General features: G+C 41.8%; 39 protein-coding genes, 1 tRNA gene and 4 pseudogenes. 30 read left to right on the top strand and 14 right to left on the bottom strand.

Annotated features, from left to right (window positions below; translation table 11 throughout):
* The first annotated feature begins 219 nt into the window (after positions 1-219).
* From H6G97_RS21070 to H6G97_RS21060, 3 genes are all read left to right on the top strand, one after another.
* Complete coding sequence (locus H6G97_RS21070) at positions 220-453, top strand: hypothetical protein (RefSeq protein WP_190942636.1); 234 nt, start codon at positions 220-222, stop codon at positions 451-453.
* A 44-nt stretch (positions 454-497) separates the two neighbouring features.
* Positions 498-749 (top strand): DUF1816 domain-containing protein, encoded by a 252-nt coding sequence (locus H6G97_RS21065; RefSeq protein ID WP_338421801.1) that lies wholly within the window; start codon positions 498-500, stop codon positions 747-749.
* A 173-nt stretch (positions 750-922) separates the two neighbouring features.
* Positions 923-1,678: a TIGR04283 family arsenosugar biosynthesis glycosyltransferase gene (locus H6G97_RS21060; protein ID WP_190942634.1), complete on the top strand. Its 756-nt coding sequence runs from the start codon at positions 923-925 to the stop codon at positions 1,676-1,678.
* On the opposite strand, the gene H6G97_RS21055 is transcribed toward H6G97_RS21060, so the two are convergent.
* Positions 1,663-2,364, bottom strand: a complete 702-nt coding sequence (locus H6G97_RS21055; protein ID WP_190942633.1) for a DUF547 domain-containing protein — start codon at positions 2,362-2,364, stop codon at positions 1,663-1,665. The two genes, H6G97_RS21060 and H6G97_RS21055, sit on opposite strands and share 16 nt — an antisense overlap.
* 88 nt (positions 2,365-2,452) lie before the next feature.
* A complete protein-coding gene (locus H6G97_RS21050; protein ID WP_190942632.1) occupies positions 2,453-3,433 on the bottom strand; it encodes an aldo/keto reductase in 981 nt (326 codons plus the stop codon).
* A 747-nt stretch (positions 3,434-4,180) separates the two neighbouring features.
* Here H6G97_RS21050 and H6G97_RS21045 point away from each other — a divergent pair.
* The 5 genes from H6G97_RS21045 (at position 4,181) to H6G97_RS21025 (ending at position 7,971) form a co-directional block, all read left to right on the top strand.
* Positions 4,181-4,660: a DUF4383 domain-containing protein gene (locus H6G97_RS21045; protein WP_190942631.1), complete on the top strand. Its 480-nt coding sequence runs from the start codon at positions 4,181-4,183 to the stop codon at positions 4,658-4,660.
* Positions 4,661-4,859: 199 nt separating this feature from the next.
* The gene (locus H6G97_RS21040) at positions 4,860-5,705 is read left to right on the top strand and encodes an alpha/beta hydrolase (RefSeq protein ID WP_242055042.1); all 846 of its coding nucleotides are present in this window, start codon (positions 4,860-4,862) and stop codon (positions 5,703-5,705) included.
* Between the two features lie 71 nt (positions 5,706-5,776).
* Positions 5,777-6,016 carry a hypothetical protein gene (locus H6G97_RS21035; RefSeq protein ID WP_190942630.1) on the top strand — a complete coding sequence of 80 codons (240 nt, stop codon included), beginning with the start codon at positions 5,777-5,779 and terminating at the stop codon, positions 6,014-6,016.
* A 135-nt stretch (positions 6,017-6,151) separates the two neighbouring features.
* Positions 6,152-7,015 carry an SDR family NAD(P)-dependent oxidoreductase gene (locus H6G97_RS21030; RefSeq protein WP_190942629.1) on the top strand — a complete coding sequence of 288 codons (864 nt, stop codon included), beginning with the start codon at positions 6,152-6,154 and terminating at the stop codon, positions 7,013-7,015.
* 269 nt (positions 7,016-7,284) lie between these two features.
* Positions 7,285-7,971, top strand: a complete 687-nt coding sequence (locus H6G97_RS21025) for an HAD family hydrolase (protein WP_190942628.1) — start codon at positions 7,285-7,287, stop codon at positions 7,969-7,971.
* A gap of 4 nt (positions 7,972-7,975) precedes the next feature.
* On the opposite strand, the gene H6G97_RS21020 is transcribed toward H6G97_RS21025, so the two are convergent.
* Entirely contained in the window at positions 7,976-8,935 is a 960-nt protein-coding gene (locus tag H6G97_RS21020; RefSeq protein ID WP_190942627.1) for a M48 family peptidase, read from the bottom strand.
* Positions 8,936-9,247: 312 nt separating this feature from the next.
* Here H6G97_RS21020 and crtO point away from each other — a divergent pair, with 312 nt between their 5' ends.
* From crtO to H6G97_RS20965, 11 genes are all read left to right on the top strand, one after another.
* Positions 9,248-10,948, top strand: a complete 1,701-nt coding sequence (gene crtO / locus H6G97_RS21015; RefSeq protein WP_190942626.1) for a beta-carotene ketolase CrtO — start codon at positions 9,248-9,250, stop codon at positions 10,946-10,948.
* A 699-nt stretch (positions 10,949-11,647) separates the two neighbouring features.
* Positions 11,648-11,854 (top strand): chlorophyll a-b binding domain-containing protein, encoded by a 207-nt coding sequence (locus H6G97_RS21010; RefSeq protein WP_190942625.1) that lies wholly within the window; start codon positions 11,648-11,650, stop codon positions 11,852-11,854.
* A gap of 142 nt (positions 11,855-11,996) precedes the next feature.
* Complete coding sequence (locus tag H6G97_RS21005) at positions 11,997-12,566, top strand: general stress protein (protein WP_190942624.1); 570 nt, start codon at positions 11,997-11,999, stop codon at positions 12,564-12,566.
* Positions 12,567-12,695: 129 nt separating this feature from the next.
* Positions 12,696-13,082, top strand: coding sequence for a poly(R)-hydroxyalkanoic acid synthase subunit PhaE (locus H6G97_RS21000; RefSeq protein WP_190942623.1), 387 nt, complete (start codon positions 12,696-12,698; stop codon positions 13,080-13,082).
* A 470-nt stretch (positions 13,083-13,552) separates the two neighbouring features.
* A complete protein-coding gene (gene phaC / locus H6G97_RS20995) occupies positions 13,553-14,608 on the top strand; it encodes a class III poly(R)-hydroxyalkanoic acid synthase subunit PhaC (RefSeq protein ID WP_190942622.1) in 1,056 nt (351 codons plus the stop codon).
* 293 nt (positions 14,609-14,901) lie between these two features.
* Complete coding sequence (locus H6G97_RS20990) at positions 14,902-16,095, top strand: thiolase family protein (RefSeq protein WP_190942621.1); 1,194 nt, start codon at positions 14,902-14,904, stop codon at positions 16,093-16,095.
* Positions 16,044-16,823 carry an acetoacetyl-CoA reductase PhaB gene (phaB, locus tag H6G97_RS20985; protein WP_242055040.1) on the top strand — a complete coding sequence of 260 codons (780 nt, stop codon included), beginning with the start codon at positions 16,044-16,046 and terminating at the stop codon, positions 16,821-16,823. Before H6G97_RS20990 ends, phaB begins: the two co-directional genes overlap by 52 nt.
* Positions 16,824-16,987: 164 nt before the next feature.
* A complete protein-coding gene (locus tag H6G97_RS20980) occupies positions 16,988-17,833 on the top strand; it encodes an alpha/beta fold hydrolase (protein ID WP_190942620.1) in 846 nt (281 codons plus the stop codon).
* A 97-nt stretch (positions 17,834-17,930) separates the two neighbouring features.
* The gene (locus H6G97_RS20975) at positions 17,931-18,935 is read left to right on the top strand and encodes an SDR family oxidoreductase (protein ID WP_190942619.1); all 1,005 of its coding nucleotides are present in this window, start codon (positions 17,931-17,933) and stop codon (positions 18,933-18,935) included.
* 684 nt (positions 18,936-19,619) lie between these two features.
* A complete protein-coding gene (locus H6G97_RS20970) occupies positions 19,620-20,807 on the top strand; it encodes a calcium-binding protein (RefSeq protein ID WP_190942618.1) in 1,188 nt (395 codons plus the stop codon).
* Between the two features lie 669 nt (positions 20,808-21,476).
* Positions 21,477-22,868 (top strand): hypothetical protein, encoded by a 1,392-nt coding sequence (locus tag H6G97_RS20965; protein WP_242055036.1) that lies wholly within the window; start codon positions 21,477-21,479, stop codon positions 22,866-22,868.
* A gap of 116 nt (positions 22,869-22,984) precedes the next feature.
* On the opposite strand, the gene H6G97_RS20960 is transcribed toward H6G97_RS20965, so the two are convergent.
* A complete protein-coding gene (locus H6G97_RS20960) occupies positions 22,985-23,590 on the bottom strand; it encodes a site-2 protease family protein (RefSeq protein WP_190942617.1) in 606 nt (201 codons plus the stop codon).
* 737 nt (positions 23,591-24,327) lie between these two features.
* Between H6G97_RS20960 and H6G97_RS20955 the strand changes: the two genes are divergently transcribed.
* Positions 24,328-24,582, top strand: coding sequence for a DUF4212 domain-containing protein (locus H6G97_RS20955; RefSeq protein WP_190942616.1), 255 nt, complete (start codon positions 24,328-24,330; stop codon positions 24,580-24,582).
* A gap of 9 nt (positions 24,583-24,591) precedes the next feature.
* Positions 24,592-26,247 (top strand): VC_2705 family sodium/solute symporter, encoded by a 1,656-nt coding sequence (locus H6G97_RS20950; protein ID WP_190942615.1) that lies wholly within the window; start codon positions 24,592-24,594, stop codon positions 26,245-26,247.
* Between the two features lie 66 nt (positions 26,248-26,313).
* Here the strand turns inward: H6G97_RS20950 and H6G97_RS20945 are convergent, their stop codons facing one another.
* Positions 26,314-27,156 carry a tetratricopeptide repeat protein gene (locus H6G97_RS20945; RefSeq protein WP_190942614.1) on the bottom strand — a complete coding sequence of 281 codons (843 nt, stop codon included), beginning with the start codon at positions 27,154-27,156 and terminating at the stop codon, positions 26,314-26,316.
* Positions 27,157-27,684: 528 nt separating this feature from the next.
* On the opposite strand from H6G97_RS20945, the gene H6G97_RS20940 reads away from it, so the two are divergent.
* A tRNA-Ser gene (locus H6G97_RS20940) sits at positions 27,685-27,769 on the top strand.
* A 459-nt stretch (positions 27,770-28,228) separates the two neighbouring features.
* Positions 28,229-29,410: a CapA family protein gene (locus H6G97_RS20935; protein WP_190942613.1), complete on the top strand. Its 1,182-nt coding sequence runs from the start codon at positions 28,229-28,231 to the stop codon at positions 29,408-29,410.
* A gap of 102 nt (positions 29,411-29,512) precedes the next feature.
* On the opposite strand, the gene H6G97_RS20930 is transcribed toward H6G97_RS20935, so the two are convergent.
* Positions 29,513-31,126, bottom strand: a complete 1,614-nt coding sequence (locus H6G97_RS20930) for a serine/threonine protein kinase (protein ID WP_190942612.1) — start codon at positions 31,124-31,126, stop codon at positions 29,513-29,515.
* A gap of 601 nt (positions 31,127-31,727) precedes the next feature.
* On the opposite strand from H6G97_RS20930, the gene H6G97_RS20925 reads away from it, so the two are divergent.
* The gene (locus H6G97_RS20925; protein WP_190942611.1) at positions 31,728-36,056 is read left to right on the top strand and encodes a DUF4347 domain-containing protein; all 4,329 of its coding nucleotides are present in this window, start codon (positions 31,728-31,730) and stop codon (positions 36,054-36,056) included.
* 315 nt (positions 36,057-36,371) lie between these two features.
* On the opposite strand, the gene rpiA is transcribed toward H6G97_RS20925, so the two are convergent.
* Positions 36,372-37,082 (bottom strand): ribose-5-phosphate isomerase RpiA, encoded by a 711-nt coding sequence (gene rpiA, locus H6G97_RS20920; protein WP_190942610.1) that lies wholly within the window; start codon positions 37,080-37,082, stop codon positions 36,372-36,374.
* 258 nt (positions 37,083-37,340) lie between these two features.
* Here rpiA and H6G97_RS20915 point away from each other — a divergent pair, with 258 nt between their 5' ends.
* Entirely contained in the window at positions 37,341-38,015 is a 675-nt protein-coding gene (locus H6G97_RS20915; RefSeq protein ID WP_190942609.1) for an S-layer homology domain-containing protein, read from the top strand.
* Between the two features lie 34 nt (positions 38,016-38,049).
* Here the strand turns inward: H6G97_RS20915 and H6G97_RS20910 are convergent, their stop codons facing one another.
* Positions 38,050-39,393, bottom strand: a complete 1,344-nt coding sequence (locus H6G97_RS20910) for a hypothetical protein (protein ID WP_190942608.1) — start codon at positions 39,391-39,393, stop codon at positions 38,050-38,052.
* 438 nt (positions 39,394-39,831) lie between these two features.
* Positions 39,832-45,195 carry a translocation/assembly module TamB domain-containing protein gene (locus H6G97_RS20905; protein WP_190942607.1) on the bottom strand — a complete coding sequence of 1,788 codons (5,364 nt, stop codon included), beginning with the start codon at positions 45,193-45,195 and terminating at the stop codon, positions 39,832-39,834.
* Positions 45,196-46,272: 1,077 nt separating this feature from the next.
* Between H6G97_RS20905 and H6G97_RS20900 the strand changes: the two genes are divergently transcribed.
* Positions 46,273-46,764 carry a cupin domain-containing protein gene (locus tag H6G97_RS20900; protein ID WP_190942606.1) on the top strand — a complete coding sequence of 164 codons (492 nt, stop codon included), beginning with the start codon at positions 46,273-46,275 and terminating at the stop codon, positions 46,762-46,764.
* 176 nt (positions 46,765-46,940) lie between these two features.
* On the opposite strand, the gene hisD is transcribed toward H6G97_RS20900, so the two are convergent.
* The 3 genes and pseudogenes from hisD to H6G97_RS20885 all read right to left on the bottom strand — a co-directional run bounded on the left by hisD (position 46,941) and on the right by H6G97_RS20885 (position 48,881).
* Positions 46,941-48,221, bottom strand: coding sequence for a histidinol dehydrogenase (hisD, locus tag H6G97_RS20895; protein WP_190942605.1), 1,281 nt, complete (start codon positions 48,219-48,221; stop codon positions 46,941-46,943).
* Between the two features lie 90 nt (positions 48,222-48,311).
* Positions 48,312-48,461, bottom strand: a pseudogene (locus H6G97_RS52725) (sulfurtransferase); the annotation flags it as partial.
* Between the two features lie 222 nt (positions 48,462-48,683).
* On the bottom strand, positions 48,684-48,881 hold the full coding sequence (locus H6G97_RS20885; RefSeq protein WP_118166258.1) for a hypothetical protein: 198 nt from the start codon (positions 48,879-48,881) through the stop codon (positions 48,684-48,686).
* Positions 48,882-48,999: 118 nt separating this feature from the next.
* Between H6G97_RS20885 and H6G97_RS52720 the strand changes: the two are divergent.
* Positions 49,000-49,322: pseudogene (locus tag H6G97_RS52720) on the top strand (chloride channel protein); the annotation flags it as partial.
* Between the two features lie 29 nt (positions 49,323-49,351).
* On the opposite strand, the gene H6G97_RS20880 reads toward H6G97_RS52720, so the two are convergent.
* Positions 49,352-50,230 (bottom strand): glycosyltransferase, encoded by an 879-nt coding sequence (locus H6G97_RS20880; RefSeq protein ID WP_190942603.1) that lies wholly within the window; start codon positions 50,228-50,230, stop codon positions 49,352-49,354.
* Between the two features lie 537 nt (positions 50,231-50,767).
* Between H6G97_RS20880 and gyrA the strand changes: the two genes are divergently transcribed.
* The 3 genes and pseudogenes from gyrA to H6G97_RS20865 all read left to right on the top strand — a co-directional run.
* Positions 50,768-53,374, top strand: a complete 2,607-nt coding sequence (gene gyrA, locus H6G97_RS20875; protein ID WP_190942602.1) for a DNA topoisomerase (ATP-hydrolyzing) subunit A — start codon at positions 50,768-50,770, stop codon at positions 53,372-53,374.
* Positions 53,355-55,013: an apolipoprotein N-acyltransferase gene (gene lnt / locus H6G97_RS20870; RefSeq protein ID WP_190942601.1), complete on the top strand. Its 1,659-nt coding sequence runs from the start codon at positions 53,355-53,357 to the stop codon at positions 55,011-55,013. The genes gyrA and lnt overlap by 20 nt, the downstream gene beginning before the upstream one ends.
* A 91-nt stretch (positions 55,014-55,104) precedes the next feature.
* Positions 55,105-55,266 (top strand): annotated as a pseudogene (locus H6G97_RS20865) (DUF4870 domain-containing protein); the annotation flags it as partial.
* Positions 55,267-55,295: 29 nt separating this feature from the next.
* On the opposite strand, the pseudogene H6G97_RS20860 reads toward H6G97_RS20865, so the two are convergent.
* Positions 55,296-55,537, bottom strand: a pseudogene (locus H6G97_RS20860) (hypothetical protein); the annotation flags it as partial.

Raw genomic sequence — 55,537 nt, 5'->3', positions numbered from 1 at the left:
AAGAAATATCTCAAAGCCCTATTTTATCGTGCTGACTAGCTAGTCAAGGATGCTTGCGCTTGCATCTTAAGAGCTAGTCACAGCAAAGCTTTGATAGTTTTTGGAGATGTCTAGTGGCTTTGCTGTCACTTGAGGACTTTCTGACTTTTCACGGTAAGTCCTCAAACCTCGAAACAACGTGACTTTTTCCACAGGCTAATTCTCAATAGCTCTAAGCTAATGAGAATAGCTAACATAAAAATCAAGGTTTGGAAAAGCTCAAAATGGCGTTTTCCAGATGCCGTGAAAAGTCAGATGTCTAAGACGCGATCGCCAAGAGAAAAAGCCATTATCGCGCAAGTGGTTATGGTAACACAGGCGCTTAACATTGAGCAATACAATTGTTACATATTCTCATGCTTTCAGCAGACAATAACTATTACAGGAACAGCCATGCTGTTAAATAGTAGCTAGCTGTCCTCCTCACTTTTTCTTTTATGGTTAACAGATTTAAATCTGTGATTTCAAGAATTATTCAGATAGTTATTGGTGATTACTGGGCAGAAATCATCAGTGGGCATCCTCACTGCATCTACTATTTTGGCCCTTTTCAAACATTTCTTGAAGCGGAAGCTGCTTGTCCTGGGTATATTGATGACCTTAAAAGCGAGGGAGCCTTGGGGATAAAAGTCGTCATTAAACGTTGCCGCCCAGATGCTCTGACTATTTGTGATGAAGAAGTGAGTTATAGCAATTATTCAGTTGAGTGAGGTAAGTCAGAAGTAATTAAACACAGATGAATTTGCACCTCAGCAGAATCTGATTTTTCCTGTTAAGTCTCTTTTGCAAGCTGCCAGCCCTCACAGAGGTCGGTTTCTTTGGATTAAAGCCCATCAACGTCGAGCAAGTAGAATAAAAGCAACGATAAAACTACTTAAGCTACATGTCTCAAGTTTCGATCGTCATTCCGACTTTAAATGAAGCAGCCAGCTTGGGGCGCACATTGCGCCAACTGACTTTACTTAATCCGCCTCCTTTGGAGGTGATAATTGTAGATAGTGGTAGCGAAGATCAGACACTAGCTGTTGCAAAGCAAGGTTTTGGATCATTCAATCAGTCTCTATGTATACAAGTTCTCTCATGTGAGCGGCGTGGGCGTTCTATTCAAATGAATTACGGTGCATCGGCTGCAACTGGAGATATTCTTTGCTTTCTGCATGCAGACACTTGGGTGCCGGATGACCTAATTACCATCATTAACAAAACTCTGGCAGAGCCAACCATTGCTTGTGGAGGATTTATTTCTCTGATGAGTGGATCTCAAACAACTCGTTGGGGTATCTCTCTGCATAACTATCTAAAAACCTATTACGCACCATTGCTATTTAAACCTCACCTGTTTTTTCGAGGATTGCGTCTGTTGTTTGGAGATCAGGTAATGTTTTGTCGTCGCACTGACTTTTGGGATTGCAGTGGATTTGATGAGGCATTGCCGATTATGGAGGACGGAGATTTATGCTTAAAACTGGTTAAAAAAGGACGTATTCATCAGGTGAATCGTATTGTTCACTCTTCAGATCGTCGCGTAGCAAAATGGGGTAGCTTTAAAGCAAATGCAATTTACCTTTACATTGGGTTTTTATGGGGAATTGGTGTTGATGCAAATTATCTTAAACAATTTTATCAAGATATTCGCTGATTCAGGCTCCAGTCATAGTACAAATAGGAAATCGGCGTTGAGGCATTCATTGGCAAGTCTGTTTCTAGGTAAGAGCGGATATATTCTGGAATGGAAGATTTAACTTTGAGAAAGTCTTGACGATACCATTTAAAAATTTTGCTACAATAGAGCGTTTTTTTATCTGAGTCATAACGGACTTTTTCAGGATTGTTAATAAAGCGCCGAGCATCTTCATCTAACTGCTGGGTAACTTGTTCAGGAAAATAAGCTCCAGCACGCAGTAACGGGCAACCAACCGAAGCGCAGACAATTGCAAAATGAATTCGTGGCTCCTGTAAATTTTTCCGCAGAATCTGGTTTTCTATTTCGGCTAAACTGTAATATTTGTCAAATATATAGTAGGCACGGCGTTGAAAGAACCACAAAAAAGCCAGCCAGTTGGGAATGCCTAAGATTAACGGACGGATTGACTCAAGCGGGTATCTCTCCAAAATTGTCGAAACGGTGAACGCATTGTAAAGGTTAATCCACAACGCCAATTGCTCAAAATTGTTGGAATTAGACTTAAAATCCAGATTTTTTTGACTCGATAACCAATTAGCGATCGCTTGAGGTTGCTCCGTTTTCCAAGCAAAATAGTTTACACGACCGTCTTGATCAACATACTGACGCAACAATCTATTCCAGGGTTCAAAATCAATCATTATCGCTGTATTGATATGTTAACGGTAGTTTTATATCATCAAACTCATAACCCAATACGTTGGGGTTAAGATGTAATATGGCACAGCATCAACGGTTAACAGTACTCATGTCAGGGTAGCGATCGCCAGCTGCCACATTTTTGGGTGCAACTGCTTCTAGTTGATTCAAATCTTTTTCAGTCAGGGTAATTTCGGTAGCTGCAATATTCTCCTCCAAATAAGTACGGCGTTTTGTACCAGGAATTGGCACAATATCTTCTCCTTGAGCCAAAAGCCATGCTAGTGCAAGCTGACTAGCAGTTACTCCTTTTTCGCTAGCGATCGCTTTAACTTGTTCTACTAATTGCAGGTTTTTATAAAAATTCTCACCTTGAAAGCGAGGAGAATTTCGGCGATAGTCATCAGGTGCAAGATCATCAGGGGTAGCGATCGCACCTGATAAAAATCCTCTTCCTAATGGGCTATAAGGAACAAACCCAATTCCTAATTCCCGTACAGTTGCTAAAATTTCATCCTCTGGTTCTCGACTCCAAAGAGAGTATTCTGTTTGCAGGGCACTAATGGGGTGAACTGTTACAGCCCGTCTAATCGTCGCTGGAGCAGCTTCAGAAAGCCCTAAATAACGCACTTTTCCTTGCTGCACTAACTCTGCCATCGCCCCGACAGTATCTTCAATGGGTACGGTTGGATCTACACGATGTTGATAATAGAGATCAATCACCTCAACTCCGAGACGTTTTAGTGAGGCATCACAAGCTGTCTGGACATATTCTGGTTTGCCGCTAACCCCTTTAAAACCACCATCCTCAGTGCGGACATTGCCAAATTTGGTTGCTAACACTACTTGATCTCGACGATCTTTAATTGCTCTGCCTACTAATTGCTCATTAGTAAAGGGGCCATACATATCAGCAGTATCCAGAAAATTCACCCCAAGTTCTAATGCTCGATGAATTGTAGCGATCGCTTCAATTTCATCACGCCCACTATAAAACTCAGACATTCCCATGCAACCAAGTCCGATATTTGAAACCTTTAACCCAAGTTTCCCTAGTTTTCTGGTTTTCATAAAATAATTTCCTAATCATTAAGTAAGTGGGTGGAAAAATTTAAAAGTATGTAACAAAATTTTAACCTCAAACATTCCTCCAGAGAGCCGTCAAGATGACGCTAAATATGATCCTGAAGATAACCCTGGAACCCAAACTACTGTACTAACTACAGAAGAGGGTGATACTCCTTGATCTTGTATATCATGGTTTATTTTGTCAAATTCACACAAAATGGGTATTTATCATTGTTTTAAAAATATATTTAATCATGAGGAAACCTCTAATCTAAAGTTTAGTTAGAGGTGAGGAGCTTTGTTCTCTGCGTTTCTAAACTATACTTATTTCAACCAACCTCTGCATCTAACTATGGAAGGTTTTAAGGCATATATAATAATTACTAAAGTTAAATTTATATGTGATTACTAATACAAAGGAAAAATATTTAGATTATGCACTAATTATTGAAGTGAATAATCAAGTGGGAGTCTATAGTTTTGCCTGTGTCCAGTATTGCAGCCTAAGCCTGTATGCAATGCGCTTGTCGATTACAGCAAGGGCTATATATAGTAATGATTTAATCTGCCGAAATTCCCTATTGTAAATTACTGCTAACACCCCATCGGGGCTAATCTCTTAATTTCTCACTCTAGGTGTACAAAGCTAAATTTAACGCTGAAACTTCTGATAGATTATAAAAGATTTTTTTTGGGTTACAACATTAAATATCTCAGTATTAACTAATCGAATTACAAGGATTGACTGCAATGGAAAATATCAATGCGGCAAAAATGACAGAGCGTTATATTGCTTTGGCTATCGGAATTGCTTATTTACTTTTAGGTTTAGCTGGCTTTATACCAGCTTTAGTTTCATTGCCAGGAACGAACGAATCTTTTATTCCACTTGATGAATCTACTGGCGCTTACTCTGCGGGCTTTGGTTATATCTTTGGTCTAATTCCTACCAACTTTTTGCATAACCTTGTACGCTGCGCTGTAGGATTGTTTGGAATCACTTCTTACAGTAATGCTAGCACTGCCCGCTTGTTCAACCGTGCTTTTGCAATTTCTTATGCGTTGCTGGCTGTCATGGGATTATTGCCTTTCGCTAAGACATCTTTTGGTTTAATGCCACTGTTTGGTTACAATGTTTTGCTCAATGCATTAGCAGCGATCGCAACTGCTTATTACAGCATTGTCATACCAGCTAAAGTCAAGGGCGTTAATGTAGCGGAAAATATTTAACTCTTCTTGTATCTAATAAGTTTGGTGGCAGAAAAAATAATTTCTGCTGTCAATCTTCTTCCAAGACTTGATTTTCTTAGCATAAACCCAGCAAAGTTTTAGAATTTTTCTCTCTTTCTCTCTGTGTTCTCTGTGCCTCTGCGGTTCGTTTTAAATCCTCTAGTGTAGTGTCAGTTAATTGCTGATTGAGGCGATCGCAATGACACAAAACAACAATCCTCCTGACTGGACACGACGACAACTACTCCAGTTCGGGCTAGCAGGGATGATTTTACCACTCGCTGCCTCTCAACTATCCAATTGCCAAAAGCGAAACTTATTAGTTATGGAAAGCTCAAAGCAAGTTGATTCTAGAGCTACTAAAGGACAGTTGTTGTCCCGCCCAACTCGCCCCACAACAACCGCTTTGACCGGGTTACACCCACTAGGGCTGGATGGGCAGCGAGATGGTTTTGTCTATGTACCTGAAACCTATCGAGCAGATCAGCCCGCTCCACTTGTCTTGATATTGCATGGAGCCGGAGGCGACGCGGAGGGTGCGCTAAAAATCCTTTATCATCTGGCAATTCGCTTTGGGACAATTCTGTTGGCAGTAGACTCACGCCAACAAACTTGGGACATTATTCGGGGTGGCTATGGCCCTGATATTGCCTTTATCGATCGCGCACTAACACAAACTTTCAGTCATTATGCGATCGCTCCGAACCAGGTAGCGATCGCCGGTTTCTCTGATGGTGCTTCCTACGCCCTTTCAGTTGGCATTACCAATGGCGACCTATTTAACCACATTATTGCTTTTTCACCCGGATTCATGGCTCCTGCTAGCCAATCTGGGAAACCGCGTGTGTTCATCTCTCATGGAAAGTCGGATACAGTGTTGCCGATTGAACGGTGCAGTCGTCGGATTGTGCAGCAGTTAAAACGAGCAGGCTATGACCTAGAATACCGTGAGTTCAACGGGTTACATACAGTTCCTACTGCGATCGCCCAAAGAGCTATGGAATGGTTTACTGAATCAGAACCGGATAAAGCATTTCATCTGTGACATTAAAACAATTAACATTGCTTTAGATATATTGTTTTTTCCACACCCACCTACTTATCTAAAGAATAGATATGGAAAGAGAAATTAAAGATTCAGATGGAATTACATGGACTTGTATTCAAGCATTTTCAGGTCTTTCAGATACCTCAAAAGCTCAAGATGCAGCTGAGGTCGAAGGAGAATCAGATACTTACTGGGTTGTGTGTACTCCTAGTGGCGGCGCACAGTCTGTACGGCTGAAGTTAAAAGGCAAATGGGAAGAAGAATACTCTGATGAGGCGTTACTCAAGGAAATTAAAACGCAGCAATAATTGGCGTTGTTGATTAATCGGATGAATATAAGTTTCTCAAATTCCTCCTTTTTAAGGAGGATTTAAAGTTTTGGATACCTCAAGTACCATTTTTAAAACAACTTCTAAGATGTACAAGAAAAAGCAATTGATTTTATGACAAATACAGTAATTATTACAGGCGCATCACAAGGAATCGGCAAAGCTACAGCATTATTGTTTGCCCGTCACAACTATAATGTTGTGTTGGCAGCTCGTCAACTTGACCGTTTAGAAGCTACTGCTGCACAGATACGGGAACTTGGACAAGAAGCGATCGCTATTTCTTGCGATGTGAAAGATCCTTTACAAGTAAACAACCTGATCCAGAAGGCAATAGATCATTTTGGTAACATAGACGTATTAATTAATAATGCAGGTATCTTTTGCTTAGGGCCCGTCGAGGATTTTAGCTTAGATGATTGGCATCAGATAATTGATACCAATTTGTGGGGCTACATCCATACTATTAATGCCATCCTGCCCCATTTCTTAGAACGTCGCAATGGAACCATTGTTAATGTCAGTTCGATTGGTGGTATAGAACCGATTCCTTATCACATTCCTTACACAACCACTAAATACGCCATAACTGGGTTGACAAAATCACTACATGCAGAGTTATCACCTAAAGGGATTCACGTTAGCGGAATTTATCCCAGTTTTATCAGTACTCAACTGATGGAACGAGCAATGTTTCGCGGTAAGGACAAAGAAGCGGCTCAGGCGCGTTCTGAGTTGGTAGGTAAAGCAATTCAAGCTCCTGTACTAGAAAAGCCTGAAGATGTAGCAAAATCAATTTGGGAAGCAGTAAAGAATCAGCGTGCTGATGTCATGGTAGGCACAACAAACTTTTGGAAAGCAATTTATCACTTGTCTCCTAATTTGATGCAGTCAGCTATTCGGCGCCTCTTCGGTATGGAAGAACGAACAGGCAGGGGAGCAGGGGGCAGGGAGCAAGGGGGAGAACCCCATATATAAATTTAGGGTTGCTGAAAACTTGGACGCAGTATTTCTTGTGGCACTTTCCGCGACGCTGCACTATGGAAATAAATATTTTTGCTTTTGGGCATAAATAAATTTAGAGCTGCTGAAACCCTTTTTGCAGGGGAATTCCAGTATCTTTCTCCCCTGCCCTCTGCCCCTTTTCCTCTTCTTTAAATCTGCCATTGGAAGTAACAACCGAGGTAGAGGTTATGGCAACAACTTTCCAGTAGTGTAGAGGCGTAAAGTAAGCTGGAAATTTCTCAATGGCATATCAGGGCGTAATTTTGGATGTAGATGGGACGCTTGTTATCAGTAATGATGCCCATGCTCAAGGCTGGGTAGAAGCATTTGCAGCATTTGGCTATGAGGTAGAGTTCGAGCAAGTTCGACCACTGATTGGCATGGGAGGCGACCAGGTTATTCCTAAGTTTGCGCCAGGACTTTCTGATAAAGAAGGAAAAGGTAAAGAAATCGCCGACAAGCGCAAAGAACTGATTATCAACAAGTTGGCGGTAAATCTGACTCCTGCGAGTGGGGCGCGGCAATTAATATTGAAGATGCAGGATCAGGGGTTGCGTTTAATCATCGCTAGTTCAGCAACGAGTCAAGAACTGTCAGTGTTGCTCAAAGCTGCACAAGTTGATGATTTACTCAGTCAGGATGAGGCGGCAACATCTAGCGATGCCGAAGCTTCTAAACCTGCTCCAGATATTGTGGAAGCGGCTTTGAGCCAGTTGAAGATCCAGCCATCCGAGGTAGTAATGCTGGGCGATACTCCCTACGATATTGAATCTGCAAATAAAGCTGGTGTTAACGTGATTGCGTTTCGTTGCGGTGGTTTTGATGATAGTCAATTAAAAGATGCGATCGCAATTTACAACGAGCCTGCTGACTTGTTAGCACATTATGACACCTCACCTCTAGCAACCAAAGCAATGACGAGCAAATAATCATTTAAAAATGCCCCCGTTTACTGCTTTGGCCAGTTGCCAGCTTTTCCAGGCATGTTGATGCTTCTTTGTACAGTTTAAATTTGCTTTCACTGGCACGAAACTCTCTTGTGTGAACCATTCTTCTGCCCTCAACCCAATTTGTGCCGTGGTACTTGTGCAGCAATTCGTGATACAAAACAAACTCACTCACAAATTCAGGTACACTATCATTGTCAAGGGTCAAGCTGATCACAACCCGATCTCTAGCTGACTCATAGTGCCCAAACTTCCGGTAAGTATGAATTTGGCTCCATGCAAGACGCGGTTTGGCAAGAGTTGCAGCAAAGTATTCACGGTTGAGTTTGTCAAATAACTCATTTAGGTTATAAAACTTGCCTTGTGGGTTTTCTGCAATCACTTCCGCAATTAAATCAAGCTCTAGCAGTACATTACTGTATTCTTCAGAACTGGCAAACGACCTAATTAGTCGCGTATTATCTTGATTTTTCCCAAAAAAAGCAGATTCCACTAATGCTGTCATTACTTCTTCTGACGCATTGATGAATCCCTCATTAACAATAATATGAGCAGCATCACCAGACCTTTTGACTTTGTATAAAAGTGCAAAACTAGTGAATTCAATCATTAGTTTTACTGATTGTTGTTCATGTTTTACTAACATTTTTTTAGCAATTTGCTGCATACGAAAAGTACTTTCTAGGTGAAGTTGTAGGTTAACTTCGTCCGTTAAGAACTTCATCCAAGAGTAGATTTGCCGCAATGAACGACTTAGGTTTGCTGGTGTTGCTTGCTTGTTAAAACATATTTCTTCAATTGCTGTTACTGTTTTTACTAAAGTTTGTGTTATTTGTTGAGCCTGTGTAGATTTTAGAGTAGAATTAGACACTAAGTTAAAAATCGACTGCAAAATAATTTTCTGTTGTGTTTTAATATTTTTTAATCGAATATTCTCAATGTTCATTTATTATGTTATTTTTCGGATATTTGGATAAAAACTTACTACAAAAACCAATCATTGGGCTTATAAACTGTTACTTCTGTAGAAGCAATAGCCAGAAACTTTTCTTTGAATAGGTCAAATATAGCTCTATTGAAGTTAAACTCCCTCCAGTATTAGAAGCGATCGCTTTATAGTCGGCTCAGAATAAATTTACTTTTTGGTGATAAAAACACTACTACTAGATATATAAATATTCTATAACCCACGAAAGATTTAGATATCTTCAGCACTTTCTAATATCAGGGAATATACTTTAATCCCCCCATTGCACTCATGGAATCGTATGACGTTGTAATTATCGGCGCTGGTCATAATGGCTTAGTTTGTGCTGGCTACCTTCTGAAAGCTGGTTACAGCGTTCTGTTATTGGAAGGGCGATCGCTCCCCGGCGGCGGTTCTACAACTGAAGAACTTATGCCTGATGAAGCACCTGGTTTTAAATTTAGTCCTTGCGCGATTAACCATCTGTTTATTTTCTTAGGGCCAGTCATCCAAGAATTGGAACTGCATAAGTACGGCTTGGAATATCTTAGCTGCGATCCAGTTGCCTTTTGCCCCCATCCAGATGGGAAGTACTTCTTAGCTCACAAATCGGTGGAAAAGACTTGTGCGGAAATTGCCCGTTACAGTCAACGTGATGCTGAAAAATACGCTGAATATGCCGATTTTTGGCAGCGCTTTATTACAGGGATTGCTCCTTTCTTCAATGCACCACCCAAATCAATTGTTGATATTGCTGGTAATTACAATCTCAATAGTCTGCAAGACTTATTTTCCCTTCTAGGTGGCTCTAACACAACCCTTGATTTACTGCGTACCCTACTCAGCAGTGCCACAGATAATATTAACGAATATTTTGATTCTGAGTTTGTCAAAGCACCTCTGGCTAGACTCTCAGCCGAACTGAGTTCCCCTCCCTCACAAAAAGCTATGTCCTTTGGGGCGATGATGATGATGTTGCGTCATAATCCCGGTATGGCAAGACCGCGTGGCGGTAGTGGCGGACTTGTGGAAGCTTTGGTGAAGCTGGTACAAAGTGAAGGTGGTACGATTCTCACCGACCAAAAGGTAGAAAAAGTATTGGTAGATGATGGTAAAGCTGTCGGTGTGCGGGTTGCTGGTGGCAAAGAATATCGGGCCAATAAAGGTGTAATTTCAAGTATTGATGCCAAGCGCTTATTCTTGCAACTGATGGATAGTAGCGATGTCGATAATAGCGATCGCAACTTGCGCGAAAGGTTAGACCGCCGCATCATTAACAACAATGAAACCATCCTCAAAATCGATTGTGCTTTATCTGAACCCTTGCGCTTTGTCCACCACAATCACCAAGATAATTATCTGATGGGTTCTATTCTGATTGCTGATTCCGTCAATCATGTAGAACAAGCTCATAGTCTGATTACTCTGGGCAAAATTCCTGATGAAGACCCATCGATGTATGTAGTGATGCCTACCGGACTCGACCCATCAATGGCGCCAGAAGGCAAGCACACATTATGGATAGAGTTTTTTGCACCTTATCAAATTGCTGGTGCAGACGGTACGGGGTTAAAAGGTACGGGTTGGACGGATGAACTGAAAAACAAAGTTGCAGACAGGGTGATTAATAAACTGGCGCAATATTCCCCCAATCTGCAACATTCAATCATCGCCCGTCATGTAGAAAGTCCGGCTGAGTTGGGAGAACGGCTAGGGACTTACAAAGGTAATTATTACCATATTGATATGACCTTAGAGCAGATGCTTTGCTTCCGTCCGTTGCCGGAATTAGCTAACTATAAAACACCAATTGATAACTTGTATCTTACTGGTGCTGGAACTCATCCAGGTGGTTCAATTTCTGGTTTGCCGGGACGCAACTGTGCGCGTGTGTTTTTGCATAATGAGCAACCCATCGCCCAGAAAATCAAGGAAGCAGGAGGTTCAATTAAATCTGCGTTTGCATCTGTCTTGAGGAATGAATCAGACTAAGAGGCTGTTTGAAAAGTGCTGGGTGATGTATCACAAACTTTAGATCCTCCTAAATCCTCCTTAAAAAGGAGGACTTTGAGAAGATTATTCCCCTTTAAAAAGCTACGGTGTACATACAAGTCTTTGGTGAGGTCATTTAAGATTTATCGCGCAGATAGATCCTAAGCTACCTCAGGTTTTGCTATGCAAAACCTCTCCCTCTCCTTATCAAGGCTACGGTGTAGACACAAGCCTTTTAGAGTTGCTATGTAATAGCGTAGAGTAGGCTAATTTTTACAAGTTTATTGGCATTGCGAGTCGATGTAATAGCATTGCAGGTCGATGCAATAGAATTGCAGGTTAAAATATAAAGCAGCTTTAAAGACTTTTGTGTATACGGTAGCCTTATCAAGGAGAGGGATGTCCGATAGGACAGGGTGCAATACCGTTTAGTTAAGCTTTCTTTTCCCCCCTGCCTGCCTTAGCGGAAAAATTTCTTTAACCCAAGCGTATTGGGACAGGGTGAGGTTTTTGTTTTGGGTAAATTTTGTGAGGTTTTTTGATCAGGTTCCTGATGCTTTTTAGCCGAAATGATCAAAAGCCTATAAAATCCTTACAGATCCTTCCTGTGACGCTTTCAAATTCCCCAATAGACAGAGAACTGCAACCGTAATAGTAACTAAGATGTGGATGTAGGAGAGTTATTAAGGAATATTTACAATGGCAACTGAAACTAATAAAGCGATTGAATTATCTACTGAAGCTAAAGCCTATAACGGTGTCGATCGCAATGCTTGGATTATTGGGTGGAATCCCCAACAAGAGTTGTGGAATGGGCGTTTAGCGATGATTGGCTTTGTTTCTTACGTACTTTGGGATTTAGCTGGCTATAGCTTAGTACGTGACGTACTCCACTTGGTTCGCTAAATCTTCGCTTATATTTATCCCCCGTTAGGGGAAATGAATAAAGAACAACTTAGTAGCCTCTTAGTACTTAACTTACTGGTGATGTAAAGTCTAACGCCAAGTTTATAGATGGACGCACTAATACAATTGCGAAGGAGAAAATATGATAACTAAAGATACAATACGTGCATTAGGAGTATTTGCTAATTCTCAAGGAATAGAGCAGGCAATTAATGAATTGAAAACTGCAAACTTTTCTATAGAGAAAGTTTCTGTCATTGCTAAAGATGCGGATCAGGGCGATCGCGTAGGTGAGGCGCAGATGAGTGATCGCATCGGTGATCAAGATGTCAATACAAGCGGGCCAGTAAGAGAGGCACTGGCAGCAAGTACTTGGGGTAGCGTGTTAGTTGGTTTGAGTAGTCTGGCACTTCCCGGCTTAGGAGCCGTGCTAGCAGCAGGTTCTGTAGGTGTAGCATTAGTCACTAGTGTAGGAGGTGTTGCTGTGGGAGCCGCAGCAAATCAGAATTTACTCAAGGCATTAGGCGATTTAGGCATACCCGAAGAGAAAGCCAGAGTTTATAGCGATCGCCTCCAGCAGAGTTATTATTTGCTCATCCTAGAAGGCTCAGAAGAAGAGATTCATCGCGTTGAACCAATATTACGCGATCGTGGTATTGAATATTGGGGCGTTTATGATTCCGCGCAGGCTTCAAATGGTGAGGGAAACTAGTACTTTGTTCAAAACAAAAAGGTTTTTCACAGGTGTTGCTATATCTGTGCATTGAATCCAGAATTTTTAACGAATTCTGATAGCGATTATTGTGCGGATTATCTTAAGAAAAATAACGGAGTAAACCTGATGCGTACACAGCAGCATACCTGTGAAATCAGCCAACTCCTAAAAACTTTTGATGCCTTAATCCAGCTATCCCAAGCTAGCTTTGACTATCAGTTAGTGCTGACAGATATTTGGATAAAGGCATTTTCGGAACTAACGCGGGAGTTGGCCTCTTACGAAGCCAAGGGTGAAACAATTGACAATTGGCGACAGTTTCTGGAAGTCTGGAGTAATATATTTGACCGAGAATTTGCACATAAGTTCCGTTCAGAAGATGCCCAGGCAATTCAAGGGAAATTCTTGAAGGTAGGCATGAGTTATTGGGTTGAACAACAACACCTGCTAGAAGGAGTTCGCAAGAAGCTTGATCTGCCGATTTGTAATCAGAGGGATGAAAGTCAGATTTAATTACATCTAATTATTTCTACCTTTTTTGTTAATCCTAAAGCTAGATGTGGTTTTTGGGATTAGAGGCGAAATTGTAATAAGTAATCAAATTAAGATAAGAACATGAACACTGAGAACGTAACCAATTCTAACAATACCGAACGGACAACACTTGAAGGTGGAAGCAAAGAAGCTCTCAATAAGAAAACCTCTGCCCAATTTCTACTTAGCACATCACTGGGAGTTATAACAATTATCCTAGCTGCTGTAAGTGCTTATTACGGGCTTATTCGATTCTAATCCTATTTATTGAAACAGGAAATTTTTGTTTTTTTGATGACATTGAAGAATTTCAGATATAACATGGTCCTCAGCAAAATGTATGGTAGTGCTTTGAGTTTATGAAAAACCCTTATTTGGGTGGAAGCACTGCCATATTTTTCTGAGGTTTGAACTTTACTTTTTTTCATCCAAGATGTTATCAAAAAACGATGCACGAGTCTATCAAACTAATCGAAAAGCTGGTTAAGGGCGTAGATATTTTTAACCGCCTGCGCGAACAAGAGATTGACATTGGGGTTACACCTAAGCAAGAAGTCTACCGGGAAGACAAGGTAGTACTGTATCACTTCCAATCACAGGCGAAAAACTTATTTAAGATTCCGATCCTAATTGTTTATGCGTTAGTTAACCGTCCCTACATTGTAGATTTACAAGAGGGGCGATCGCTTGTTGCTAATTTACTCAATCTTGGTCTAGATGTTTACTTGATTGATTGGGGATATCCTAATCAAGACGATCGCTGGCTGACTATTGATAAATACATCAATGGGTATATTAATAACTGTGTAGATGTCATCCGCGATCGCCACAACTTAGAGCAGATTAACTTATTGGGAATTTGCCAGGGGGGAACCTTCAGTCTTTGCTACAGTTCCCTTTACCCAGAAAAGGTAAAAAACCTGATTACTATGGTTACGCCAGTCGATTTTCACATCAATGAAGGACTTCTCAATGTTTGGAGTGGAAGCAGTTTAGGGACACAAGCATTAGATGTGGATCTTCTAGTTGACACTTTAGGTAACATTCCTGGTAACTTTCTCAACTTTGTCTTCGTAATGCTGAAGCCTTTTCAGTTAGGTGTCAAAAAGTATATTGATTTACTAGAGATTGTTGAGTATGAGGACAAACTACTCAATTTTCTCCGCATGGAAAAGTGGATTTTTGACAGTCCAGATCAAGCTGGAGAGACTTTTCGGCAGTTTATTAAGGACTTCTATCAAGGAAACAAATTAATTAAAGGTCAAATTGAGATTGGCGATAAGCGAGTAGATTTGCGAAATATCCGCATCCCAATTTTAAACATTTATGCCGAACAGGATCATCTAGTTTTACCAGCATCATCTTTAGCTCTTGAGAAATATGTTGGCAGTGTTGACTATACAGTGCGATCGTTTCCAGTTGGACATATTGGTATGTATGTAAGCGGCAAAGTTCAAAAAGACCTACCGCCAACGATTGCCGATTGGCTGAAGGCGCGAGAATAAAATATTCGCTTTCTCAAATGTTTGTATTATAAAATACAAAATTGTTTAATATCACATCCTTTCTTTGGGTGGACGACTATACTATTTTTTACTTCTAAAGATTGATTTTTTGCTAAAAATATTATTGTAAATTATTGTTAAGTAAGTTAATTTTATTTTTTAAATGCACTGAATTTAGTAAAACAATCATTAAATTCAAAGCAATTATTAGCAAAACTATAAATAGGAATCTATTTAAAAAATACATTTATTTTATTACTTTCAATTTTTAATTCACCAACGTGATGAGAAGTATGGAAGAAGTTTATATTGTCTCAGCAGTACGCACACCGCTTGGTAGGTTTGGAGGTGTCTTAGCAGATTTGTCTCCAGTAGACTTAGGTGCGATCGCCATGCGTGCAGCCTTAGAACGAGCCGGAGTATCAGGAGAAGCCTTAGACTTGTATATTTTTGGTAATGTACTTAGCGCCGGACATGGACAGTCATTGCCTCGTCAAGCAGCTTTCAAAACTGGGATTCCGCAGAAGGTGAACGGATATGCAGTAAATATGGTGTGTTCATCAGGAATGATGAGTGCTATTAACGGTGTTAGTGCAATTCGTTCTGGTGATGCCCAAATGGTACTTGCTGGAGGCATGGAATCTATGTCCCAGACGGGGTTTTTGTTATCGCAACGAGCTAGATGGGGATACAAATCCTTATTAGGTTCACCAGAACAACTCACCGATGTTTTACTCCAAGACGGACTTACCGATCCCATCAGTGGCGAAACGATGGGAGAGCAAGCAGAACAACTGGCAACTGCTTACCAAATTACGCGGGATGAGTTGGATGAAGTAGCTTTCTTTTCCCAAGCTAGAGCAGCCGAAGCGACTGAAAAAGGCTTGTTTAAACACGAGATTGTACCAATTGAGGTTGCGGGTAAGAAAGGTTTGCAAGTTGTAGATCAAGATGAAGGAATTCGCCCCGATACTACTTTAAAAACTCTTGCTGGACTGAAGCCTACTTTCAGATCAGATGGCGTGTTCACGGCTGGTAACAGCAGTCAAATATCCGATGGAGCAGCAGCTCTAGTTTTGGCAAGTAAAACAGCAGTAGAACGCTACCAACTCAATCCTATAGCACGCCTAATTGGTGGAGTCTGGACAGGAGGAGAATCTTGGCGGTTCCCTGAAGTTCCCATCATGGCAGTGAACAAGCTTTTAGACAAACTCAAAATGAAAATTTACGATTTTGATTTGTTTGAAAACAACGAAGCATTTGCTTTGAGCAATGTATTGTTCAATCGGGAGTTGGCCGTTCCTTATGAAAAATTAAATGTCTATGGCGGGGCGATCGCTTTAGGACATCCCATTGGGGCTTCAGGAGCGCGAATCTTAGTAACACTGCTCAACGCTTTGCAACAGCAAAACGGGCAGTTTGGATTGGCAGCAGTTTGTCACGGGACTGGTGGCGGTACTGCGATCGCACTGGAGAGGCTGAGGTAATTCCTATGACATCTTTGGGATTAGAAGATCAAGTGGTTTTGGTAACTGGCGGTAATCGGGGAATTGGAGCTGCGATCGTCAATCTGCTTTTGGAGTTGGGAGCTAAAGTAGCTTACACCTACCGCAGCGATTACAATCCGCAGATGGGTAGTTTGGCGATCTCAGCCGATGTCACCGATGAAGCAGCTATGGAGGCAGTGACACAAAAGGTTGAAGAGCAACTTGGCCCAATTTACGGGGTTGTCGCTAATGCTGGAATTACTCGAGACAATTTTTTCCCAAAACTGACAACGGCAGACTGGGATGCAGTAATCGACACTAACTTGAAAGGAGTTTACAACACCTTAAAACCCGTTATTCCTAAGATGTACGAACGGCGTTCTGGCTCTGTTGTCTGTATCACTTCAATTTCCGGCGAACGCGGAAATCTCGGTCAGACAAACTATGCAGCATCTAAGGCAGGAACCATTGGCTTGACAAAATCTTTGGCTCTAGAAGCGGCGCGTTACGGAGTGCGGGCTAATGCTGTGTCACCGGGATTTATTGAGACTGATATGCTCACCCCAATTTCAGATAAAGTCAAGCAACGGATTTTGTCTGAGATTCCCCTGTCTCGCTTTGGGAAACCGGAGGAGGTTGCTTGGGCAGTAGCATTTCTGCTTTCGCCAATAGCCAGCAGCTACGTCACTGGTACAGTTGTACGAGTCAATGGCGCTCATCATACATGAATTGGGCATGGGGGATGGGGCATTGGGCATGGGTATTAGAGATTGGAGACTAGAGGTATTAGGTAATATCTTCTCCCTTGCTCCCTGCTCCCTGCCCTCCTGCCTCTTCAAAGTCTCAGTCTTTAATAAATGGCAAATTCAAAATAGTGGGAGTAACTGTGAATATGGGATTTGATAAGCAGCAAATAGATGTAAATGGACTTAATATTCGCTACTTGAGTGGGGGTAATGATGATCCACCGTTAGTGCTGCTACATGGAGTCGGTGATAGCGCTGTTGATTGGTCTTGGGTAATACCTACCTTGGGAACTAAACATCGTGTTATAGCCGTAGATTTCCCAGGTTCCGGGGATAGTGCTAAACCCAAGCGTGAATATTCACTGGAATTTCTGACAGAGTTCTTAGGCAATTTTCTCAACGCTTTAGAAATTCAACGAGCAGTATTGGTAGGTAATTCATTAGGTGGTTTGATTGCTTTACGCTATGCACTGTCAAACCCCGAACGCGTACCAGCATTAGTACTGGTAGACAGTATGGGATTTAGCCAAGTGGTCAATCCAATTCTGGCAAATTTGACTTTGCCCTGGTATGGAGAGTTAGCGATCGCCTGGAGCAAAACACCTTTGGGCGCAAAGCAAAGGGCTTGGTCACGGGCGGCGTTGCTTTTTGCTAATCCCTTGCAAGTTCCCAACGCATGGCTAGCAGAACAAGAGCGGCTAGGGCTTGTTCCAGGCTTCCTAGAAGCGAATTTATCTATACTGCGTTCTCAACTATATGTTTTAGGACAGAAGCAGATAGCACTTGAATACCTACCAAAGGTAGAGATGCCGACCCTAGTTGTATGGGGTATTAATGACTTAGTTTTGCCAAATTACCAAGCTCAAGATGCAGTCAGCCGTCTAAAGCAAGGACACCTAGCTTTGATACCCAATTGTGGCCACTTACCCCAAGTCGAGCGTCCCGAATTATTTACCGACGCATTGAACCAGTTTCTTGCTTGTCATTTGTGAATGGGGACTGGGAACTAGGGACTCTAGAAATGAATTTTAATTCCCAATCCCCAGTACCCAATCCCCAATCCCCAATCCCTTTTAAGGAGTAACACTAATGAAATTAAAGCCAATCAATCAGCAAGTCGTTTCCGTCGTTGGAGCCTCCAGTGGCATCGGACGGATCACAGCTCTTGAGTTTGCTAGACGCGGGGCAAAAGTGGTAGTCTCCGCTCGCGGTGAGTCGAAGCTAAAGTCTTTAGTAGAGGAAATTCGCAGCTTTGGCGGCGAGGCAACTTATTGCGTAGCTGATGTGCAAGTATTTGACCAAGTTAAGGCGATCGCAGATAAAACTGTGGAAGTCTACGGGCGACTGGATACATGGGTACATGTCCCCGCCATCGGCATCTTTGCCACTTTCGACAATACAACACCAGAAGAGTTTAAGCATGTTATTGATGTCGATCTGATGGGACAGGTATATGGTGCAATGGCGGCCCTACCCCATTTGAAGCGTGAGGGACGGGGGGCATTGATCCATGTCTCTTCAGTGGAAGGTACGCGATCGCTCCCCTACCAAAGTGCTTACTCGGCAGCCAAGCATGGGGTCGAGGGTTTTATCGAAGCGATGCGCGTTGAGTTGCAACATGAAAAATGGCCCATCAGTGTTACAAGTGTAAAGCCAGGGGTGATCAACAGTCCCTTCTGGAATAATGGCCGGACGAAGTTAGGCGTAAAGCCTGCCGGGATACCACCTTACTACGAGCCTAAACTTGTAGCTGATGCCATCCTCCATGTAGCTGAACATCCAACTCGTGACTACTTGGTTGGGGATGTAGCTAAAGTATTAGATTTGGTACAGCGCGTCTCACCACCATTAGTAGATTCACTGTTACTGCTTATCGGCTTTAAGTTACAGCATAGTTCCGAGCCGAAGTCTGAAGATGCATCAAATAATTTTTACGAACCTGTTGCTGAAGACGACAGAGTTAACGGAGATTATAGTCACTTGGTTATACCTAGTGTTTCCGACTGGCTAGAAAAAAATCCGGTTCTCCAGTGGGGTGCGATCGCTGGTACAGCAGCATTAGCATTGCTAGCAGCTCAAGTAATCAAAGATTAAGGATAAATGCACTAGCTCCCCTTAAAAAGGCTACTGTGTACCCACAAGTCTCTGTTGACGAAATTTACAAAAAGCTCAATTTCCCATTTTTCTCATTCCCAGCCTCTGATGTCAGAGACTGGGAATGCCTATTTGAAGCAACCTAAGAAGAAGGAAAGTTGTACAGAATTAATTCTGTTAGGGTAGCGGGGCGTTTAACCCATTTTGACTCCTGAATTCTGTTGGATAACTCTTGTTTTTTCAGTAAAGAATACATAAAGAGAAGTATTTTCAAATACAATTTTACGGAAATAATGTAAAGAATATGCAAAGTTATTTGTTCAGATATAGACATCTAAGTAAATCTGCGCTATCAAGCTAATGTAAAGCTAATTGAATGTTTTCCAATTTCATAGTAGCCGTCATGAACCTTTCAAAGCATACGCTGCTGGTTAAAAGGTGATTTAAAAAAGCTTAAAGCTGAGTATTTTCGTGAATGTACACCCTCACAAATTTGTACAATACGTGACATTTAAACAGTCCTATTTGCAAGTAGTCAGCAGGGTGAATGTTTTAGACAATTTAGTGTCTTTCAAAGATGACATCAACGGGAAAATCAAGGCAGTTTTTTGTGCCCCAAAACAGTGGTAACTGCTTTTTAAAAGCTTAAGTAACTCAAAAAACTAATTCAGCTAGGTAAAAGCGATGGCAAAGATCAATGGCACTAATGGTAACGACTTTCTCAATGGCACAACAGGCAATGACTTGATTAGAGGTCTGACAGGCAATGATATCTTAGATGGTAATGGGGGCAGTGACACCCTCAAGGGTGGGGCTGGTGGCGATTCATTAAGTGTTGACTTTTCATCTGGTAAGAATCTGCTTTTTAGTGGCACTAATAACGATAATCTCTTTGCTACTAACACCTTGGGTAATAACACCCTTAAGGGTGGAGCTGGAGATGATAATTTGTATGTTGACTTTTCATCTGGTAATAATCTACTTCTTGGTGGTGATGGCAATGATTTTCTTTCTGCCTCCACCTTTCTTATAGCTGTTGACTTTAACGGCCCTAATCCATCTGGCAATAACACCCTCAAGGGTGGTGCTGGTAATGATTTCCTAGATGTTAACAACTCAACAGGCGATAATTTGCTCTTTGGTGGGGATGGAAATGATTCTCTGAATGCTTCTGGCGACTTATTTAATAGTGCCTCTGGTAATAATTCTCTCAGCGGTGGGGATGGTAATGATAACTTGAATGTTGAGTATTCAACAGGCAGTAATCTACTTGTTGGTGGCGATGGAAATGATTTCCTTTCTGCCCAATTCTCATTAGGAAATAATACCCTCAAGGGCGGTGCTGGAAAAGACACACTTGCTGGCGGTTTTGCTAATGATATCCTCTCTGGAGGTGACGGTACTGATACCTTAATTGGTAGTAACGGTAATGACACCTTAATTGGTGGCCGAGGTGATGATATCCTCATTGGTGTGGATTCTTTAGAAGAAAAACCAGGTCAGTTAGAGCGAGACACATTGATTGGTGGTGCAGGTAGAGATACTTTTGTTCTTGGAGATCCCTTTAAAATTTATTATGATGATAGTCAAATTCGATTTATTGTTGCACCCTCTCCTAATGAACCCCCACCAAGCTACGCTCTAATTGCTGACTTTGAGCCGGGGAAAGATGTCATTCAGCTTAAGGGAGCCATAGAATATAAGCTAGAAAATGTCACTCTCCCAAATGATGTTTATGGTCTAGGAATTTTCTTTGATGCTGATCGTTTTGACGGTAATGGTTCTGAGCAATTGATTGGTATTATTCAAAGTCAACAATCTCTAGATAAGCTGCAAATTAATTTAGGTAGGGCAATCACAACCATCAGTTAACAACAAGGTTTAGATACCCGACTTTTTAGAGAAGTTGGGTATCTTATTGTTTATGGATATACGAAGCTGAACTTCACAATTTATTGATACTTGCTGAACTACCTACTCTAAACTTAATTTCATATAAAAGTAGCAAAACTGCTGTTAGCACCAAAGGTAAAAAGTAGTAAACTCCTCGATAAACATCGACTGATAAAGTTTCTAGAGATTGCCCTTCCCGAGAGTGATAGAAGAGGTTTATCTATCACGGGCTACGCCTACACAATTTGGCATTTATATGATACAATTGTACTATAAAAGAATATCCGGTGAATATGCAACGCGAAGTTTACCAGGCGATGCCCAAAGTTTGTAGTAAATGAAAGCCATAGTAGCTAGTTTGTGAATGCAATCATAAACACACAATAGTTGTGTGGTATGTGTCAATCTTAAGATTTTGGCATCAATTAATCGTGTATTTCCCCTTCAACTTTCTACGGTTGTATAGCGCTTCTCGTTTGTGTGAGGTACACCCGTAAGGGCACGGCACTGCCGTGCCCCTACACCACGCGATATAATGTTGTACCACACCTCAATGGAAACCGCTATAACAGCTTATTTAGGAATAGTAATAAACTTCATTAACTGTGGCTTTCAATAATTCTTAACCTTTATCTGGAAAGTAGCAATATGACGAATAATAAGATTTCTCTCATAGAACTAATCCAAATTTTCGCAGAATATCGCAATAATATTATCGTCAACATCAAGCACCTGCAAGAACATTATCAAAGAAAATGTATCAAGCGGGTTAAAGGTGTAAGAAACGAAAATGGCGAACTGCTTCAGCCTTGGTTGCAAACTGAATATATGGATAATGCTGAGTATGTTGGTATGGGTGAGTTTCAGTTTAATCGCAATACCGCTACTATCAATATGCTTATCAAACGTAAAGTCAAACTTACCAAATTTGCAGACCAAACCCCCACTCTTGAGGTAGCAGGTTTGCTAGTAAATGACCTCAATAGCTTTAATAATTATACAATTGTCAGTGACGGCAAAATAAACGTCAAGTCCTTAGAAGTCAAAATTAGCAGTAAAAAAGCTTTTGACTTACTCAAAGAAAAGGGTGTGTTGAATGCAGAAGATTTTGACTTTCGTGCTGAACATACCATTTACTTAGATAAATTGCCGCTTGTGGCTGCTAATAGTTATTACAGCAGCATTGATGGGCTATTCAATGAAGTGGCAGAAATTAAAGTACTTACTAGCATTATTTCTGCTCACTTAAAAAAGGAGTCAGATGTATTTGTATCAGGACAGTTAGATGAATTTAAAAAGCACTATTTGTCCAAGAACGTTTACATCAATTTTCCTACAACTAATGAATACACAGACATCCATGAAGCTCTAGCTAATGCTACTATTGACTCAAAATTGAGCTATAAAATTGACATAGGTAGTCAAGATATTCTGAACATGAGTAAGTTACCTTCTGCTAACAAGTTTTTAAAGAAGATGTATCGTCTTTATGATAAAGAGACTGGAGAAATTCTCATCAAGCCTACTTTTGAGAGGGCATTTAATGAAAATCTCGCTGTTAGGCACAGATTACTGTCATCACGCACCAAGATTACGAAAGTTGATGAGTTTATGAAACCAATTTTCGATGATTTTCTTGGACTTGAGCAAAATAGTGTAGTTGGAGATATTCTTAAGAAAGTTGGTGCTAATAGTTTGGTGGAGTTATTGCAGGATAAGCAAACTGGGAAGCAAATCAGTAAAGAAGAAATGGTTACAGCATTGACAACTGCAAATAGCAAACTAGAGCAATATGTAGAAAAAATATATCGAGAGAAGATTTCTCCCTTGGTATTCTATATTGGTTGTACTGGAGCCTTGCCAGAGCAAATAGAAGCAAAACCCATGAATGCAGAAGAAGCTGCTGCTAAATATCCAAGTTTGCAATTTTCTAAAGATGAGCAAGAAGGTACTTTTTTTGCAGTTGGTAATAGTATTATCAGCATCTATGCTAAGACTGAGTATTACAGCAGAAAAGTGGCTATCCTAAATCATTCATAAACAATAAGATGCCCCGGCTTTTCAAAAAAAACGGGGCATCTTTGGCTTTTACTCATCACAAATAAAATCAGATTACTATATAAATAATCTATTTCTGCTTACAAAATTGTTGATTTTCATCCAAGTGCAGACTGAATAACTAAATGAGCAATGCCACTAATTCCTGCCCCAAATTCTGGAATTATAAATAGAAGCATCATTGCAAAAACTCCAAATTGGCTATATTGCAGTGGCTTTAGCTGAGGAAAAATTTCACTGAAAACATGAAAACCATCCAGTGGTGGAATTAGCAGCAGATTAAAAAGAAACAAGGTCAAATTTATCTGAGCAGCTAAGTAAAGAAATTCTCCGCTAAAAAGTCCTGAAAGACTCGGCTTAGAGAGGAATTTCAGCATCGCAATAAATAGAATTCCTAAAGCCAGATTTGATAATGGCCCAGCTGCGGATACCAAAATATTGCCTAGCTTCCCAGAGCGAAACTTAGAGGGGTTGACAGGCATTTGTCCCCAAGCTATACCCATAAGACAGAGAAAAATGATCGATTCTTTGCCCATGTGAACTACAGGATTAAGCGTCAGATGACCAGTTTTTTGAGGAGTATCATCTCCTTGAATCATAGCAGCCCAGCCGTGAGCAAGTTCATGCAAAGTGATAGAGAATATAACAATTACAATAATTCTGAAAAAATGAATCGGCTCTGTGATGAGTGTTTCGATAAACATATATTCTGGCTGATGGTATGGTTAAAGCTGAAATCCGTACTTTCTGAAGACACGCACGAAAAAGTTACCCAATTTCAAAACTGCAAAGCTTGAGAACCAAGGTTGCTCATAAATAATTAGGTAAGTTATTTTTGCGCGGCTTCCAAGACTAGTTAAAAAATCTATGGAGATGCTGATTGTTGAAATCAGCTTTTTTTCACCGTGATGATATAAATTTTCATCTATACTAGCTGCAATGCATCGGAAAGCTGAGTAAAACAGCATTTGTATAATAATTTACTATGTTTTGGTAATGCCATGTATGTGTAATAACAAGCTCATTATACATATAGTATAAAAATAAATACGCGATAGTCCATAGTAGTTATTCGTATCTTTTAAAAATTTACTTTATTAACTTTTATGGTTTTCAATTGCTTGTATAGCAGTCAAAAGTCAATAGATAGTCTTTCAGGGCGTAAATTTTTTAGCTAATAGTACGTAATTTATATTAAAGATTATGTATATAAAATTTTTATGTTACTAATCATTTGTGAGATATTTCAGCTTCATAAACCAACATTTTTTTACAACCAGCTATAGGCGAATTTTTAAACAGCAATTACTTGGTTGCATTTATTACTTAAATGATAAATATTATTTACTAAATAATTTAAAAATTAATACAGTCATTAGGCAGGATATCAACGGCTTACTGGTATTATTTTGATGCACTAACGCAATAATGATGAACAACGATGGATGAGGATCAGCGCCGGTCTTATTGGCGTGCTAATACTGCTTTAATTCGTAATCTTTTAATTGTCTGGGCATTGGTTTCCCTAGTTTTTAGTATTTTGTTGGTTCAACCTTTGAATGCGATACGGTTTTTTGGCGTGCCCTTTGGCTTTTGGATGGCGCAACAAGGGTCAATCCTGGTATTTGTGGCCTTGATTTTCATTTATGCCTTTCAAATGGACAAGCTAGACCAAAAATACAATCTCAAGAAGTGAGGAAAAACCGTGTCAGTTGAAATTTGGACTATTGTATTAGTTGGACTTTCCTTCCTCGCCTATATTTATATAGGTTGGCAATCACGAGTCGAAAATAGTAAAGACTTCTTTATAGCAGGTCAAGGGATACCTTCAATTGCTAATGGTGCAGCTACCGCCGCCGACTGGATGTCCGCAGCTTCATTTATTTCAATGGCGGGGCTGATTTCTTTTTTGGGTTACGACGGTTCTATTTATTTAATGGGCTGGACGGGTGGCTATGTATTGCTAGCATTATTATTGGCTCCCTATCTACGGAAATTTGGTAAGTATACGGTGCCAGATTTTGTAGGCGATCGCTACTACTCTAATATCGCTCGTCTGGTGGCAGTAGTAGCAGCCATTTTCGTCTCTCTCACCTACGTTGCTGGACAAATGCGGGGCGTGGGCATTGTTTTTAGCCGCTTTCTACAAGTAAATATTAATACAGGCGTGATCATCGGTATGGTGATCGTCGGCTTTTTCTCTGTGTTAGGGGGGATGAAAGGCATCACCTGGACACAAGTAGCACAATACTCTGTGTTGATTTTTGCTTACCTGATTCCAGCGATCGCGATCGCCTGGTTTCTGACTGGTAATCCTATTCCCCAACTAGCATTTACCTTCAGTGATATTGCTGACAAACTCAATAAAATCCAGGTTGACTTGGGGTTTAAGCCGTATACTGAGCCATTTGTGAACAAGTCGATGTTAGATGTGCTGTTCACCACCATTGCCCTGATGGTAGGCACTGCTGGCTTGCCTCATATCATTGTCCGCTTTTACACAGTAAAAAGTGTGCGTGCAGCTCGCTATTCTGCTGGTTGGGCACTACTATTTATTGCCATTCTTTATACAACTGCTCCAGCCCTCTCCATGTTTGCCCGCTACAACCTGATCGATTCCCTGCACGATCATACAGTTGCAGAAGTGCAGCAGCTAGACTGGGCGGCCAAGTGGGAAAAAACTAAACTGTTGGCTTTTGATGACATAAATAAAGATGGGCGTCTCCAGTTAACACCAAATAAAGACACCAATGAAATCAAGATTGACCGAGATATCATTGTGCTTTCTACCCCAGAGGTAGCTAATCTGCCTCCGTGGGTGATTGGCTTGGTAGCGGCTGGCGGTTTGGCTGCTGCTTTGTCTACAGCATCAGGTTTATTGCTGGTAATTTCCAGTTCTATCGCCCACGATATTTACTACCGGATCATAGATTCATCAGCCTCAGAACAAAAACGGGTATTTGTCGGGCGGATCATGGTAGGTTTTTCCCTTGTCCTCGCCGGATATTTTGGGGTGAATCCGCCGGGATTTGTGAGTGAAGTGGTAGCTTTTGCTTTTGGTTTAGCCGCCGCTAGTTTCTTTCCGGTGATTTTCCTGGGGATTTTCGACAAGCGCACTAACTCTGAAGGTGCGATCGCCGGCATGGTAACGGGTTTAATTTTTACAATCATCTACATTGTCGGCGTTAAGTTTGGCGGGATGCAACCCTGGTTTTTCGGGGTTTCTCCAGAAGGAATCGGTACTTTAGGTATGCTAATCAACTTCGCTGTCACCCTAGTAGTTTCACGCCTAACGCCACCTCCTCCAGCAGAAATTCAAGCGATGGTAGAAGACCTTCGCAGCCCATTGATTGAAGAGTAGGGCATTGGGGCATTGGGCATTGCGTTTAGTAGCTTCCCTTGTCCCCTTGTCCCCAATCTCCACTCCCTACTGTCCAAGCTCTTTGATGTTATTCATCACTTGTTGGTATAAGTCATTGTTACCTTGACTTTGAAAAATGTTTGCTGCTTGCTGTAAATCCTTGAGTGCCCCCTGTTTGTCTCCATTAGTGGCGCGGGCATTTCCTCGGTTATTGTAGGCAGGGGCAAAGTTAGGATTGAGACGAATGGCTTGATTGTAATCTGCGATCGCACCTTTCGGATCTCCATTGGCAGCACGGGCATTTCCTCGGTTATTATAAGCGATCGCATATTTAGGGTTGAGGAGAATTGCTTGGTCAAAATCATTTAGCGCCCCTCTTTTGTCCCCATTGGTGGCGTGGGCATTCCCCCGATTATTGTAGGCTTCGGCATAGTTGGGATTCAGACGAATCGCTTCACTGTAATCTTTAACTGCTTCTCTATTATTTCCTAGTGAGGCACGGGCATTTCCCAAGTTATTGTGGGCTTCAGCGTCGTTAGGGTTGATGCGAAGTGCTTGATTATAATCTGCGATCGCTTTTTCCTTGTCTCCCAAATCAAAGTAGGCTAATCCCCGGCCATTGTAGGCAGCGCCATATTGAGAGTTTTGAGCAATTGCCTTACTATATGAAGCGATCGCAGCTTGCAAGTCGCCGTTTAAATGCTGATTCTTTCCTTGAAGATAGAATTCCCCACCAATGGACGTTGTAGTTGAACGACGGCTAGGTTGACTGACTCCTATTTCTGTCACTAATACATTGTCATTCTTACTACAAGAAATACTGCTAATTGCGGTCAATGTAGTAAAAATAGCTATGGTAAATAAAGTATTTACCCTTGTTCGTTTTTGCCTAAATAAACGCCGTTTCATAACTTAATATAAACTGCCATAATACCTGAACAAAATTAGTACCAAAATCTAGATTTTAATTCTTTAACTCAATAACTATTCTAACTTTTGATGGACATTTAAAGTTAATTGACAAATTTACCTCATATTTTATAGATTTATTTAATAGTTATTTGCAAGACTAATGATGAGTTAGGAAGTATAAAAATTATCATTTTTTATCTTATCTGCTATCATCTATCTGCTTTTTATCCCATTTAAAAAACCTTTGCAACATCTAAATTGGCTGGCTGTAAATGCCAGGGTAAACTGACACTTTCCGTCAGGTGTTTGAGTTCATAGACCTAGAAGCATTAAATCGATATATGCTTTTCATCCCTTTTGTCAAGCTTAATTTAGATGCTCTTACCCTGTTGGCGTTCCTGGAGCATTGCTTTACCCAAAAAAAACCGATAATGCTATAATACTTTAGGGAATATAGTGATATTTCCATTACACTGCACAGCATTTGAATGTAAAATACATAATCAAATGTCTGAATAAATAGCTGGAGAGGTGTCCGAGTGGTTCATGGTGACGCACTCGAAATGCGTTTTGGGGCAACCCAACGGGGGTTCGAATCCCCCCCTCTCCGTTCAAAAGATTGTGAAAGTCTGCCTACCTTTAACAAATGGCTCAGAGTAAATTCTCTGGTTAATTGAGATCGGTAGCTTGAGTTACGCTGAAACCTGATATCACTGGTTTTGCTACGTAAAACCTTTACTCTCCAAGTTGGAGAGTAACTTGAACTGTAGTAATACTTACGCAAAAAAACTTTTACAGCAGCTTTCATGTATTTGAACCATATATATCGTAGGGGCGCAAGTCTTTGCGCTCCTACGATATGATATTTTTTTTAACTGGAAGTCCATAAGATTGCTACAGGCAAACCGATGTTGTTTGGCTTGATAGCTGGGATACATCATTATTTACAAATAAGATGAGATAATAGTTCAGTATTTACTTAGTCAAGTATTTCCCAAAAAATACTAAAATATACACCGTTTGCACAGGCTTTCAGGATAAACTAATGCCATCGTGTGAGGAGTGAACGATGGTAGATCGCAGCCTGGGGCGAGTATTCTCATTTAGTTTTATCAGCATCTGTTTATATCTAGGTATTAGTATAGGAGTTATTATCCGGCTTGGGCAATCACAGCGATTAAATGCTGCTACTAAACCTACCGAGCCTGTACAAGCTCGATTATCTATCCCTGAACTTACGCCATCAGCAAAAAAAGAACAAACTTTTACAAAGACTATTACTATCAAAGCCGTTGGAGATATTATTCCCGGCACTAATTTCCCTAACCATCGATTACCTCGCTTTCGAGATCAATTATTACCAAAGTCAGTGAGAAGTCATTTACAAGGATCTGATATCTTGTTTGGTAACTTTGAAAGTAGCTTAACTAATTATCCTTATACAGCCAAAGATATCAGTCGAGGACAAGTCTTTGCCTTTCGCTCTCCACCCGCGTATGCCCGGCTATTTGCTGAAGCTGGTTTTAATGTGTTCAATATGGCAAATAACCATGCAATGGATTTCGGGCCGGTAGGGTTCAAAGATACAAAGAAAAATCTTGAGGCTGTGGGTATTGCAACATTAGGTCATAAAAAGCAAATTCTTTATTTGGAAGCTAACAATATCCCTGTAGCAATGATTGGCTTTTCTCCTTATGAAATGTATAACTCCATCCATAATTTAGGAGTAGCCAAAGCACTCGTAGCAGAAGCCAAAAATAAAGCCAACATAGTAATAGTATCGATGCACGCTGGAGCCGAAGGAACGGGGGCGCTGCACGTTAAGAATCAGACAGAGTTTTTTTATGGAGAAAACCGAGGTAATTCGATCAAGTTTGCTCGAAACATGATTGATGCAGGAGCAGACTTAGTACTAGGACATGGGCCTCACGTTCCAAGAGCGATGGAAATTTATAAAGGAAAAATTATTGCTTATTCTTTAGGAAACTTTTTAGGATATCGGACTTTATCTACAAATGCTCAGACAGGTGACTCAATGATTTTAGAAGCTAAACTCAACCAAGTGGGAGATTTGGTATCAAGTAAAATTATACCTGTTCGGATGGATCGACAAGGAATTCCTCATATTGATCAGAGTTTTCAGACTGTAAGACTTATGCGTTATTTAAATAATCAAGCTTTTCCCAAGAATCCGGTGAAGATTAATAAAAAGGGGGAAGTTGTTGTACAGAATAAGCTTGGTCGTCCTTAAAATAATTCGTAATGACGCTACGCTAACGTAATTAATTAATAGAAATCAGTGCAGTGTTGAACTCACCGCACGGCTTCATTAAAATCCAAAATTCAAAATTGACTAATTATTGTCATCTTGTGGCTTTTCCTCAAACTTTTGAACATTTTGGGGTTGACTATTAAGTGGTGAATTTTGCTTTTCCAGTGTTGGTACTACTACAGCAGAAGGATCTGATTGTTTGGATTCCGTTGGTGGTGCTGCTGGTATAACCACAGGGTTCGATGGACTCATGGGTTGAGGAGAGGCAGAATCTTGACTAGAAGTGGGTAAGTTATTTTCTGGCAATGGTTTAGGGGAAGCATTACGAGATGAGCGGATCGCCCGTAGTTTCTCTACTAGTGAGGGTGTAGGTGAAACGCTAGGTGAAGGTGTGGATTGTTCAGAATTGTCGCGTTGTGATTCTTTTGTAGGGCGAGCGCTGGGAGATTCTTCTTGCGAAGAACGACGATTGCGCCGACGCCGAGAGGCTGGTGCTGATTCGGTTCTTGAGGTGGTGTTAGTCTCTTCACCTCCGGGTGAAGATTTACTATTGAAGTTGGGTGCTTTTGCGCCTGATTCTTGAGTTGGCTGTTCAAAAAGCGGCTTTGTGGTTGGCTGCTGCTGAGATTTAGGTAATAAGCTCGTAATCCCAAAACCTGCTGTAGCAGCTACTACGGCTACACTTAGACCAATAAATACTTGAGATGATCCCAGCTTTTTAGCCAGTACAGTTTTTTTAACGATGCCTGGGTTAGGCTGCGCCAAGGCAGATCGTTTATTAATAAAATTTTGGGCAGTTTTCCCAATTACAGTTTCTGCTTGCTGGGCAGATAAATTAACAGTTGGCACTGCGTAAGTGGGTGAAACTTGCCGTGTTCCATTCATGCTATTTCCTGGAAGCAATTGCAGCCACTCAGCAACTGTCGCTGGCCGAAAACGAGACTCCACCGCCATACCGCGCATTACCGCTTGGTTGACAGCAGCACTCAAATGTGGTTGCAGTTCGCGGGGGGAAGGCATTTGTTCGCGATCGCGCAATAATGCAGGTATGGGAACTTGGGCTGTCAACAGTGCATACAAGGTTGCTGCTAAACCGTAAACATCTGTGGCAGGTGTGCGTGGTGCTTGCGTCAAGTACTGCTCAATGGGAGAATAACCCTCAGAAACCATACCTGTGTGAGTCTGTCTAGCACCGCCGTTAAATTCCCTGGCAATGCCAAAATCAATTAGTATCACTTCCTGTGTTCCCAGACGAAGAATGATATTATCTGGTTTTACATCCCGGTGCAACAAACCGTTGTTGTGTACTACCTGCAACGCTGCCCCAATTTGCCGGATGTAATGAATTGCTGTGGCTTCAGGCAGTGGTATCCCTGGTAATACAAATGCGTCTCCCAAGGTTTCGCCAGCAATGTATTCCATTACCATGTAAGGTAATCCAGATTCAACAAAAAAGTCACTAACTCGGACTATATTAGGGTGGATACACGCAGCTAATCGTCTCGCTTCATCTTGGAATTGGCGCTCGAATTTGGCAAAATCAGGATGTTGTCGCAGCCGTTCATTGATGGTTTTCATCACCACCTCCTGACCCAAGTAGTGATGCGTAGCTTTAAATGTAATGCCAAAGCCACCCCGCCCTATTTCTTGAATTAGGGTATATTTTCCATCCTGCAAAATTGTGCCTGCTAACATAAAGAGTCCTGAGTCCTGAGTGAGCAGATAAGTAGCGAGTCCTGAGTCTTCAGGGATTTCCCAAAAATTTTCCCATATTTTTATCGGGCAGGGTTCTTGCCTGTCTATTTTACGGGATCATTTATTTGTTGAAATACCTTAAGTGAGAAAGACCTCCCCATGATCACAAAAGTTTTATCTTTCTCAGATGATAGCGCGGGAGCGCGGTAAGCCTAAAGTTAAAGACTGGTTAAGGGTATGTTTTTAGATTTTATCAATAGAGATATGAGTGAAAAAAATGTAGAGACGTAGCAGTGCTACGTCTCTACAAGGGTTATGGATAATGCAAATTTAATTTGCCTAAAAATAGAGGTAATTTAGCTTTCACCGTCGATAAAAGCTGATTTTTGATACATTTGCTAAATATAAGTTGGGGAAATTAGTAAGATGGCATACTACAATCGCTTTACAAAAACAGCAACTTGCTAGATGATAAAAACGAAAGGAAAAAGAATTAGTAAACATATAATTTTTTTTACTTTCGATAGTTGTGTGAAATTCCTGTAATTACAAGGCTGAAGTCGGTTTGAGTTTTCCTCATCACTTAGCTCGAAGTAACAAAATGACAACTCTACATACCTCACACCTCCAAGAAAATCCCGTAACTTCCATCTCCTATACCGATAGTTTAGTCTTCATCGACATGGCGATTGAAGACTATAGCAGTTTAGTTAATGGTGTGCTTCCCAATACCCAAGTGTTTCTGCTTGACTCGACACAGAACGGTGTTGAGCAAATTACAAAAATTCTGGCGAGTTGCGTAGACCCGCAGGGGCTTCTCGTTAGACATCGCTCGAATTTGACTAACATTCATATTGTGTGCCACGGTGTCCCAGGTTCCTTACAATTGGGCAACACCCATTTAGGACTTGATACCCTCGCAGAATACAGCCAGCAACTCCAACAATGGCAGAAGATATTTTCAGTGTCTGCCAAAAACCATAACCCCTTGAACCTACTCATCTATGGTTGCAATGTTGCTTCCGGTGATATGGGGGCAGAATTTATTGCCAAATTGCAGCAACTCACAGGAGCGAATATTGCTGCTTCGCGTCAGCGGATTGGCAATGCAGCATTAGGCGGTAACTGGGAGTTAGAAGTTCGCACAGATGAGATGGAAGTAAATCTTGCGTTTACCCAAACGACGCGAGAAGCTTACCCAGGAGTACTAGCAACGTTTACGGTGAATAGTACCCAAGACACCGATGATGACGCGAACAACGACATCATGACATTGCGGGAGGCAATTAACCTAGCTAATACTACTGCTGGGGATGATGCGATCGCTTTTGGAGGCATATTCTTAGATGACACCCCAGATGTAATCACTCTTACCTCTGGGAAGCTGACCATTACTGATGATATTACCATCTTGGGTACTGGGGCATCGAAGCTTACCGTGAGTGGGAATAATGCTTCCAGGGTGTTCGAGATATCGGGAATAGGGAGAGATGTCAGTATTGATGGTTTAGCGATCGCTAATGGTAATGATAGCGGTATTTTGATCAATACCAATAGCATCCTTAGCCTCACCAATAGTAATGTATTTAATAATACGGCAACCTCCAACGGCGGCGGTATCAATAACTTTGGCACTCTTAGCCTGAGTAATTGTAATGTATTTAATAATACGGCAACCTCTAGCGGCGGCGGTATCAATAACACAGGCATCCTCAACGTCACGAAAAGTAGCGTCTCTGACAATACGGCAAACCAGAGCGAGGGCGGTGACGGTGGCGGTGGCGGTATTAACAATAAAATCTTCGCCAGCACCTTTATAACCAATAGCACTGTCTCTAACAATACGGCAACCTTCAGTGGCGGCGGTATCGATAACGGAGGCACTCTTAAGCTTACCAATAGCACTGTCTCTAATAATACGGCAACCTTCAGTGGCGGCGGCATTTCTAACGGACAGTTTGATGGTGATGATGTCTTTGGTACAGCTGTCGTGATTAATAGCACTGTCTCTGGCAACAAAGCAGGCGGTGGCATTGTTAATAACTTTACAAGGTTTAGCATCATCAACAGCACGATTAACAATAACAATGGTGGTGGTGTTTTTAGTACTGAGCCTAATCTTTTTCTTGACAGCATACTTGCTGGCACTATTGTGGGCAACACCATTATTGCAGGCAACTTTGACAAATCTAGCTCTGGCGACATCAACCTCGACGTGTCCGGCAGCACTTTCAGCGATTTGGGCAATAACCTGATTGGTAATCAGACTGGTAGCACTAATTTTACCACCAGCACCTTAGTAGGTACGAGCGCCAGCCCCATTGATCCAAAACTCGGGCCGCTGGCAAATAACGGTGGTGCAACCTTAACTTCTACCTTACTTGCAGGTAGTCCCGCTATTAATGCAGGCAATAATTCCCTAGTTGCAACTAATATCACCACTGACCAAAGAGGTAATGGATTTAACCGAATTTTCAGTGGTACAGTTGATATCGGTGCTTATGAAGTTCAGTCTCCGATTACCCCGCTACCTGTTAACACTGATACAGTAGTAACTAATACCAATGATTCTGGGGCAGGGTCATTGCGGCAAGCGCTCCTGAATGCCAATGCGACTGCTGGCGCAGATATAATAACCTTTGCAGACAGCGTGTTCACTGATGCTACCCCAGATATCATCACCCTGACTTCTGGGCAACTGACGATTACTGATGATGTAACCATTGTGGGAACTGGAGCATCTGTGCTAACCATTAGCGGCAATAATGCCTCCACTGTATTCGAGATCGCGGGGACAGGGACAGATGTTAGCATTGATGGCTTGAAGATTGCCAATGCTAATGATGTCATATATGGGAGCATTTTCCTCAATAGCAATACCAGCCTCAACTTGACTAATAGCACTGTCTTAGACAATCAGGGAGCAGTAGGAGGCATCTTTAACAGAGGCAACCTCAGCCTGACCAACACCACTGTTTCTCGCAACCAGGGGTCATCATTAGGCGGCGGTGTATTTAACACAGGCACTCTCAGCCTGACTAATAGTAATGTCTCTGGTAATACTGTATTCGGCTTCTATGGATATGGCGGCGGCATATTTAACACAGGCATCCTCAAGATAATTGGAAGCACTATCTCTGGTAATCAGGCTTCCACCAGTGGTATTAATGCTAGAACTCCTTCGCGCGATCCGTCTTATGGTGGTGGTATTTATAACTCTGGCACTGTCGATATAACAGGAAGCACTATCTCTGGTAATGAGGCAGTAGAGGGCGGCGCCGTTTTTAATGATGGTACTTTTAACCTGGTTAACAGCACTGTCTCTAGTAATCGTGTATATTCTCGGGGCGGTGGCATCTATAACAACAGCGGCACTCTCACCCTCACCAATAGTACTATTGCCAATAACGAGGCATTAGATAACTTCGCTACTGCTGAGAATGGGGGCGTTTTCAATGAATCTAATGGCACTGTTATTGTTGAAAACACTATCATTGCAGGCAACTTAAAGTTTGATGTTTCCAGCGATGTTAAAGGCAACTTCACCGACCTCGGCAATAACCTAATTGGTGACAACACAGATAGTACAGGCTTTACCACTAGTATCCTCGTCGGCACTAGCGCCAACCCAATTGATCCCAAACTCAGCCCCCTGCAAAATAACGGTGGTGCAACTTTTACTAATGCATTACTTGAGGGTAGTCCCGCTATTAACGCAGGCAATAATGCCCTGATTCCAGCAGGTATTACCACCGATCAACGTGGCGCTGGATTTGACAGAATATCTCAGGCTACAGTTGATATTGGTGCTTTAGAGTTCAATAGTCTGATTGGAACCAGTGGCGCTGATAACTTAGTGGGTAAGAATTACGGTGAGATAATTAACGCTCAAGCCGGGAACGATACCATCACAGGTAATCAAGGCAACGACCTCATAATCGGTGGCGGTGACAAAGATAGATTTGTTTACAATTTAGGTGATGGTGTTGATACTATCACCGATTTCAGCGGGTTAGGCAAAGGCTCAAATCCCTCGGCAGCAATCATTGGCGAATTGGATATTCTGAAATTCCAAGGTGCTGGATTGACTGCCCGAAATTTGCTACTCACCCAGAATGGTAACAATCTGGAAATCGCCTTTGAAGGGGTGGCTGATGACAAAGTTATCCTGCAAAACTTTGCTCTCGAAAACCTAGAAAACCTCTCTACTGTCGGTAATATCCTGTTTGATGGGCAAAGCAGCATTCGTGACAGCTTTGATGTCTTTAATGCCAACTCCACCCCAAGCACCATCAACAAAAACACAGTCACCTTTCTCAATGACCTAAACAACAATGTCGATGGTTTTGACAACTTAGCTGATGTTATTAATGGTCAGGGAGGTAATGACCGCATTGATGGCAAGAGTGGTAACGACCTGTTACGCGGTGGTGCAGGTAATGATAGCCTGATCGGTGGTGCTGGCGATGATATCCTTGTCGGTGATGCTGGTAATGATAGCCTCATCGGTGGTGCTGGCAATGACATCTTGTTTACTGATGCAGGTAATGATCGCCTGATCGGTGGTGCTGGTGATGATATTCTCTTTCGTGGTAGCAAAAATGGTGATTCTGCACAGAGTATCTTGACTGGCAGTAGCGGTAATGACCAGTTCATTTACCAAACCTTCGGTTTTTTTGGTGATAAAATCACTGACTTTAATCAGGCCGAGGATAAGTTAGTCCTTACTGACGTGTTTAAGAGCTTGGGGTACACTGGCAGCAATCCTATCAGCGATCGCAGACTACAGTTTGTGCAATCGGGTACTTCTACACTAGTTCAAGTCTCTCGTGTGGATTCCCTTTTTTACGACAACTTCTTTTCCACCTTGACAAGTTTAGATAATTTCACGGCTACAAATCTGGTAGTCGGTACTAACGTCATCGTCTAGGGGACTTCCAACAAATAAATTATCCAATCTTCTTGTGGGGTGGACAAGATGTCCGCCCTTAGCTACGGACGCTCGTGTCGCTCCACCCTACAAGAAGTAGTTGAGTATTTTTTTATTTGGGGACTTCCAGAAATTAAATTATTGGCATTGCAGAACAGTGGGATGAATTGGAGCAAGCAGGGGAGGCAGGGGAGGCAGAGGAAGCAGGGGGAGAATTTTAGAAGTTGCCAAATCATCCCGCAAATATGCAACGCCAAATTATTCAATTTTGGATTTTAGATGTCTCTGAAATCTAAAATCCAAAATCTACAACTCTTACAGTTGCCGCACTAATGGCTGACCATCTTTGACTTCACCAACTAAAACTAAATCGACACAGTTAACGAAAATACCATTTTCCAAGACACCGGGAATGTTATTCAATGTCTTTTCTAGTCCGACTGGATCTTCAATAGAGTCAAATCTAACATCTAAGACAAAGTTCCCTTGATCGGTGATTACTGGCCCAGCTTTTTTTATACCCATACGGAGTTCTGGTTTGCCACCGAGTTTTTTGATGGCATTGGTAACAGGAGTAATTGCCATTGGAATCACTTCCACGGGCACAGCGAAACTAGAACCTAAGCGGTCTACTAACTTACCACTGTCTACCACAACGATAAACTGTTCTGCCAGGTAGTCTACGACTTTTTCGCGGGTATGAGCTGCACCACCGCCTTTAATCAAATTCTTTTGCGGATCGACTTCATCTGCCCCATCAATGGCAATATCGATATGGTCAATAGCATCCAAGGTAGCGAGAGGAATACCATACTGCTTCGCCAGCACTTCTGACTGAAACGAAGTGGGTATACCAATGATATCTTTGAGTTCACCAGACTTGAGGCGATCGCCCAAAAACTGAATCGTATATGCTGTAGTTGACCCCGTACCCAACCCCACAATGGAACCCGACTTAACCAGGGCCGCGGCGGCTTTGCCAACTTCTTGCTTCATCAACTTTACGGGATCTGCTGCTGCGGTCATTGCCAAAACTCCTGAAAAACTGTCTATAGTCCATAGTAGTAGGCAGATAACGCCAAAAAATGAAAGGTAAAAAACAAGTTTTTGCTGATTGCTACTCTCTTGGTTATGAAAACCAGCTAACACACTATGTAGCTACGCAACATTGCCCAGCTTAAATTCGTCATCAACTGAGTTACAGGTTATTAGGAATACCAAATTTTGCCTTAACCTCAGTAACGTAGTTTTTTAAATTCACAGCAGCTAAAAGTGGTTATCATCATGCGTCAGCTTTCAATTACTCTATCTTTAGTGGCACTATTACAAAACCTGCCAGCAATTGCTCAAGTCCCAGAATCTACTTCTGGAATCTCATCTGATTCTATTGAAAAGGTAACTGCTGCCAAATGGATGACAAACTTTTCTGATGGCAAATTTTACCCAGAAAGGTTACTGAGTAGGGCAGAATTAGCGTCGATTATGGTGAAAGCATTTGGGCTAAATAAAAGAGAAGCTGTTAATAAAGAAAATTTAGCGATTCCAGATGTTCCTCGTTCTCATTGGGCATTTAATGATATACAAACAGTTTTAAAAACTGACATTATGAAAGGCTATCGGCGCAATGAGTTTTTCCCTAACCAAAAGGTGACAAAGGCAGAAGCTCTGGCTATTTTCGCCCAGGCTTATGGTGTCTTTCAGTTTCCCGATGATGCTGTAAATGAGATTTTGGCTTCATATCCAGATGAAAAGTCTATCCCAGCTTGGGCCAGAAAAGCGATCGCTACAGTCGCTACTGAGGGATTTCTTAACACAGATGCTCAAGGAAATATTTCCCCATTAAAACCCGTAACGCGTGGAGATATGGCTTATGTACTGAGTAAATATTTACAACGACAACAGCAACAACCTGAAACACCAGAGGTTCCCATTATTCCAAATAGCCCACAATCTCCTTAACTGCACTTTATTCAGTCAAGCAACGTGCTTACAATCATTTTTGACCCGGACTTCTATACTTGTCTCGAATCTGCCGAAGATATAAGGAATTTGACTGTGTTGGTTGCTGCAAAATATAATTCCCATAATTAGACTGTGGCTGTTGTGTTTGCTGCTGCAAGCCATAATTTCCATAATTGGACTGTGGTTGTTGTGTTGGCTGCTGCAAGCCATAATTTCCATAATTGGACTGTGGTTGTTGCGTTCGCTGCTGCAAACCATAATTTCCATAATTGGACTGTGGTTGTTGCGTTCGCTGCTGCAAACCATAATTTCCATATCCCACAGGGTTTGTAGGGTTGACAACACCTTGACTCGGACTAGAGTAAGGTACAAGATTATTTGGTGCAGTAGAGGTGAATGGGGGCGTTACTGGTGCGACATTAGGCACTACCTGACCACCATTTAAATTAGTGTAAATAGTGTTGTCAGGATTTTGTGGTAAGTTCGTACTCGTTGACACACTACCAGGGATTACCTGACCACCATTTAGATTAGTGTAAGGATTATTTTGTGGTAAGTTTGTACCCGTTGATGTGTAGCCTGCTCCAGTAGTTAACCCAGTGCTTGGTAGAGAATTCTGACTGGGTAAGCTGTTAATGGGTGGCATTAACGTTGTTCCTGCCTCAGATACTTGACTCGACGCATTTGTTCGAGTTGCGGTACCATTAAAGCTAGACAATTTCTGGTTTGTCCATTGGTTGAGCGCTGATTGCAGAGGGCTGACAGGGAGAGAATTTTGATTCTTGTTAGTTTGATTAGTCAATCCAATACTCAAACTAGAGGATGTTTGTTGACCCTCTGTTGGTTCAGATGCCGCATTTAGGGTTTTAACACCCAGAAATTGGTTATTACTATTAACCGTCCCAGCACGCAATAAATTTTCTGTTTGTACTACAAAGGGGTTTTTCATGGCTGGGGAGGTGTCGCTATTAACACCTAAACCAGGGTTTAATTTGGTATCACTAGCAGAATTTTGTTTTTTAATTACATCCTCTAATAAGCCTTTGCTGTTTTTTGCGTCAGTCTTTTCCTGGGGCGTATTTGCCGTTAATGAGAGAGATGCTTGCTCAAAGTCATTAAACAAAACTGGTAGGTTATCAATATCTGCTGCAATAGCTTTGTTTTCTTCTGAGAGTGAGGAATCAGCAGGCTTTTGTGAAGTGGCTGGGGTTTTTTGCTTAGAAACAAAAATATTGGGGTTTGACCAGTATTCCCAGGTTCCTAGTCCGACTACAGATAAAAAAATTGCAGTTACCCAAAAACTAGGTCTCCCTAGATTCGATAACCTGGCTTTGAGATAGCGTAAGTAAGCAGGAGGATAATGACGATTTGGCATGGGATTGGTAATTTAAATTTACTAAAAATTGGTAAAATTTGACAGAATAAACGTTGCTGTTTGATGTTTTTACTTGCATCAGAAGAAAATATCTCAACTGATGTTCGATTGTAATTTCATCCTAACTTCTCAATAAATTATTGGTCATTAGCAAGTCAAAAATTCACCATTGACTCTTTGAAACTAAATTGTTTTGTATGGGCGCAAGGTCTTGCGTCCTTACAAATCTAGAAATAATTTGGGATAATTTATTTTTTGCAAGTCCTTTAGTTCCTAGAGAGACAGAGGAGCAGGGGAGAAAGAGATAGAAATTGCCTTGCTAACTGTATAAGAGCTTCTCTAGTCATTGTACCCCTTCGCGATCGCGGGGCTACGGTGTGTCAAGTTAAGTTAAAAACCTGCCTAGAACCAACTTGTAGAGATTCGAACTGTATTGCTCTAAAACCTGGTTTCATACTGAACTTGGAATTGATTTTCATCCCCCAAATTAGTTGAGCCTCGCATCAAAATTTCGTCATTGAGTCGATAAAGCACGTTATAACGGAAAGACTCATCGCTAGAAAGAGGTCGTGATAAAGAAGCAGAGAAATTTCTACTGATGTCAAATACACCTTCTGCTGATAAATTCAGAACTGAAGCTGTCGTTTTTTCATCACTAGTGGTAGGGGTGGGGAATATCCGAAATTCGCTGAAACCAACAGCCTGACCGATCGCAGTAATAGTTCCTTGCAAACCACCTAAAATGGTAGAGCTAGCGAAATTAGTCAGTCCTTGTCCTGCATCTGCTTGACCGAAAGAACCAAGAATCGAGCCACCCAGTAAAGCAACTATTTCTCCTCTACTACGGTTAGGTTGACTCGTCAGTTCCAGATTTTCGCCCAATTCACTAGCTGGCCCGTTAACCCTGGCTTGAACGCGAACTGTACGTAAAGTCCCAAAGTTGGTAGCAGAAACATCGCTGATTTCAGCAGACAATGGTGATTCCAAAATTCTATTGTTGATTGCCGATGTTTCAGGTACAATTGCGAGCAGTCGGACATCCAAAGTAGGGTCAAGTCCTTGACTTGGAATAAACCGCGCGGTTTGTTCATACCCTCGTTCCAAGGTAAACTCAGTCGAAAATAAACTTACTCGTCCTCCTGTCAAACGAATGACTCCTTCAGGACGCGGTTTGGCTAATGTACCATTAATGGTCAAGTCGCCTTTTGCATCAAAGCTCAATAGGGGCTGACTAAAGACGGCTGCTCCTGGTATTGAGTCGAGAAAGGATTGACTGGTAACACGAACATCGTCGTCTAGAATTAACCTTAAATCTGCAAACTCTATAGCTAAATTGGGTGGAGTTGCTGTGCTAGTGCTACTTTCTGGTGTAATCACTGGGCTAGGATTACTCTCTGCTGTAGGTGTGACATTAATGTTAAACTCTTCCCTATTTATGACGTTAGCGTTAGCCGCTGCTGTAGCTGCTGATTTTTTCTCACCAGTAGCCGAGTTTCCAATAATCACCTGACCATCACTCAGTTCAATCTCTCCACCAATTACAGGTTTTAACGCTGTTCCGCGAAATACGATATCGCCGCCAACACCGCCTTCATACAGTCCTGCAATTTCAAAGTTGAGTTTGTCTGCTATTGATACTGTGAGAGGATTTGCTACGGCTTGCTGAGGCTGAAGAATCGGGAGTATGCCTGATGCACTTACTTGCCCTTCATTGTAAGTGCCTTGGATACCTTGGACATTCACCGTATTGCCATTAAATTGCGCTGTTCCTGTGACATTCGTTAGGGGTTCAGATAAGGCTTTAGCGCTAAAAGTTGCATCATTAAGTGTGACATTGCCGTTAATAATTGGTTCGTTTAAAGTACCTTGAACATTTAAATCTACTTGTCCTTGACCATTTACCCAAGCGACTTGATTGTTAGTAAACAGGTTTAACAGTGCCAATCCTTCATTGTTCACATTGGCGTTGATGTTGATTTGATTGCTATCCGGTTGCACTTCGGCAAAAGGTAACGGAGCAGGTACGCTACCTGTAATAGTAACTGGCTGCGTTCCTGTCACTAGTAAGCTACTGTCAAAATTCAAACGAGCATTGTTGTAATCAAAGTTCGCTTGTCCTGTTCGTACAGGTTGCTTGTTGAGAGTTGCATTAGCCAGTGTCACTTCCCCTTGAACTCTGGGATCTTGTAAACTACCTCCCAAGGCAGCATTAGCATTTACATTACCAGTGATATCTATGGGGTATTGTTCGATAAAAGGCTGTAAAAGTGATAAAGGTAAACTTGCTACATTCAAGTTTCCAGATAGTTGCTCAGTTCCTAACTGCCCTGAAAAAGCCACTAGTCCTTGATTTATACCGACACTCAACGGCGAAAGTGTGACGATTCCATCGGCAAAAGTACCTTGAGCAACGACTTGATTAATGGAGTATTCACCCCATTGCCAGTTAGCACCTTGGAAATTAAAGCCGACATTCAACCCAGACTTTAACGAGCCATTAGCTGTAATTCCTCCGCTCAAAGCACCCGTTAATTCTGCAAGGGTAGGTAAAGATGCAGTTCCATTTCTCTCTTCTTGCTGTTGTTGTGCTACCAATCTTCTAATTTTTGAGAAATATGCAAGCTGTGTTAGCAAATCTGCATTGGGCAAACTGATAGCGTTGGTATCGAGTACCTCTGCTCCAGCTAACGTTGGAGGCTGCAACCCGGTACCAAAGTCTTGAAAATCAAAGATATTAAACGCTTGTAAAAGTCTCTGGATTCTTGCTTGATCAAAATTAGCTTGGAATTGGAATTGCGGGTCGTTACCTGCTTTTACATTTCCACTCAGGGCGATGTTGCTATCTCCAATCCGCAATTGACCATTAGCCAAGCTAGCAGTGCCATCAGCATAATTAATAGTGCCGCGAAATTCATCTGCTGCTACTCTGGCAACACGAGGCCCGGCGATCGCAACGTCTCCCGCAATGGCATAATTATTCAGATTAACAACTAAATCTCCCGATAGTTGCCCCGCTAGTGGTTGCAATTGATTGTTCGGTAAAAAGCCTCCAATCAGAGCTATGGGAAACTGTTGAGCGTTAATGAGTAAGTTATCTCCCTCAGTTCTACCTGTGGTAACTGCCTCATCCCGCTTGACTAAAAATGAAGTGGGACGATAATCTGCACCCAGGTTCAGCGCAATCCGATCTTGTTTCCCGGCTAATCGCAGACTTGCTCCCTGTCCTCCTTGAAAATTCACGTTTCCGGTTAAAAGCGGGTCAAACGCCAAGTCACTAACCTGGAAATTCCGCAGTCGGATATTGCCAGTAGCTTGCGGAACATCTGGAGTACCTGTAACTTGTCCTTTAAAATCAAGTAACCCCGCTAGTTCTACGTCACCGGGAATTTCAAAACCAGTATTTTTTAAGTTGAAATTCTGTGCCAGTACATTTAAATTAAATCCTGCAATTTCCGGTGCGCCAGTTGGTGGAGTTTGAATAGCGATCGCACCATTAGCACTCAATCCTGGGGTACTTGCGTTTTCAACTATAATCTGCTGTCCATTCCACTGAAATTGAGCGGTGAGCGGTTGTGCTAGCAGCGCTACTCCTTGGGAAAGGCGGATTTGTCCTGCGGCGCGAATATCTGCAAGCTGGAAAGATTCTGTTGTACCTGCTAACTGGATGTTGCTATTGAGCCTTCCTCGCAGTTGTGGTGAAAACCGATTGAGTTGAATTTGAGAAGTGTTGACAGCTGCTTGCCAGCGTTGTTGTGCAAGTTGACCACTAGCTCTGATTGTCCCACCTGCCACGTTCACGACAGCATTTGGAAAGACAATATTCTCTCCTTGTTGATCAACAACAACTCGTCCGGTAGTGGGATAGGTGGCGTTAGGCGCTTGCACCCGCGCTACTGCTTGCAGATTGTTCAGAGTACCGGAAATATTGGCATTTGCTGATACATTCCCAATGGTAATACCGGGTGAGGATTCGTATGCTTTTGCGATCGCATCCCCTGGTAAATTTTGTGCTTGGACATTCAACGCTACTCTACCTTGGGGTGCAAGCTGAAGTTGACCGCTAGCTGTTACTTGCCCTCCCACCTCTGGACTTGCTTGAACGCGACCAATATTAACATTTAAGGGTTTATCCAGAGAACCAGAAACTTTAGCGTTCGCAGATATACCACCAATATTAATCGGTGTTGAAATACCGTAACCTTGAGCGATCGCATTTCCTGGTAAACCTTGAGCTTGAATATTTACGCTTACCTGACCTTGAGGTGCTAGTTGAATTTGACCATTGGCTGTAATTTGCCCCCCAGTTGGCGGCGTTACTTGAACACTATTAATATCAAGGTTCAAAGGCTGTTTGCCAAGTGAGCCAGTAACTTGTGCTTTTGCTGAAATATTCCCAACTGCGATCGGAAGAGTAAGGCCGTAGGTACGTGCTAATATATCCCCTGATACACCATCAACTTGAGCATTAAAGATTACGTTATCTTTGACTCCTATATTAGCTTGACCGCCACCTGTAATTTGACCACCTGCTGCGGGGACTAAATTTAGATTAGAGACGGTAAGTTGAGATGCAGTTTGAGATGCATTCAAACGAAAGTCAGTGTTGACGGTTTTAAATTGAAGGCGGTCAACTTGAATAGGTTTTGTGTTGCTTACCGTGCCGCTAACGACTGGTTGCTGTAGTGCGCCGCCTACCTTAATATTTGCTTGAACTTCGCCACTAGCTGGGACTGGCGATTTTACATTCAGCGTGTCTAAAATATTTTTCGCACTAACAGGTTTTATTTGAGCTACAACATTAAAACCTGTTTGAGTATTAATTGTTCCATTAGCCAGAATAGGAACTTTGCCAAAGTTTGTATTTAGATTTTCTAAAGAAACTGTCTGACCATTAAATATAAATCTCCCATTAAAATTAGAAACTTGCTGAGGAATATTTGGAACTTTAGCAATGACTTGATTAGCTGTGGCGGTTCCCGTAACGGCTGTTTCTGACAGTTTGGGTGGAATCTGAACCCCTAAGTCAGCTTCTATTCGCCCTGCTTGCAAAGCAATTGGTAACTCAACTAATCTACTAATATCAGAAGCTAGTAAATTTTGTGCTTGCAGCTTGAGATTAGTTTGTTGAGCTTTTGTTTGTGTTTCACCAGAGATTTTAACTGCACCTCCCCTGGCGAGTTGAGCATTAAGGTCATAACCAATTCGTTGATTTTGATCAAAAAATCGGGCAATACCACCAACTTGATTTAATATTACTGAGCCTTTCGGTCTAGTTGGTGCGGAGGCTGGCGATAACTCTACATTCCCATCTTGAATTTGAAGTGTCTCCAAGTCGGTTTGAATAAAACCTTGTCCCTCCCCAGCCTTGACTTGGGCAGTAACCCAGCGACCATCCTGATCCTGTTGGATGTAAACATTGGGTTGAATTAACGTCGCATTTAATGCCAGTTTTCGGCTGAGGAGAAGCTGCAAGGGCGAGAACTGCACCTCCAAAGCTTTTGCTACCACCTGATCTGGATCGGTGGGAGTTGCTGGTATTGATAGAGAGCTAAATCTTAGGCTAGAAAGCGAAAAACGTTCAACGTTCCCAACTTTTACTGGACGCCCAAGCAATTGTTCGAGATTTTGTTGCACTAATGGAGCTAAATCTTTATATATATAGCTTCTAGCCCACCAAGCACCGACTGCAATTCCAACCAGCAAAACAACACCAACAGCTAAACTGGTACGTCCTAAAAGCAGGAGCCACAGACGAGGATTAGATGGTTCCTGATTATTTCCTGAATTTGGAGATCGTTTCATGATCGTTACTAGTACCAGTACTTTTTTCTGGAATTAGCTCAGAGACAGGCTAGTAATAGTTGTATCAGCCAGTCACAAGCTGCGGCTTTATATATTATGTTAAGTAACATTTGTTACACAACATTTTTGATTTCTTGCCTTAAATTTGGAGATTTCATTTAGAGTATGGTACTTAATTAGCACTTCCTCAATCTGAGCAGTAATTCTAGCTATTTTTTGCTTCACCTTTTAAAAGGTTGTAGTTATCAAATTAGTTTTCTGACAAATTTTGCCTCCTTTTTGTTAGGTAAAGTACATGATTAGTATGCTTTGTCTCATAATATATATATTTTCAGCAACTATCTTTTGTATAAAGAATTGATATCTTAAGATAGATTTTATTTGCTTACAGCCATTTTCAGCTAAATAGACTAACCGATAGAGGCACAAGGTCTTGCGCCCTTACGACAAATGTGGTTAAACCAATTCGCAATAGGCTTCTCTGCGAGACCCTAAAACCGAACGCCCCGCTACGCTAACGCAATGACGCTCCTACGTCGCTAACGCAATTACGTTTCGTGACGGGGATTTAGCTTTGGCTTCAATTCGCGCTGCTTGATAGAAGCAAGGGACTTAAACTCCTGAACTAGGTTTAAATACATGAAAACTGCTGTAAGTATTATTTCTCACAGTAGAGATAATAAATCATTGAATATTAAACTATTCCATCAGAGGTCTTGTATATACAACGGTGGTTAGAAAATTTAACCTTATATAATCTTACCAAGTAGTGATGATTTTGTTATAGTGACTACCCAGGCGGCAGATAAGTAGCTAGACATGATTAAATATAACTATAATTATTGACACCGACCTACTTACGTTATCTGCAAGGCTCAACACCTGTAACGTTTTGTCTTCCTCTTTAGTCAGTTTTATTCTTAATGCTGCTGGCATTTTCAATAATCTGTTCTCTTCTACTCTTAATTTTATAATTTTTCATGTCTAGTTACTTTAGTTACTTAATGTTGAAATAGAGATTATAGAACCTGATGTCATTGAATTTGGGGAGATTGAGCCATTAGCAAGTTATGAAATATGACAAACAAAAAATCTTTGATTTTGCGTGCTAAACAAATTGCCGACAGTATGCAGACCTTCTCTCACCCTTGGAATGCAAACTCGGAAATATCGGGAATATACATGGGGCGCACGGTTGGGCTAAAGCGTACTGGGGTCAACTTTGCTGTCATTCCTGCGGGGAAAGAATCTTTTGTTTACCATTCTCATCACTGCGAGGAAGAATGGATTTATATATTATCGGGACGAGCGATGCCTGCGGCGGGCTACGCCTACGCAGAAATAGATGGGGAAGAATTTGAGGTTTTTCCAGGGGACTTTATGGCATTCCCAACTCCTTCAGTAGCCCACCATCTCAGGAATGTAGGGGATGAAAACTTAGTTTACTTAATGAGGGGAGAAAATCTTGATGTGGAAATTGCTGATTTTCCACATCTGGGAAAACGCATGGTTCGACGTGGCGATTCTGTAGAAATCTTTGATCAAAAGGACGCTTTACCATTTGGTTAAGCAGTTACAGCAGATTGCAACGGGCGTGAGTACAGATAATCGTAGGGGCACAACATGTTGTGCCCCTACCCATACCTGAAATATGCTGTAAGTCTCAAACCGCATCTAGTAAGATACGAGACTATCTTCATCTGGGCAGTTGCAATCTGCACAATTTTACAAATTATCTCAGCTTTTTATTGCAAGCGTACAGATACACTACCTGCATGGGCTGGCAAACCTTCTGCCTCTGCTAAGGTGATAGCTGCTTTGCCTATCGTCTGTAATGCTTGTTTGTCACATTCTAAATAAGTAATTCGTTTGAGAAAGTCGTAGACACTCAAACCAGAGGCAAAGCGGGCAGAACGGGCAGTTGGCAGTACATGGTTGGGGCCTCCTAAATAATCGCCAATCGCTTCTGGAGTATAGCGTCCTAAAAACACGCTCCCGGCACACTTAATTTGATTGGCAAGCAATTGCGGGTTATCTGTGCATAATTCCACATGTTCTGGAGCTAGTTGATTAAGCAGTGGTATACTCTGTGCTAAATCGCTGACCAGAATAATGGCTGCATAATTTTGCCAACTAGCACTAGCAACTTCTGTGGTGGGTAGATCGGCAAGAATTTTTTCAACAGCCTTTATTACTTGTTGCGCGAAAATTTCTGAATCGGTAATTAAGATTGACTGGGCACTAGGATCATGTTCTGCTTGCGATAGTAAATCCCAGGCAATCCAATCTGGATTGTTCTGGCTGTCGGCTACCACTAAAATTTCTGAAGGACCAGCGATGCTATCAATGCCTACAGTGCCAAAGACTTGACGCTTGGCTTCAGCAACATAAGCATTACCAGGGCCAACAATTTTATCTACCGGGGCAATGCTTTCTGTACCATAAGCTAATGCTGCGATCGCTTGCGCCCCACCAATGCCATATATTTCTGTAACACCAGCAACTTGAGCAGCAGCCAATACGGCGGGATTAATCTCACCGTTAGGCATCGGTACTGTCATGACAATTCTTTCAACACCAGCAATTTTGGCTGGTAAGGCATTCATTAACAAAGAACTCGGATAGCTAGCCCGTCCCCCTGGTACATAAATTCCCACTTGCGACAGCGCTACCCAATTCAATCCTAGTTTTACGCCGACTGTATCGGTGTAGCCAATATCTTGCGGTAGTTGTTTTTCATGGAAAGCCACAATTCTCTCAGCAGCAAATTCCAGCGCAGCCAAGACATCGGCAGGACATTGCGTTGCGTGTTCGGCAATAAAGGTTTCACTTAGATGCAAAGACTGAAGATTGTTGCGATCAAAGCGGCTAGTATAGTTCTTGACTGCGGCATCACCACGCACTTTGACATCAGCTAGAATCTCGCGTACTGTCCCACTAACATCAACTGTAACTTCCCGGCGATCGCTTACAAGGGTTTTAAATTTGACAGAAAAATCTTTGTCGGTAGTTTGAAGTAGCTGCATGGACAGTATCTTAAAAGCAGTGAGGTCAATAATTAGTTTAACGTTGAGAACCGCTATATACGATCGCTAATTATCAGCAGGCTCACACGCTTATTCCATGACTCTACTATCAATCGGTAATGAAAGGTCGCAAGACCATTCATTCCAAGAGCCAAAATAATTTTTGGCAGAAATTCCTGCCTCTTCTAGCGCTATCAATGTATTGGCAGCCCTTGAACCTTTAAAACAGTTACAAAATATCTGTAAACAAAACTTAGGTTTACGCCAAATTATAAAAGAATTTTATCCAGCAACTCCTCAGGTAAAATTTGATACTACGGCTGTCCTATTAGACATTAACACGCCAGAAGTACATCAGGAAGAACTGCATAATTTTGGGTAGCGATAGATTACTAATAAGATTCCCGACTTCTTGGAGAAGTCGGGAATCAGAGCATTTCGATTACTCTTTTGCAAACCCAATCAATCATCAGTTGGATCATCGATCATTTCCGGTACTAAAGCTGGGTTACTTTTACGTTCTTCTGGTGATTGCTCCCGAATAACATCGTCTATTCTTGCAGGGTGTTTAATTTTGTCCAGTACCTCTGGATCTAGTTGCGATGGATCGCCTTCTGGACTAGACTTTTCAGCTTGACTAGGAACTGTTTCTTTATTCATCACTATTTCCCAAACTTATATGCCAAGCTTAAGTTGTTTTGTAGTCAGATTTACACTATCTAGAGACTTAATTTCACACAAGAATAAGTAAGAATCCCTCAATGGTTCTTGCTTCTGAATTGCGCCAACTTGGCATTTTCCTCAGTATCACCTAGAAAAAATTGATGATTTTGCGATCGCGATCATGTTTGGATTTATCGGCGCAGTAGCAGGATGGATTTTATGGCCATTTTTCGGAGCTGCGATGCCTTTTGGCAAGCCGTTTCACGTCTACGCATCTTTACCCTGATTCCGGGCCCCATTTATATACGCACAACACTAGCAGGATTGGGACTTGGCAGATTAGCAGTTTTATTACCCCTTACGCGTTATTTTAGACATGAAGAGTTAGATTCACCCCTCACTACTAGTTTTGGTGCTATTTTTCTCTTAACTCTCGCCTACCTACTTACTAGACAAAACTTTTTGATTTACTGAAAATTAGGTTGAAATTTTTTCAACAATCTCAACAATCTTTTTAACTCTTCTCTCTTCTCTTTAGGTAAATTTATCAGAATAGATTCTATCGGATACTTTAGTAAAGTCCACCCTTTGTCTAACAAGTAAGGTAGGAACTGCTCTTTCTCAAGAATATATTCAGAATTAATAATAAAATCATTACCAAGACTTGTTATTGGTTGTCGTATACCTCTAATTCTATTGGATACATTTTTTCCGTGAATAACTTGCAGCCAACTCGGTTTCACTTGAACTTGCCTAATTCTACCTAATGAAGATAATTGTGTATGGTCTCCACAAAAAATGGTTTTAAATGGCTCAGTATCAAACCTATTAATTTTTTCTATTAAACTTATAAAGGGATTACTAAGGTAATTAAACAAATAAATTCTCCCCTCACTCCAAACATAGCCATTACTCAAATTAATGAATTCAAAATTTTGTTGACAGAAATTATCATGAACTACTTCTACAAAATTTTTAGATATAGCATCATCGTTATCTAGCCTAGTAGTAATTAAGTATTGAGTTTCTGATCTCAATTCATTCAAGATAGAAGTGCAATTTAATTGAGCAGAAAGTTCACAGTCCGTATTTATACAAATTGGAATAAAATTTCTCCACTCTGTGTATTCAGCAATTTTACTTTTATAAAAATCAGGAGTTCCGCTATTAAAATAAACAAGCCACTTGAAATTTTGTTGAGATTGAGTACGAACAGAAGGATAGCAAAAATCTTCAAATAATTTGAATCGGTGACTCAGCCAATCTGGATCAAGTCCTTGTGATGTTTGACTAAAATTAGTTCTTACATTAAATCTAGTTAAAATGAAATGTTCAAAACTACTCATTATATAGCAATCCTAAATTTATAGATTGTCAGAATTTTTAGGAAATAATAGTTGTGAAAGTAAGAGTTTATAAAGCAAATTTGGATTGTTAACTTAAATTTACCCTACCGATCATTTTTCAAGTTAGATAAATTTGCACTAAACAATCTTTTAGTTGACTATTCTTATTAACTAGCTAAGAGGTTGTTCAAACAGTATTTAAAGTATAATCAAAACCCCTCTAGAAACCTCTCACCGTTTCGGTAAGATTCTTTGAAAACCCTATTACCTTGCCTACAAGGAAATGGGGGTTAGGTTTAGGAGCCTTAGATTTTACCAAAAATACTTTTTAAACATCCTGCAAGAGTTCTTTTCACATCCAAAAATTATTATACAGCGGTTTAGCTCAATATTTGAATTTAGCTGCCCAGGCATAAAAAATCAATATATGCTAAGATTGTATCAAATTATAGCAATTATTCAAGAGCAATTTAGAATAATCTTGCGCTTTGTTGAGTAAACAAGCTAAAATCTACGATTTTTGGAGATTTTTAGGTTATGACAACCTCACAGGAGAGGATTATCCCGATAGACTTGCGAACCGAAATGTCGCAGTCTTATCTGGAATACGCCATGAGCGTGATAGTGGGTCGGGCGTTGCCAGATGCCAGGGATGGTCTAAAACCTGTGCATCGTCGCATTCTCTACGCAATGCACGAGCTAGGTTTGCTCCACGATCGCCCTTTTAAGAAATGCGCCCGTGTAGTTGGGGAAGTGTTGGGTAAATATCACCCTCACGGTGATACAGCAGTATATGATGCCTTGGTGCGGATGGCGCAGGATTTTTCCATGCGATCGCCCCTAGTTAACGGACATGGTAACTTTGGTTCGGTAGACAACGATCCGCCAGCCGCAATGCGATACACAGAATGTCGCTTACAAGCTTTAACTAGCGCTGGTTTACTGCACGACATTGAGTATGAAACCGTAGATTTTGCTGATAACTTCGACGGTTCCCAGCAAGAACCGACAGTCTTACCGGCACGGATTCCGCAGTTGTTACTCAACGGTTCCTCTGGGATTGCCGTGGGTATGGCAACCAACATTCCGCCGCACAATTTGGGCGAATTGATTGATGCTTTGGTGGCTGTAATCCACAATCCAGAAATCACCGATCTCGAATTAATGCAATATGTCCACGGCCCAGACTTTCCAACTGGGGCGCAAATTTTGGGGACATCTGCCATTCGTGAAGCTTACACTACCGGGCGTGGTTCCATTACCATGCGTGGTGTCGCTAACATTGAAACCGTTGAACAACGGGGACGGCCAGATAGAGAAGCAATTATTATTACCGAATTGCCCTATCAAACCAATAAAGCGGCGCTAATTGAAAAAATCGCCGAAATGGTGAACGAGAAGCGGCTAGAGGGCATCGCAGATATCCGGGATGAAAGCGATCGCGACGGGATGCGAGTTGTCATCGAACTCAAGCGTGATGCTTATCCCCGCGTCGTTCTAAATAACCTCTACAAGCAAACGCCACTGCAAGCCAACTTCGGCGCAAATATGCTGGCGTTGGTGAATAGCGAACCCCAAGTACTCACCCTCAAGCAGTTCTTAACCGTCTTCTTGGATTTCCGCATCGAATCCATTGCCAGACGCACCCGCTACGAACTGCGGAAAGCCGAGGAACGCGACCATCTTCTGCAAGGATTATTAATTGCGCTGTCACACTTAGATCCAATTATTGTCTTGATTCGCCATGCTCCCGATGCGCCCACAGCCAAAGGCGAATTAATCACAACTTACGGACTTTCGGAAGTGCAAGCAGATGCGATTTTGCAGATGCAATTGCGGCGGTTGACTGCCTTAGAAGCAGACAAAATTCGTTTGGAACACGAGGAATTACAAGCGAAGATTACCGATTTGCAAGATATTTTGGCACGTCGGGAAAGAGTGCTAGAAATCATTGAAACCGAAGTCGCGCAACTAAAAACTAATTTCGCCACACCCCGCCGCACAGTGATTTTACCAGGGGAAGGGGAATTAGATGACCGTGACCTAATTGCCAATGAAAAAGCAATAATTCTGGTTACAGAGCAAGGTTACATCAAACGGATGCCAGTTAACACCTTTGAAGCGCAAAGCCGTGCTACCAGAGGCAAAGCCGCAGCCAAGGTGAAAGATGATGATACCATTGAGCATTTTTTAACTTGCTGCGATCACGACAGTATTTTATTTTTTAGTGAGCGTGGTGTTGTTTATTGCCTAAGAGCTTATCAAATTCCAGCGAGTTCGCGTACTAGCCGCGGAACACCAATTGTCCAGATGCTACCGATTCCCAAAGAGGAAAAAATCACTTCGATTGTACCTGTTGACGAGTTTAGCAGTGAAGAATATCTGGTCATGCTCACCAAGGGCGGCAATATCAAGAAAACTGAATTGGCAGCGTTTAGTCATATTCGCGCCAATGGTTTGATTGCCATTTCCTTAGAAGAAGGCGACCAACTGCGCTGGGTGCGACGCGCTAGAGTAGAGGACAGTGTAATCATTGGTTCTCGGAACGGAATGGCGATTAACTTCCGGTGCAACCACGAACAACTGCGTCCTTTAAGTAGGGCAACTCGTGGGGTGAAAGCCATGAAACTCAAAAATAAAGATGAACTAGTGGGTATGGATATTCTGCCCGCAGCAATTCTTGAAACTTTGGATATAGTTACAGAAGCCGAAACAGAAGATATCGAAACAATCGAAACAGAAGATATCGAAATTACTGAAACTAATGAAGAGTCCGCAGAAGTCCCTAGCAGTGGCATTGTTGGGCCTTGGGTGTTGGTAATTACAATGGGAGGATATGGTAAGCGCGTACCAGTTGCCCAGTTCCGCCTGCAAAACCGTGCTGGTCAGGGTTTAATGGCAACCAAGTTCAAAAACCGCAAAACCAAAGACAAGCTGGCAACCCTACGCATTGTCAACAATGATAATGATGAAATCATGATGGTGACAAATCGCGGTATTATCATCCGTCAAGCGGTGAATGCGATTTCTATCCAATCGCGATCGGCAACTGGAGTCAGAGTGCAGCGTTTAGACGAAGATGATGCCATTATCGGAGTGGCAGTAGTTCCACCTGATGCTGCCGATGCAGAAGAAGCAGAGTAAAAAGCAGGGGGAGCAAAGGAAGCAGGGGAGGCAGGGGGAGAGGTTTATCTCTTTACTTCCTTGCTTGATTGCCTTAGCTAGCGGCATTTTAATGGGGCTAACCGTAGCCCCTGTAGGTGCTTGGTTCTTGGCTTGGATTGCCCTAGTTCCCTTATGGGTGCTAGTTATCACTTCAGCCAAACGCAAAAACCAATCTCCCCCTGCTCCCCCTGCTCTCTTCTGGGGTATCGGTTATCACGGTGTCGCCCTATCTTGGATTACTGGAATTCATCCGATGACATGGTTGGGCGTTCCTTGGTTGCCAAGCTTGGCAATCACCCTTTTTTGTTGGGGATTTATCAGTGTTTTGGGAGGGATATTCGTTACTATTTGGGCGGCTGTGATGGTTCGCCTAAACGGACAAAAACCGTGGCTACGCATACTTATTGGTACAGCCGTCTGGTGCGGATTAGAGAGTCTGTGGAGTGCGGGGCCTTTGTGGTGGAGTTCCCTTGCTTATACCCAAAGTCCGCACAATCTCGTAATTGTACATCTGGGGCAACTCTCTGGGCCTAATACTGTGACAGCAGCGATCGTTGCTATTAATGGCTTAATTGCGGAAGGATGGACGAACCGCCAAGATGCCAAGATTTCCTCTGCGTCGCGCCAGTTGCTACAAGTCGGGGAACCCGCCCAACGCACTGGCTTCTCCGCGCCTCTGCGGTTCGTTAATAAATACTGGGTTATCGCCACAGGACTATTAATTACCTTACACCTGATCGGTTTTATCTTATATAGCCGTCCCATCGCCCAGTTACCAGAAGCAGCCTTGAAAGTGGGGATTGTTCAGGGTAATATCCCAAACCAACTTTTACGAAGTTCCGAAGGGTTTCGTCGCGCCCAAGAAAACTATACCAATGGATATCTAACTTTAGCCGACCAAGGTGTAGATGCAGTCCTCACCCCAGAAGGAGCCTTACCTATTTTCCAGCGTAACTTGCTGGGAACTGCTTTAGTTGCAGCTGTGAAGGAGAAAGGTGTCGTTGCTTGGATTGGGGCTTTTGGCGAACGGGGAGACAGTTATACAATTAGCTTGTTTACTTTCAACAGTAAGGGTGAAATTGTCAGCCGCTACGATAAGTCCAAATTAGTACCTTTGGGAGAATATATTCCCTTTGAAGAAATTTTAGGGGGAATAGTTCAGCGCTTGTCGCCACTGGAAGCACACCAAGTTCCGGGTTCGGCAAATCAAATATTTGATACTCCTTTTGGTCGTGCGATCGCTAGTATATGTTACGAATCTGCTTTTCCTGAACAATTTCGTCGTCAAGCTGCGGCGGGTGGACAATTTATTCTCAGTTCTTCTAACGATGCCCATTACAGTGCATCCATGCCATTTCAGCACCATGCACAGGATATCATGCGGGCAATTGAAAGTGATCGATGGTCAGCACGAGCAACTAATACGGGATATTCAGCATTTCTAGATCCTCACGGTAGAACCTTGTGGATATCTGGATATAATACTTACGAAACTCATGCTGAAACAATTTATCGGCGACAGACACAAACTTTATATGTGCGTTGGGGTGATTGGTTAACACCTGTGTTATTGGGATTGAGTGTCTTAGGGTGGTTTGTGCACAGAGTGATTAACTAACGCTAATATCAGATCATACTACAGTGAGTGATATCCACGAGTAATAGTCACTAGACGCGACACCTTGAGTCTCTAAAAGAGGAATTGTGGCATGGAAGACATTCAGCAACGCAAGCTTTTATCAGCCTTAAGCCACGGAGCAATATTTTTTAGCTCTACAATCATCTCTATTGGCATACCCATTGCAATTTTGTTAATTAGCAATGACCCGATTATCAAAGAAAATGCCAAAGAATCCCTCAATTTTTACATTGTATCGGCTCAAAATTTCGGGGTAGAGATTTATTCAGGTAGCCACGACCAACCAAATGGGTTAGAAGAAGACTTCTCTCGAATAATGTTACCCAAACAGGGAATATCACCGAGTTGCAAAATCCGGTCATGCATATACTCAAAAAAGCTAATACCTAACTTACGAGTAGTGGCAACCAGGGACATGAAAATATCCCATGCTTTGGTACCAAGTTCTGTTTGGGTGGCATAACTAATCTTGCGTCGCTGTACCATAGTTCTAGCAGCCAACT

This window comes from Nostoc flagelliforme FACHB-838, from assembly GCF_014698065.1.
GTDB classification, from domain to species: domain Bacteria; phylum Cyanobacteriota; class Cyanobacteriia; order Cyanobacteriales; family Nostocaceae; genus Nostoc; species Nostoc flagelliforme_B.
Note: the sequence above shows the minus strand (reverse complement) of the source record. Positions and strands in the feature narration are given on the sequence as shown.

Bases quoted from the DNA above. Each gene is read 5' to 3' on its own strand.
- H6G97_RS21000 (WP_190942623.1), top strand. From the start codon at position 12,696: ATGCGTACACAGCAGCATACCTGTGAAATCAGCCAACTCCTAAAAACT.
- rpiA (WP_190942610.1), bottom strand. From the start codon at position 37,082: ATGACCGCAGCAGCAGATCCCGTAAAGTTGATGAAGCAAGAAGTTGGC.
- H6G97_RS20925 (WP_190942611.1), top strand. From the start codon at position 31,728: ATGACAACTCTACATACCTCACACCTCCAAGAAAATCCCGTAACTTCC.
- H6G97_RS20975 (WP_190942619.1), top strand. From the start codon at position 17,931: ATGAAATTAAAGCCAATCAATCAGCAAGTCGTTTCCGTCGTTGGAGCC.
- crtO (WP_190942626.1), top strand. From the start codon at position 9,248: ATGGAATCGTATGACGTTGTAATTATCGGCGCTGGTCATAATGGCTTA.
- H6G97_RS20905 (WP_190942607.1), bottom strand. From the start codon at position 45,195: ATGAAACGATCTCCAAATTCAGGAAATAATCAGGAACCATCTAATCCT.
- H6G97_RS21020 (WP_190942627.1), bottom strand. From the start codon at position 8,935: ATGAACATTGAGAATATTCGATTAAAAAATATTAAAACACAACAGAAA.
- lnt (WP_190942601.1), top strand. From the start codon at position 53,355: ATGCAGAAGAAGCAGAGTAAAAAGCAGGGGGAGCAAAGGAAGCAGGGG.
- H6G97_RS20955 (WP_190942616.1), top strand. From the start codon at position 24,328: ATGGATGAGGATCAGCGCCGGTCTTATTGGCGTGCTAATACTGCTTTA.
- H6G97_RS21005 (WP_190942624.1), top strand. From the start codon at position 11,997: ATGATAACTAAAGATACAATACGTGCATTAGGAGTATTTGCTAATTCT.
- H6G97_RS20970 (WP_190942618.1), top strand. From the start codon at position 19,620: ATGGCAAAGATCAATGGCACTAATGGTAACGACTTTCTCAATGGCACA.
- H6G97_RS20945 (WP_190942614.1), bottom strand. From the start codon at position 27,156: ATGAAACGGCGTTTATTTAGGCAAAAACGAACAAGGGTAAATACTTTA.
- H6G97_RS21045 (WP_190942631.1), top strand. From the start codon at position 4,181: ATGGAAAATATCAATGCGGCAAAAATGACAGAGCGTTATATTGCTTTG.
- phaC (WP_190942622.1), top strand. From the start codon at position 13,553: ATGCACGAGTCTATCAAACTAATCGAAAAGCTGGTTAAGGGCGTAGAT.
- H6G97_RS21070 (WP_190942636.1), top strand. From the start codon at position 220: ATGAGAATAGCTAACATAAAAATCAAGGTTTGGAAAAGCTCAAAATGG.
- H6G97_RS21055 (WP_190942633.1), bottom strand. From the start codon at position 2,364: ATGATTGATTTTGAACCCTGGAATAGATTGTTGCGTCAGTATGTTGAT.
- H6G97_RS20935 (WP_190942613.1), top strand. From the start codon at position 28,229: ATGGTAGATCGCAGCCTGGGGCGAGTATTCTCATTTAGTTTTATCAGC.
- H6G97_RS21040 (WP_242055042.1), top strand. From the start codon at position 4,860: ATGACACAAAACAACAATCCTCCTGACTGGACACGACGACAACTACTC.
- H6G97_RS20930 (WP_190942612.1), bottom strand. From the start codon at position 31,126: ATGTTAGCAGGCACAATTTTGCAGGATGGAAAATATACCCTAATTCAA.
- H6G97_RS20960 (WP_190942617.1), bottom strand. From the start codon at position 23,590: ATGTTTATCGAAACACTCATCACAGAGCCGATTCATTTTTTCAGAATT.
- H6G97_RS21030 (WP_190942629.1), top strand. From the start codon at position 6,152: ATGACAAATACAGTAATTATTACAGGCGCATCACAAGGAATCGGCAAA.
- H6G97_RS21035 (WP_190942630.1), top strand. From the start codon at position 5,777: ATGGAAAGAGAAATTAAAGATTCAGATGGAATTACATGGACTTGTATT.
- H6G97_RS21010 (WP_190942625.1), top strand. From the start codon at position 11,648: ATGGCAACTGAAACTAATAAAGCGATTGAATTATCTACTGAAGCTAAA.
- H6G97_RS20885 (WP_118166258.1), bottom strand. From the start codon at position 48,881: ATGAATAAAGAAACAGTTCCTAGTCAAGCTGAAAAGTCTAGTCCAGAA.
- H6G97_RS20980 (WP_190942620.1), top strand. From the start codon at position 16,988: ATGGGATTTGATAAGCAGCAAATAGATGTAAATGGACTTAATATTCGC.
- H6G97_RS20910 (WP_190942608.1), bottom strand. From the start codon at position 39,393: ATGCCAAATCGTCATTATCCTCCTGCTTACTTACGCTATCTCAAAGCC.
- H6G97_RS20880 (WP_190942603.1), bottom strand. From the start codon at position 50,230: ATGAGTAGTTTTGAACATTTCATTTTAACTAGATTTAATGTAAGAACT.
- H6G97_RS21060 (WP_190942634.1), top strand. From the start codon at position 923: ATGTCTCAAGTTTCGATCGTCATTCCGACTTTAAATGAAGCAGCCAGC.
- H6G97_RS20900 (WP_190942606.1), top strand. From the start codon at position 46,273: ATGACAAACAAAAAATCTTTGATTTTGCGTGCTAAACAAATTGCCGAC.
- H6G97_RS21050 (WP_190942632.1), bottom strand. From the start codon at position 3,433: ATGAAAACCAGAAAACTAGGGAAACTTGGGTTAAAGGTTTCAAATATC.
- H6G97_RS20990 (WP_190942621.1), top strand. From the start codon at position 14,902: ATGGAAGAAGTTTATATTGTCTCAGCAGTACGCACACCGCTTGGTAGG.
- hisD (WP_190942605.1), bottom strand. From the start codon at position 48,221: ATGCAGCTACTTCAAACTACCGACAAAGATTTTTCTGTCAAATTTAAA.
- H6G97_RS20915 (WP_190942609.1), top strand. From the start codon at position 37,341: ATGCGTCAGCTTTCAATTACTCTATCTTTAGTGGCACTATTACAAAAC.
- H6G97_RS20965 (WP_242055036.1), top strand. From the start codon at position 21,477: ATGACGAATAATAAGATTTCTCTCATAGAACTAATCCAAATTTTCGCA.
- H6G97_RS21025 (WP_190942628.1), top strand. From the start codon at position 7,285: ATGGCATATCAGGGCGTAATTTTGGATGTAGATGGGACGCTTGTTATC.
- gyrA (WP_190942602.1), top strand. From the start codon at position 50,768: ATGACAACCTCACAGGAGAGGATTATCCCGATAGACTTGCGAACCGAA.